This is a genomic window from Enorma phocaeensis, from assembly GCF_016901575.1.
GTDB lineage: Bacteria > Actinomycetota > Coriobacteriia > Coriobacteriales > Coriobacteriaceae > Limicola > Limicola phocaeensis_A.
In genome coordinates this window covers 1-48,440 of sequence record NZ_JACJKQ010000017.1, presented here as the reverse complement: position 1 = coordinate 48,440, position 48,440 = coordinate 1, and the positions used below count along the sequence as shown (strand labels likewise).

Below are 48,440 nucleotides of genomic sequence, written 5' to 3'. Positions count from 1 at the left end.
AGATGTGTATAAGAGACAGGTGGGGACGTGGGCGCTCAGGAAGGAGGGGCGAGGCGTCTCCATCGACGAGATCTCGTGCACGAGCGGGACGACGGTCGCGCGCACCTGCGCGAAGAAGGCGTCGTAGCGCGCGGCGTCCATGCCGCGCTCGTACTGGTCGAGCCAGACGTCGTAGGGGTCGCGCGAATCGTCGAGATATGACGCGTGGCGCTTCAGGACCTCGACGATGCGGTCGATGTAGGGCTCGAAGGACTCCCAGTCGTTCGCAAGCTTCGCCTTGTGCCACACGGCGTTCGCCTCGCTGGTGAGGCGCGTCCATGCGGCGACCTCGTCGGTGGGGATGGCGAGGGCCTCGCGCTGGTCGCGGGCAAACACCTTGAGCTCGGTCGCGGTGGCGTCATCGAGCGCGCCCGCCTCCGCCTCGCGGGAGAGCTCGGCCACGAGGTCGCGCGCCGTCTGGCTGGTGAGGAGGCGGTGGTGCTCTTCGGAAAGCGCGCCCATTGCCTCGGCGCGCGCCGCCGCGCCGCGCTCGGGGGCAGAGGTCTCGCCGTCGTAGTCGAGCACGCTCGTCAGGTATTCGCGGCACCACAGGTCGCGTTGGAGACGTTTGAACTGCGTGATGGTGTCGGTGCTCATGCCGGCTCCTTTCAGGGTGGTTGGCTTGGTGCGTCCATAGCTACTTGGAAGGGCGCCTGAGGGCGTCCGCACAACACAGTGTTGCACAAGCCCGGGTCCTCGGGCCCAAGCTTGGCCAATCGATGTGCGATCGGCCGGGTTGCGGCCTTGTCAAGCTGCCCCACAGGGACATGTATACCCATCGCCCTGCACAGCTCCTCCGTGTGCCACACACGGCGCGAGCTGTGGAGAGCAAATTGACGAGTTTATAAAAATCGTCAAATATGTGCCCGGTTTTGTTAGCATGGTGCGTCGCTCGCGCGGGGGCAGGGGCAATCGCGCGAAATGCAAGGCAGAATCACAAGGGGGAGGCAATGGCAAAGACGCGGGCAAGCTTGGCGAAGCGGATCGCATTGGGGGTGGCGGCCACCCTGGTGGCGCTGGTGGTTGTGGCCACGGCGGCGTTCTTCATGCTCTTCGGACATGAGTTCAAGACGCTCACATCGATTCAGAAGGTCGACGACTATCCGCTCTACACCATGACCTACGATGGCGACTACGGCATCGACGAGTTCTTGGCGCAGGGAGGTGCCTCGAACGACGCCGAGCTCATCGACTTTGTCGTGGGGCGCATCATGAAGGGGCTTCCGATCACCATCGAGCTCCCCGACCTTGCGTGCTCGACCTTCAATGCTACCACGCCCGAGGGCGATGCGATCTTTGGGCGCAACTTCGACCTGGAGTACTCTCCCGGCATGCTCGTCCGCACCAATCCCACGGACGGCTACGCGAGCGTTTCTATGGTCAACCTGGGCTTTTTGGGCTATGGCGAGCAGAAGCTGCCCGAGGATTTGGTCTCCAGCCTGACGACGCTCGCTGCCCCCTATGCGCCGCTCGACGGCGTGAACGAGGCGGGGCTCGCCGTCGGTGTGCTGCTGATCGACACCGACCCGACCGACCAGCAGACGGACAAGGTCGACATCACGACGACCACGGCGATTCGCATGATGCTCGACGGCTGCGCGACGGTGGACGAGGCGGTGGCGATGCTCGGGGAATACGACATGCACTCGAGCGCGAACAGCTGCTATCACTTCCAGATCGCCGACGCCTCGGGCGATTCGGCCATCGTCGAGTATATCGGCGACGAGCTGTCGGTGCTGCGCCCCGGCGACGAGACGACCATGGGGACGTCGGAGGGCACCGCCTATCAGGCGGCGACGAACTTCCTGCTCACGCCGGGCGACTATGACTTTGGCGGCGGCCAGGACCGCTACGAGGTGCTCATGGGCGCGCTCGAGGCCTCGAACGGCGCGGTGAGCGAGGAGGGCGCCATGGACATGCTGCAGAGCGTGTCGCGCGAGGTGCAGGTGCGCGACGACGGCAGCGTGTTCCAGACCCAGTGGTCGTGCGTCTACAACCTGGACGACCTCACCGCGTCGATCATCATGGGTGGCAAGTACGACGAGCCTGCCTTTGAGGTGAGCCTTGCCGAGTAGCGCGGCGCGCTCTGGGGCGCGGCGCCGGCGTCCGGCTTCGCCGTCGCCGCGTGCCCACGTTTTGCATGTGGGCTTGCCTTGAAGTGCATACCTGCTTGTAGAATGTGCTATCCTTCCGACCAACGCGTTGACGGAGAGGTCGGCGCCTCGCATGTCGCGGCTTGAGAGAGGGAGGGTCACCGGCTGAAAGCCCGCCCGCTGCGACGAGGTTCCGAGTTCACTCCCGAGCAGCGACCTGAACGATCGAGTCGACGGTGCGGCGCTAGGGTGCCCGCGGCGGCCGGTTCAGTAGGGAAGCCGCGCGCCCGGGCGACATCGGGTCAAAGAGGGCCTGGCGGGGCAGACAACCCGCCGGTCAAGCAAGGTGGTACCGCGGATTCAACCGTCCTTGGGCAGACAAGACGCCCGAGGACGGTTTTTGTTTGCCGCCATGGGGCCCCGCCGCCGGGCAGGGTTCCGGACGGGCGGCACAAGGACGCGCCTCGGGAACGGGGCCGGCAGACATGCCGCCCCGCACAACGAAGGGGAGGAACTACATGGGTCTCATCGACGATCTGGATGCTCTGCAAGAGCGCGCAAAGGAGATGATCTCCGCCGCCGGAGACGCAAAGAAGCTGGAGGAGGCTCGCGTGGCGCTCTTGGGGCGCAAAGGCGAGATCACCCAGATCATGCACATGATGGGCAAGGTGAGCCCGGAGGAGCGGCCCGTCGTGGGCAAGCGTGCCAACGAGCTGCGCCGCATGGTCGAGTCTTTGATCGACCACGCATCGGGCGACCTCAAGCGCCAGGCTATGAGCAACCTCATGGCGACCGAGGCCGTGGACGTGACGCTGCCCGGCGCGCGTCCGACCATCGGCCATCAGCACCTCATCAACCAGATCAAGGAAGAGATGGAGGACGTGTTCTGCGGGATCGGCTATACCGTGGAGGCGGGTCCCGAGGTGGAGACGAGCTGGTATAACTTCACCGCGCTGAACGCCCCGATGGACCATCCGAGCCGCTCGGCGCGCGACACCTTCTATGTGGTCGACAACGCGCCCGGGTCTGTCGCGCACCCCGAGGACCACGCCCATGGCGAGTCCGACGTGCTGCTGCGCACCCAGACGTCGGGCACGCAGATTCACATCATGGAGCACCAGCAGCCGCCCATCTACGCTATCGTGCCCGGCACCGTGTATCGTCCCGACACCGCCGACGCCTGCCATCTCCCGCAGTTCAACCAGGTCGAAGGCATCGTGGTGGACGAGGGCATCACCTTCGGCGACCTTAAGGGCACGCTCGACTACTTCGCGAAGTGCATGTTCGGCGCCGATCGCAAGACCCGCTATCGCCCGCACTTCTTCCCCTTCACGGAGCCCAGCTGCGAGCTCGATGTGTCGTGCCACGTGTGCGGCGGCAAGGGCTGCAGCTTCTGCAAGCACAGCGGCTGGATCGAGATCTTGGGCTGCGGCATGATCGACCCCAACGTGCTCATCAACTGCGGCGTCGACCCCGAGCGCTACACCGGCTTCGCCTTCGGCATCGGCGTCGAGCGCGTCGCGGCGCTTCGCTACGACCTGCCCGACCTGCGCGCGCTGATGACGGGCGACATGCGTTTCTTGGAGCAGTTCTAAGGCATGGGGGCGGTCTTGCGGCGGTTGCGCCCGCATGCCGTCGCGCGGGGCATGTCCCTGGGCCGCGTCGACAAGCGGCGCCCGGGATCGCCGCGTGCGGTCCCCGCGGGCGAGACGGACATGCCGGACACGTCCCCAAGCGGCCCCTACGTCGGTTATTGCGCGTTGTATTGAGGAGATTCAGATGAAAGTTTCATATAAGTGGCTGCAGGAGCTCGTCGATCTGCCGGAGTCGCCGGAAGAGCTCAGCCGTGAGTTCATCCGCACGGGCACCGAGGTCGAGTCCATCGACACCCTGGGCGAGGCGTTCGACAACATCGTCACCGCCCAGGTGACCTCGAAGCAGCCGCACCCGGATTCGGACCACATGTGGGTGACCATGGTCGATGTGGGCTCCTACAACCTCGACGAGAGCGGCAATCCCGCCCCGCTGCAGATCGTCTGCGGAGCTCAGAATTTCAACGAGGGCGACCACATCGTCACGGCGCTCATCGGTGCGGAGCTGCCCGGCGGCATCAAGATCAAGAAGAGCAAGCTGCGCGGCGTGGAGTCGCGCGGCATGAACTGCTCGCTGCGCGAGCTCGGGCTGGGAGGGGACCATTCGGGCATCCTCGTTCTGCCCGAGGATGCCCCCGTGGGCGTGCCGTTCTCGCGCTATTGGGGCACCGCCGACACCGTGCTCGACTGCGAGATCACCCCGAACCGCCCGGACTGCCTGTCGATGGTCGGCATCGCGCGCGAGGTGGGCGCCATCTACGACCGCGACTACCACGTGGACTATCCCCAGATCAAGTCTGAGGTCGGACGTCCCGTGGCCGACGAGCTCTCCCTCGAGATCGCCGATTCCGGCCTGTGCAGCCGCTATGTTGCTCGCATCGTGCGCAACGTGAAGGTGGGGCCCTCGCCGGATTGGATGGTTCAGCGCCTGGGCGCGCTCGGCATCCGTCCCCACAACAACATCGTGGACATCACCAACTACGTGATGATGCTCACCGGGCAGCCGCTGCACGCCTTCGACCTCTCCACCTTTGCCGAGCGCGACGGCAAGCGCCGCGTGGTGGTGCGTGCCGCGCGCGAGGGCGAGGTGTTCCAGACCCTGGACGGTCAGGAGCGCACCCTCGCTGCGGGCATGGGCCTTATCACCGACGGCGAGCGCCCGGTCGCGCTCGCGGGCGTCATGGGCGGCATGGATTCCGAGATCGAGGACGACACCGTCGACGTGCTCGTCGAGAGCGCCTGCTTCGATGCGGGGCGCACCTCGCATACGAGCCGCGACCTCGCGCTCATCTCCGACGCCTCGATTCGCTTCGAGCGCCAGGTGGACGAGACCGGCTGCGTCGACATCGCAAACGTTACCTGCGCGCTCATCGAGGAGCTCGCCGGCGGCGAGGTGGCGCCCGGCTATGTCGACCTGTATCCGTCCCCGAAAGAGATTCCTGCGCTGAAGCTGCGTCTCGAGCGCGTGCGCATGCTGTGCGGCGCCCCTATCGAGCCTTCCTTCATCGAGGGCTCCCTGAGCCGTCTCGGCTGCACCGTCACGGCCGACGGCGATGACTTCACGGTCGTGCCGCCCAGCTTCCGCCCCGACCTCGTGCGCGAGGTCGACCTCATCGAGGAGGTTCTGCGCCTTTGGGGCATGGACCGTGTCCAGGCCACGATTCCCGCCGCGAAAAACCATATCGGCGGCCTGACGCACGACCAGCACCTGCATCGTCGCATCGGCTCGATCCTTCGTTCGTGCGGACTCAACGAGACGACGACCTATTCGTTCGCGGCTCCTGGCGACCTCGAGAAGTGCGACATGAGCGAGGAGGGGCGCGGCGTGCCCGTGGTCCTCATGCGTCCGCTTGTCGCCGAGCAGTCCGAGATGCGTCGCTCGCTGCTGCCGGGCCTGCTTGAGTCGGTCGCCTACAACGAGGCTCACGGCACCGCAAACGTGCATCTATACGAGACGGGCACGCTCTTCTGCGGCCGTGAAAACGCGAGCCTGCCCAAGGAGCGCCCGAGCGTCGCAGGCGTCCTTTCGGGCGCATGGGGCGACGTGACCTGGATCCAGAGGCAGCGCCCGCTGCGCTTCTTCGACGGCAAGGGCGTTGTCGAGGAGCTGCTCGAGCAGCTTCGTGTCGAGAAGGTCCGGTTCCGTCCTGCCGATGGCGAGCTCTATCGCTTCCTGCAGCCGGGCCGCGGCGCCGAGGTTCTTTCGGGCGGCACGGTGCTCGGCTGGGTGGGCGAGATCCATCCGCAGGTTCGCGAGCGCTTCGACATCAACCTGCCCGTCGTCGCCTTCGAGCTCAATCTCGAGGCGCTCATGCGCCTGGCTCGCGACCAGGAGGCGTATCGTGAGTTCTCGACCTACCCGTCGGTCGACATGGACCTCGCCATCGTGGTGAATGAGGACGTGAGCTGCGAGGACCTCGATCGTCGCCTGCGCTCTGCCGGCGGCAAGCTGCTCGTGGGCGTTCGCCTGTTCGACGTGTATCGCGACGACGAGCGCGTGGGCAAGGGCAAGAAGTCTATGGCGTTTGCCCTCACCTACCGCGCCGACGACCACACCCTGACCTCCGACGAGGTCGAGAAGGTGCACCAGCGCCTCGTGACCAAGGTGTGCAAGGCCACCGGCGGCGAGGTGCGCGCGTAGCGCTGCCGAGCGCCCCGGCAAGGGCCTTGCCGGGGTAGACCGATAGATGCTCCATATGAGTTGACGGGGCGGGTGTACGGACCCGCCCCGTGGCGAGGGGGAGGAAACGTTGCCAAGCTGGAATATCCACATCGCGCAGACGGAGCGTCTATTCGACGGCGACGGAGCCGTCGCGCGTACCGTCTTCGACCGCAACGCCTTCCTGTTTGGCAACCTCGTTCCCGACATCTACGTCGGCTATATGGTGCCGGGCATCAAGCGGCCGATCCCCTACCGCATCACGCATTTCGCCACGCCCGAACCTATCCCCAAGCCGCGCGAGCATGAGTTTTGGGATAGCTATGTGGCTCCCGCGGCCGCTCGCCTGGGGGTGGCATGCTGCGTGCGTCCGGCGGGGGAGCCCATTCCGGCGTCTTCAATCGATATCGAGCGCGAGACCATGAATCGCATCCATTACCCCTCGCGCTACGAGGGCGCGGGCACCCCGCCATGCCAGACGAGCCCGCTTGATGACGTGCCGGAAGGGAATGACGTGTCCCGCTCTGTCTTCGACCTCACGTTGGGAGTATGGGCGCACCTTGTTGCCGACAACCTGTGGAACACGCGAGTAAACGAGTACCTCGATGCGCATGGCGGCAAGCCGAGCGAGCAGTTTCGCATCAAAAAGCAGGGTGACTTTGACTGCTTTGGCAAGACGCTGCCAATCGTGTCGCTGCCGCGCGCAACCGAGCGATTGCTGCGTGCCGCCGAGGCGTTTCCGCAGTATCCCATCGATCGGTACGCAACGGTCGTGACCATCGGCGTGACGCACGAGATCGTGCGCGAGAACCAGGGATCACTGACCCATCCGCCCTACCGCCTGCTGACCGAGGAGTTTTTCGACACCGTGTTTGCCGAGGTCGTGGCGACGACCGACCGTCTCCTCGAGGAGCGTCTGGGCTAGCGGGGCTCCGTTTGATCGGCTTGCACGCCTCCGGAATGCACGCAGCGGCAGGAAAGAAGGAGGGGCACACACGCGGGCGCGCCCGTTGGTCTCGTTGATGGGAGCGCTGGAGCGCCAAAGCAAAAAGGCCGGCCCGCAAAAGCGAGCCGGCCTTTGAACAGGTGCTACAGGGGCCTGGTCGAAATGGGTCCAAGCGCACCTTGATGACGCGCTAGCGCCCCTTGGCAGCGTCTTAGCGCACCTGGGCGACGTAGACGACGTTCGTGGAGGTGATCTTGTCGGCGAGGGTAACAGAGGTCTTGGGGTCGCCGACGGTCACGACCGCGACGTCGCCCTTCTTGACATAGCCGCGCTCCTTGGCGGCGTCGATGGCGACGGTCACCGTGTCGTCGACGGTGCCCTGCGTGATGGCCGCGAGGTGCGGCTCGACGCCCCAGTACATGAGCATCTTCTGCACGGCCCACTGATGGCGGGAGAACGCCACGATGGGGGTGTGCGGGTGGAAGTGCGAGATGAGGCGGGCGGTGCGACCGGTGGTGGTGGGCACCACGATGGCCTTGGCGCCGATGGTGGTGGCCATGTTCACGGCAGAGAGGCCGACCATGTTGTTGATGACGCGGGTGCCGTGGCTGTTTGCCGGGACCTCGAGCGGGCCGTGGGCGGCAATGTGCTTCTCGGTCTCGTGCGCGATGGAGGCCTGCATCTTCACGGCCTCGACCGGGTACTCGCCGGCAGCGGTCTCGCCGGAGAGCATCACGGCGTCAGTGCCGTCGTAGATGGCGTTCGCGACGTCGGCGACCTCGGCGCGCGTGGGGCGCGGGTTGCGGATCATGGAGTCGAGCATCTGCGTGGCAGTAATCACCGGCTTGTAGGCGGCGTTGCACTTGGAGATGATGGTCTTCTGGACGTGCGGCACCAGCTGCGGCGGAATCTCGATGCCCAGGTCGCCGCGGGCGACCATGACGCCGTTGGAGGCCTTCAGGATGTCGTCGAAGTTCTTGACGCCGAGAGCGCACTCGATCTTCGGGAAGATGCCGACGTGCTCGCCGCCGTTCTCGTCGCAGAGCTTGCGGATCTCGCGCACGGCGGCGCCGTCGCGGATGAAGGAGGCGGCGATGTAGTCGATGCCCTCCTTCAGGCCGAACAGGATGTCCTCGCGGTCGCGCTCGGTGATGGCGGGCAGGCCGATCTCGACGTTCGGGACGTTGACGCCCTTGTGCTCGCCGATCTCGCCGCCGTTCTCGACGGTGCAGTACATGTCCTGGCCGTCGACGGAGTCGACCACAAGGCCGATCAGGCCGTCGTCGATCAGAATCTTGGAGCCGGCCTCGACCTCGCGCGGCAGGTCGACGTAGTCGAGCGAGATGTGGGACGCGTTGCCCAGGTGATCCTCCTGCGTGGGCTCGGCGGTGACCACGATCTTGTCGCCGGCGTTGACGGTGATCTTCTGGTGGCCCTCAAGCAAGCCGGTGCGGATCTCGGGGCCCTTGGTGTCGAGCAGGATGCCGATGGGCATGTCGAGCTCGTCGGCGATGCGGCGGACGCGCTCGATGCGGCCGTGATGCTCCTCGTACGAGCCATGGGAGAAATTGAAGCGAGCGATGTTCATGCCCGCCTTCATCATCTCGCGAAGCGTCTCGTCGTTGTCGCAGGCGGGACCCATCGTGCATACAATCTTCGTGCGTTTGTACATTCAAACCTCCACTGGACGTTGGGGCACGTTGCTTCAAAATCGTCACGGGGCATTATAGGTGAACCGATTACACCGTAAGGCGATTAAAATCAACCGTACACCGAATTCTGATTCATTTACAGAAACCAAACGGTTACTAACACCGCCTGATAATTCGTTAGGCTCAATGACGAAGAAGGTCTCAAGTATGTCGAGGGGCTTCGGCTGGGCGTCCGTGAGCGGGGGAGGCTTGGCCTTACGTCGCCTCCCATGTCGGGGATTTCAAAGGGGACGTGAGCACATATGCCCTGTATGGGCAGGGCGAGATGGGGTATCATGCTTAGCTATTGTCAGCTGCCTCTCGGCAGGCAGCCTTGACGAGCCCTTGCCCCGGCCCTCTGGGGAATTATGATCGGGCGTCAATCTGCCGAGCGGCTTGATGCAACCCAGGAGGGGTCATATCTATGTCAAAGGAATACTTGGCTTCGGCTGAGGAGGTGCTCGAGGAGCAGTCCTCGAATGCCGAAGGGGGCCTAGCGGCCGCGGAGGCGTCTTCGCGTTTCGCGAGCGTTGGTCCCAACAAGCTGGACGAGGAAGAGAAGACGCCGCTGTGGAAGCGTTTCTTCGAGCAGATGGCCGACCCGATGGTCATCATGCTCATCGTCGCGGCGGCGATCTCTGCCATCACCGGCACGATCCAGGGCGAGCCTGAGTGGGCGGACGTCATCATCATCTTGGCGGTCGTCATCATCAACTCGGTGCTCGGCGTCGTCCAGGAGGCGAAGTCCGAGCAGGCGCTCGAGGCGCTGCAGCAGATGAGCGCCGCCCAGTCGAAGGTCATCCGCGACGGCAAGATGGTGCACCTGCCGAGCTCCGAGCTCGTTCCGGGCGACGTGATCTTGCTCGAGGCGGGCGACTCCGTCCCGGCGGACTGCCGCGTGCTCGAGAGCGCTTCCATGAAGATCGAGGAGGCCGCGCTCACCGGCGAGTCCGTGCCGGTCGAGAAGCACACCGATGCCATCACGCTCGCCGAGGGCATGGACGACGTGCCGCTCGGCGACCGCAAGAACATGTGCTACATGGGCTCCACCGTGGTGTACGGCCGCGGCCGCGCCGTGGTGGTCGCCACCGGCATGAAGACCGAGATGGGCAAGATCGCCGACGCCCTCACCACCGCCAAGAAGGAGCTCACGCCGCTCCAGATGAAGCTGAACGAGCTCTCCGTCATCCTGACCAAGCTCGTGCTCGGCATCTGTGTGGTCATCTTCGCCGTCGACATCATCCGCCACTTCGGCGAGCTGGGCTCGAATCCCACCATGCTTCTCGACACCTTCATGGTCGCCGTGTCGCTCGCCGTCGCCGCCATCCCCGAGGGTCTCGTGGCCGTCGTCACGATCGTGCTTTCCATGGGCGTCACCAAGATGGCCAAGCGTCAGGCGATCATCCGCAAGATGACCGCGGTCGAGACGCTCGGCTGCACCACCGTGATCTGCTCGGACAAGACCGGCACGCTCACCCAGAACAAGATGACCGTCGTGAAGCACGAGCTGCAGGGTCCCGAGGAGCTGCACCTGCGCGCCATGGCCCTGTGCTCCGATGCCAAGTTTGACGACGAGAAGGGCGAGGCGGAGGGCGAGCCCACCGAGTGCGCCCTCGTGAACGACGCTGCCAAGGCCGGCTTCTACGCGAACGACAACGACGCCCGCTATCCGCGCGTGGGCGAGGCCCCGTTCGACTCAGGCCGCAAGATGATGTCCGTCGTGGTGGAGATGCCCGAGGGCGGCTTCGAGCAGTACACGAAGGGTGCTCCCGACGTGGTGCTGGACCTGTGCACCAAGGTCATGAACGCCGACGGCACCGTCGAGGACATGACCGACGAGCGCCGCGCATCCATCCTCGCCGAGAACAAGGCCATGGCCAACGAGGCCCTGCGCGTGCTCGCGAGCGCGATGCGTTCCTATGAGACCATGCCGGAGGACTGCGCTCCCGAGGCGCTCGAGCACGACCTCGTGTTCATCGGCCTGTCCGGCATGATCGACCCCGAGCGTCCCGAGGTCGCCCCGGCGATCGCCGAGGCCAAGGAGGCCGGCATCCGCCCCGTCATGATCACGGGCGACCACATCGACACCGCCGTGGCCATCGCCAAGAACCTCGGCATCGCCACCGACGCCTCTCAGGCCATCACCGGCGCCCAGCTCGACAAGATTTCCGACGAGGACTTCCATGAGAAGGTCGCCGAGTACAGCGTGTACGCCCGCGTCCAGCCCGAGCACAAGGCCCGCATCGTCGACGCCTGGAAGAGCCGCGGCAACATCGTGGCCATGACCGGCGACGGCGTGAACGACGCCCCGTCCATCAAGCGCGCCGACATCGGCGTCGGCATGGGCATCACCGGCACCGACGTCACCAAGAACGTGGCCGACATGGTGCTTGCCGACGACAACTTCGCCACGATCATCAACGCCGTGGAGGAAGGCCGTCGTATCTACGACAACATCCGCAAGGTCATCCAGTTCCTGCTTTCCGCCAACATCGCCGAGGTGCTCTCGGTGTTCGTGGCGACGCTCGTGGGCTTCACCATCTTCCAGCCCGTGCAGCTGCTGTGGATCAACCTCGTGACGGACTGCTTCCCGGCGCTGGCGCTTGGCATGGAGGGTGCCGAGGGCGACATCATGAAGCGCAAGCCCCGCAAGGCCTCTGACGGCGTGTTCGCCGGCGGCATGGGCCTCGACATCGTGGTCCAGGGCGTGATCATCACCGCGCTCGTGCTGGCGAGCTTCTTTGCGGGCGTGTACTTCGACATGGGCTACATCGATATCGCCGACATGATCGCCGGCACCGCCGACGAAGAGGGCGTCACCATGGCGTTCATCACGCTGTCCATGGTCGAGATCTTCCACTGCTTCAACATGCGCAGCCGTCGTCAGTCGCTCTTTACCATGAAGAAGCAGAACAAGTGGCTGTGGGGCGCCGCCGCCCTCGCGCTCGTGCTCACGGTGGTCGTCGTCGAGTTCGACCCGCTGGCCGATGCCTTCGGCTTCATGGTCCTGCCTCCTGAGGCGCTGCTCACCGCGCTCGGCCTTGCCTTCCTGATCATCCCGCTCATGGAGGTCTACAAGGCCATCATGAGGTCGATCGAGAAGGAGTAGCTCGGCTCTCATAATCGCCTGACAAGCAGAGGCCCCCGTGGTTCTTCAGGCGCCGTCCTCGCCGCTTCGCGGCCGTGGAGGCTCCCTCCGAACCGCGGGGGCCTTTTCGCCCTTTCTGCGGTGCGGCGGGCAGCCGTCGCCGTCGTGCATCCCGGCGCGTCTGGGTGGCATCCGCCGGATCGCGCCGCGCGCCCGCGTCGCATAGCTCGCATGTTGCGGTACCATGGCGAGGGATGACCGAGCGGAAAGGCGGGCGGATGGGAAAGCGAGCGCGCGTGCAAGGCAAAACGAAGGGTGCGGGGCGCCGCGGGCGTCGTTCGGCCCAACATGCCGCCGACGCAACGCTTGACGTGGGCGCGCTTCCCGCTATCGAGGCGCTCGAAGACATTCCGGCGTTTACGGACTTTCAGGTAAACGATGCGCAGCTCGACGCTTTCGAGCGCGTGACGGCCTCCTCCGAGACGCCCGACGAGCTCAAGCTTGGCTGCGTGGTGCGTCTCGATCGAGGATTCCCGCTCGTGGTAACCGCCGAGGCGCTTTTTCGCGCAGAGCATGCCGTGGGATTCGCCAAGCAGAATAAAGAGAAGGGCGACGGGATGCTGCCCGCAGTGGGCGACCGCGTCGCGGTCCGCCTTGCGCCCGGGCATGACATGGGTGTGATCGAGCGGGTGCTTCCGCGGCGCACGGTGTTTGAGCGCTGGCGGGGCAAGAACCGTGGCGAGCGGCAGGTGCTGTGCGCAAACGTCGACACGGTGCTCATCGTGCAGGCGCTTGGCGCAGGCGAGGTGCTGCTGGGGCGCGTGGCGCGCTCCCTCGTGCTCGCTCGCGACTGCGGGGCGGCTCCCGCGGTGGTGCTGACCAAAGCCGATCGCTGCACCCCTGACGAGCTTGCAAGAGAGCGCGGCCGCGTGCGTCGCCTGGTTGGCGCAGATGTACCCATCATCGTGACTTCCTCCGCACTCGCAACGGGGCTCGACGGGGTGCGCGCGCAGGTCCCCGCCGGGACATGCGCGATGATTCTCGGTGAGTCTGGCGCGGGAAAATCGACGCTGCTCAACGCGCTCTTGGGACATGATGCTCTGGCGACGGGTGCGGTCCGGGAGCGCGACGACGCCGGCCGGCACACCACCGTCGCACGTGTCATGGTCGCCCTCCCCGGCGATGCAGGGGTCATTGCCGACGCGCCGGGCCTGCGCAGCCTGCCGCTGGTGGGGCACGAGCGTGGCTTGGCCCTCTCCTTTCCCGAGGTGGTTCGGGCATCGCATGGCTGCCGCTTTTCGGATTGCACCCATACGCACGAACCAGGCTGCGCGGTGCGTGAGGCGGTCGATGCAGGCGAGATCGATCAGGTGAGGCTCGATGCGTTCCTGGCGCTTGCCGACGAGATGCGCGTGAGCGCTCAAAGCTTGGATCCCGACATCCACCTCTGAGACATTGCCCTAGGCATCGCCGCAACATGCGCTGGCATGTTGCCGGCTCTTGCTGCGGCGACGGACGAATCTACCCTCAAAATGACTTCTGACTAGGTACATTTCTAGGGTCTCAAACACGTAATTGCAACCCGCTTTTGAGCGGCAGCGGCGCTCTTTAGGGCAGCTACCTCGCGAAACGGCAAGTCGACATGCATTCTCTCCCGCTACGGCGGGGCCGTGCCGCCTTTTGGCATGGCGGACGTGAAAGATTTGGGAGAGATTCCTGTCAGGTCGCGAAAAAGGCTGCCGCATTGCCGACGGGAAGCGCCCCACGTCCTCTGAGAATGAAGCCGACGACGTTGCCCTGTGGCGGCGTCGACGAGGCGAGGGAGGGGCAGGGCGATGAAGCGTGGCACAAGGATTCTCATCAGCCTGGCATGCGGCGTGCTCGCTGCCGCATGCGCCTATCTCTACGCTGCCGACGTGCGTGCGGAGGCGGAGGGCGTCCGCGAGGAGCTGCTCGCCCAATATGGGGGAGACACGGTGGCGGTCTGCGTTGCTACTCGTGAGATCGAGCCGGGAGAGACCTTGGTGGAGAGCGATGTGAGCCTCGAGGATTGGGTTCCAAGCTTATTGCCAACAGACGCTGAAACCTCCGTGCGCGACGTCGCGGGCAGACAGGTGACGTCGAGGGTGCCTGAGGGGGCCGTGCTTTGTTCGGCGTATTTTGAGCGGCACGACGATGCGCTTGAGGTGCCCGCCGGAATGGTGGCGGTGTCTGTGCCCGCCGATGAGGAGCACGCTGTGGGCGGCGCGGTCATGCCGGGCGATCGGGTCGATGTCTATGTCTCGCAGGGAGGCGTGGCTGACAGGTTGTGCAACGCGCAGGTGATTGACACGAGCGCCCGCGTTGCGGAGGCGGAAGGTGCCGCCGTCACATGGGTGACGCTTGCCGTTTCACCCGACCGCGTCTCCGAGGTCCTCGCTGCAACTGCTGTCGGATCGGTAAGTCTGACGCTTCCGGGCGCAAGCCTGGAGGCCCGGGACGGGGGTGTCGCGCAATGAGTGCGGTATGGCTTGCTTGCTGCAACCTGGACGACTACGAGCTGGTAAGGCGCGAGGTCGAGCGCAGGGACTCGGCGGCGCGCCTGCTGCGCGTGGGGCGTCTCGAAGAGCTGCTCTCCGTCGCGGAGGCGCTTCCCTGTGCAAGGGGCGGCGCGGTCTTGTGGCTTCGCGGCGTATCGACAGACCTGCTCTCGGCTGCAATCCAGGCGCTGTCGAGCGGATGCGAACGCCGGATCATCGTCGGGGTCGAGGCGCTCGATCCCGTGACAATCCTCCGCTGTCTTGAGGCGGGGGCAACCGAAGTGGTCGCGATGGACGACGCTGAGGTGGGAGCCGGACGCGATGTTTGGGCTTGTTTGGATGGGAGACGGCCTGTGACCCGCTTCGGTTCGTCCGGCCCCGACGATGGGGAGGCCTCCGTGTCGTCACGGGGGCAAGATCGTCAGAAGGAATCTGGGGAAGACCGGCGCGTCGGCGGGAGCGATGGGGGCCGCGCGCAGGCATCCATCGATGAGGGGGCAGACGAGTTCGATGATCTGGACGAGCCTCCATGGGACGAATACGTCGAGGTGCTGGACGCCCGGGAGCGGCGTGACGATGCCTTTCCGGGGGCGGGGCGGCTCGAGTTTTCCGATCGACCAGAGGGGGACGCACGGGAGGACGTGCGGCGGGGCGGAATGGCACAGGACGATGCCATCTGCTCTCCAGAACAGACGGGCAGGCTTGACGGCGCAAAAGCCATCGATTGCCCGGGCGATGCCCGTGCGTCTGACAAGGACGCTCGCCGCGGAACGGCTGACGGTGCCGCTTCGCTTAAGGAGAGCGGGGACCATCATCCTTCTGGCGGCGGGGGACCTGCGGGCGTCGCCCCGGTCATCGTCGGCCTTTCGGGTCGCGGAGGGTGCGGGCTGACCACCCTCATAGCCGCCATGGCATACACGGCATCCCAATTGGGGCTGCGTACCGCGGTGCTCGATCTGGACCTCATGTTTGGCGACGTCTATGTCATGCTCGGCGCCGAGGCGCGCCATGACCTTGCCCTGCTGTCCCAGACGGATCGCGGCCGCCTTACGGAGGATGAGGTCGTGCGCGCATCGATGCGCATCGGGCCCAACTTGACGCTGTGGGGTCCAGTCGCGGTGCCCGAGCAGGCGGAGGCCATGGGGCCCGCCGTAGAAGAGCTCATCGATGTGCTGCGACGGGAGGCCGACGTCATTTTTGTCGACACGTCGACCCATTGGAGCGATCCCGTCGCCGCTGCCGTCTCTGTTGCAGACCGTTGCCTTATGGTGGGCGACGCCTCGGTTGCCACGGCCGACTCCCTGTCGCGCGTCATCGAGCTGGCAGGGCGCGTGGGGGTTCCCCGCACGCGCATGACGAGCGTCTTTTGTCGATTCGGGTCCGCCGGCTGCGGGGAGGATGCAGCGATGCGCTTCGAGGTGTCGGTAGCGTTGAGTTCGCGGGCTCGTGTCGCAGACGGCGGTGTCGAGGTGCGCGAGCTGGCATCATTCGGCCGCATCGACGAGGTGGTGGCTAAGCCCGGGGCGTTCGCGGACAGCATCCAGGCGCTCACCCGCGATGTCCTGCGAGAGCTGGGCTGCGCCGTCAAAGGGGCGCCAGCTGCTCCCCCTGCGCCCGAAAAGCGTCAGCGCCTTCAGCTGCCCTGGCATAAAGTGGCAGGTGATGCACGATGAGCGTTCGGGAACGTGTTGAGCGGGCGCGCCGCGTGGCCACGGCCGGGCAGGGGCGCGTCGCGGAGCGCCGCGAGGTCGTGAGGGCGGCAAAGCGCGGCATGCTCGACCGGATCGGATACACGGAGGCTGCGAGAATCGTATCCTCGACGGACATCGTGCGCTCGCGCGAGGAGTTGAGGCCGGCGGTCGAGGCGGTGCTCAACGCCGGGGCGGCGGGCGAGATGGCAGCCATGCTTGCGTCGTCGGAGCGCGAGGAGGTCATCTCCGAAGTGCTGGATGACGTCGCGGGGCTCGGCCCCCTTCAGCCGCTGCTTGAAGACGACTCGGTCAGCGAGATCATGGTGAACGGCTGCCACGCCACCTTCTTTGAGCGCGGGGGCGTGCTGTATCCGCTGGGAGAGGTGTTTGACGGCGAGGAGCAGATACGCATCCTCATCGATCGCATCATCTCGCCGCTCGGGCGGCGCGTGGACGAGCGCAGCCCCATTGTGAACGCCCGCCTGCCCAGCGGCTACCGGGTAAACGCGGTCATCCCGCCGGTGGCAATCGATGGGCCGGTGCTGACGATCAGGAAGTTCTCCGACCGCATCAGCTCCCTGGACGAACTGGTGGCGCTCGGATCGTTGCCGGGTTGGTATGCGCGCCTGCTCTCCTGGGCGGTCCAGCTGCGGCAGGACCTGGCGGTCGCAGGGGGCACCGGCTCCGGAAAGACCACGCTGCTCAATGCGCTGTCATGCGAGATTCCCACGAGCGAGCGCATCGTGACCATAGAGGACTCCGCCGAGCTCAAATTTGCCCGTCACCCCCACGTCGTGCGCCTGGAGGCGCGCGAGGCATCGATCGAGGGCGAGGGGGCCGTGACCATTCGTGACCTGGTGACCAATGCTTTGCGCATGAGGCCCGACCGCATCGTGGTGGGAGAGGTACGCGGCGCAGAATGCATCGACATGCTGCAGGCCATGAACACGGGCCATGACGGTTCGCTGACCACGCTTCACGCCGGCACCGAAGAGGAGGCGGTCGTGCGCCTGACGCTGTTGGCCCGGTACGGAATCAACCTGCCTTCCGAGCTTATCGAAGAGCAGATTGCCATGGCGCTGGACGGAATCGTCATGTCGGAGCGGCGTGCCGATGGGCGCCGCTTCGTGTCGTCGTACTCCGGCGTGTCTCGCGCCGAGACGGGTGGCGTTCGCCTGGAGCGCTACGTGACCTTTGACAGCGCTCGAGGGCGCTGGGCCATGAGGCGGGAGCCTGCCTTTATTGAAGAGGCGCTGCATTCGGGCAGGCTTGATAGGCAGGAGGTGGAGCGATGGAGGTCATCATGCCCTTGGCGGTCGGCGTCCTGACAAGCTTGGCCGCAGGTCTTCTACTTCCCGCCGAGAGACGGTCTCCGCTTGTGGCCGCGCGCCCGTCGAGCAACGCCTCGGTTCTTCTTGCGTGGGCGCGGTCGGCGGGTTCGGTTGTGCCGGAGGGCGCCCTCGTGCACCCCGGGCTCATTCGCTGCGCCGATGAGGCGCTGCGCATCTTCGGCGCCGACAAGGCGGGGGCGCCCCCGGTGCCCGATCGCGCGCGGACGGGCGCGGGGATGTTGCTGCTCATGTCGGGCGCAGGGCTTGCCGCGGGCATGGCGCTTGCACCTTCTGCCTGGGGAGCGGTGGCTGGGGCGGTGCTGCCGCTCGCCGTTTGCTTCGGCGCCGCCGCGCGTAGAAGAGCTGAAGACGCCAGGCGGGTCGAAGCCGCCATGCCCGAGGCGTTTGGAGCGCTCGCCATCTCTCTGGGCTCTGGCCATTCGCTCGGCCAGGCCATGCGCTTCGTGGGAACCCATGCCGATGAGCCCGTTCGCACTGAATTTCTTCGCGTCTCGAGCTCCATGGTGTGCGGCATCCCTGCCGCCGAGGCCCTCGACGAGATGCTGCGTCGCCTTCCTGCACCCGGGCTTGAGCTGGTCTCGCTTGCCTTGAAGGTGTCGCAGCGCACCGGAGCGCCGCTCAAGGGGCTCCTGGAAGACGCTGCCGCCACCGTGGGAGAGCGTATGGAGCTCTCTCGCCGGCTGGATGTAAAGACGTCGCAGGCGCGCATGTCCGCCCGGCTCGTCGCCCTCATGCCGGTGGCGATGATCGCGCTGCTCACGCTGTTCTCAAGCGATTTTCGGCAGGGGCTCGGCACGGTCGCCGGCATGGTTTCTGTGGCGGTGGCGGCTGCTCTCAACCTGTGTGCCTGGCTCATCATTCGCAAGATTATGGAGGTGAAGATCTGATGGCCGACACATTTGCCATGCGGCTGTTTCAGGACCCCTCTGTGTTCTGGATTGGCATCGGGGCGCTCGTTGCCATGGGGGCGCTCGCCGCCCCGGTCTGGACAGCCGATGAGCTGCGCTGGTTGCTGGGTGTGGCAACGCGGCTCGCGGCCGTTGCGGCTCGGGCGTTCCGCGCGCCCCTCGAGTGCGTCGCAGCGAGGGCCGGCGCCCTCGGAGGTAGGTTGCGCGGAAGCTCCGCTCATGCGTCGCTCGGCGAGGCGTCCGAGATGATCGATATCGTTCGCCTGGGCCTTTCTGCCGGCCTTTCGTTTGACGCCTCGCTTGAGCTGTACTGCTCAGGTCGCGAGACCCCGCTCGCCTCCTGCATGTCGCGCGCCATGCTCTCGTGGAGGATCGGGCTCGCCACCCGTGAAGAGGCCCTGCTCGGCGTCGCCTCGGAGATGGGGCTGCGTGCTCTGGAGTCGTTTGCGACGGTTTCGGCGCAGGCCATCGAGCTGGGGGCGCCGCTGGCCCAGACGCTTGCCGGCCAAAGTGCGGAGATGCGCTCCGCACATCGCGCGGCAGTCGAACGCGAGATCGAGCGCGTGCCGGTCAAGCTGCTCATCCCAACGGGCACGCTCATCCTGCCGGCGCTTCTTCTGTCCATAATCGGCCCGCTGCTCGCTGCAAGCGGGATGGTATAAGGGAGGTTGTCATGACACGTAAGACGTCGCTTCTGCCCGTAGCCGTTCAAGAAGGGAAGGCGATGTCCCGCCGTGCGGCCGCTGCGGCAAGGGACACGGTCCGGTCGGCTCGCGATGCGGTGGGTGAGGAACGCGCACAGGGCACGACGGAGTACGCGATCCTTGTGGGAGTTTTAGTCGTCATTGCCATCCTGGCGATCATCGCGTTTCGCGATCGCGTGAGCGAACTCTGGGATGCCATCGCCTCGGGCATCAACAGCCTCTAGGCGAGGGCGCGAATGGGGCGCCGTGTCGCGTCGCGCCTGCTTTGGGCGCTGCCTCCTGCCGCGTGTGTCGTGGCCGCGCTTTTCGCGTGGCAGGTTGCGGGGTCTTTAGCGGGGCCAGGCGGCGCCGCTCATCGTGAGGCAGAGGTCTCCGATGACATGGATGGCCTTGATGCTGCCCGCCGTCGCGTCGAGGATGCTGCCGAATCCGCTCGGGCTTCGTCTGCAAAGACGTTTCTCGACGACTTGGGCGCCTCCTTTGATTCTGGTGGGGCGGCAGATGCCGAAGCGCTCCCGGCGGATGACTCGGCCGCCGGGAGCGGGTCCTCGGAGGTCGACCGCAGCGAGGAAGATGCCGACGTGAATTCGCCGGATGGTGCGCCTGAGGGCAAGGCGGGTGAAGAGGAGGGATCGACGGGTTCTGGCATCAGCGGCGCCGCGGACGATGCCGCCGGCGGGGAGGCCTCTGCTGACGTCTCGGTCGCGTGGAGCGACGACGAGGGGTTGGTGTCGCAGGCGACGGGCATCCTCGAGGCGTACCGCGACCATACGGACGCGCGTGTGGCCACCAGCGGATACCTGGACCTTAAGGGCAACGTCTGGGGAGCGATAGTGCGTGACATCCGTTGGGTCGACGTGGTCCTTGTGCGGGCCGATGCCGAGGACGCATCGTCGACTGCCCAGGTCGTGCGCCTGCGCCCCGGCGCTATGGATGAGGGGTATTAGCCGTGCCGTGGGTGGCGAGACGGCTCCAGACGGTGAGGAGGGAGAGCATGCCATGTCCAAGGCAAGTTCTGGGAAGACGGTCGAACATGCCGGCGGGGTCTCGTCGTGCGCGGCATTTGAGGAGCTCGCCCAGGGCACCGTCGAGTATGCGCTCACGCTGTTCGCTCTCATGGCCATCATCACGACCTTGGCGCTGCTGTGGCATGCCGGGGAGGACGGAGTGCTCGCACGCCTCGTCGAGGACGCCGCCTCCCATGCGCTTGGGGGCACCGGGCCGCTGGATATCGCGCTCTTCTAGCCTGCTGCGTGAATCGTGCGCGCAGGCGACCGTCGAGGCGGCGATGCTGCTGCCGTGCTTTCTCACGCTGCTCCTGTTGGCGTTGCAGCCGGTATGTCTGCTCTACACCCGGGGCGTCATGGAGTCGGCGGCATCGCAAACGGCTCGGCTCATGATCACCTCGGAAGAGGGGATGGAGGCATGCGAGGCGTTTGCGCTTCGCCGTCTCGAGGCGGTGCCTGACATCTCGATCTTTCATGCGGGCGGTCCGCTCTCGTGGGACATCGAGCTTACGCCGGCGGTGGATACGGGAGGCGAGGTCGCTGTTTCGATTACGGGGCATGTGAGTCCGCTGCCGGTGCTCGGAGCATTTGTGGGCGCATTCGGAACGAGAAATGCGCAGGGTGATGTCGAGCTCAAGGTCGAGGTCACCTATGCGGGGAGGCCGGAATGGCTGGAGGGGAGCTATGAGACGTGGGTTCAAGCATGGGATTGACCTATTTATAGAAGACGGCGCCTATACCACGCTGGCGGCCGCCGTGTCCATCTTGGTGGTGTTGGCGCTGCTGTTCTCGGCGGTGACGGCAACGTGGAGCATGTCGCGTGCGGGCGATACGCAGGTTGCGGCGGATGCCAGCGCCCTTGCCGGGGCAAACGTGGTGTCGTCGTACCATACTGCTGCCACCGTCGTGGATGCGAGCATACTGAGCCTGGGACTCGCCGGCCTGTGCGTGACGGGTGCCGGCTTGGTGGGCTTGCTCATACCTGGGGCGAACGCGCTTGCCCATGAGACCGTCGAGGCGGGGATTCGCCTCATCGAGACGCGCAACTCATTTGCGACGTCGGCGTCTCGGGGCCTCAAAACGCTGGAGGGCTCGCTGCCGTACCTGGTCGCGGCAAACGGAACGAGGACCTGTGCCGCGCAGACAACTGACAACGTCTCGTTTGCGGGCACGGCGCTGGCGGTTCCCCGCGACTCCGCATCGGAGTTCCCGGCACTTGAGGGCGACCAGGTTCCCACCGATCGGTTGGAGCAGGAGGCGTGGGAGCTCGATGAGGCGGCGCAGGAGCTTTCGGAGGCGTCGCAGGAGACGGCGCGCGCCAAGGAGGCGGCATGGCTCGCCGACTGCGGTCGAGACGGCAGGAACATGCAGGAGCGCGCGGCGCAGCTATCGGGGCTCTCGGATGCCGAGAATCCCGACTTCGCCTCAAGCATTACCTGGGAGCCCATGGTGGGCATCGAGCGCGCCCGCGCATATTATCGCTGGAGGCTCGCGCACGAGGCGCCAGAGGGGCAGGGCGCTGAGGCCCAGGCCGACTCGGCCGCCCGCCGTTCCTTCTATGCCTATGCGCTCGAAGAGCTCGAGACGGCCCGTTGCGAGGAGGTCGGCGGCTCCATGGTCTCGACGGTGCCCCTCCTTCCCCGAAACACTGCCGAAGTGCGCGCCACCAGGCTGTACACCGATGCCGCATGGCCTTCGACCATGGAGGGAGGGAGCCTGACGCTCCACTATGGCGCCTCCTGTCCCGGGGCGCGGGGGGCGGCGGGACCGTCTCTTGCGCTTGCCGCCATCGACTCCGGGGGAGCGCGAGAGTGCGAAGTGTGCCGGTTTAGCGTGGGAGACTTGGGAAAGACGCCTGCGGCATCGACTTCTATAGACAACGGCTTTGAATACCACCTGCGCGAATTCACCCTTGCGCTCGATGAATATGCCGCCTGCCGTACCCGCGAGCTCGAGCTGGAGCGTGCTGCGCGCACCCATGCTGAGCAGGCTGGCGACAGCTTCGAGGAGGCGCTCTCGGTGCTTTCGGGAAAGCGCCCGCGGATCGCCCCGCCGGGACGTGAGGGAACCCTGGCGCTTGTGGTCTCCGGCGACGTCTCCTCTCCCGACGAGTTGGAGAACACGTTCGCCGACGGGACGGAGCTCGGGCGTCGCGGGGCGGTTTCTGCGGCGGTGCTGGCTCCGGATCCCGCGACGGCAGAAAACAACGTTCTCTCCCAATTCTTTTCGAGCCTGAGCTCGCGGTCCGGCGGCGGCGCTGCCGGGCTCATCGATGACGTCATGGGGCTATGGGGCGAGCTGCTTCTTGCGTACGGCGATATGGGCGAAGGCCTCGCGTCCCTTATGGACGACCTGATAGGAGGTCTGTCCTCTTTTGGCCTTGGTCCCATTGCGTCGTGGATGGGGGAGCGTGTGGAGGGTGCGGTGCGCGCCCTTGGGTTCGAGCCCGTAGACTTGAGCGTCATGAAGCCCGTGCTTACCGATTCCGGAAACGTGGTCGCTCGCTCGGGGATACCGGGGGCGTCGGACGTGCAGGGCATGCTGCGCTCCCTCACGCCGGGCTCCACCGATCCTGCGGCAATCGCCCAGGCGGTCGGCTATGAGCTGGGAGAATACCTGTCGTCGGCGACGTTTACCCTGGCGGAGATTCCGCTGCCGGGCGGAGGGTCGCTGCCGCTCACGGTGAGCCTGCGCGACGTGATCGCTCCGGTTGCAGGAGGATGATGCCCTATGAAATGGCGCGGTGCGGCGCGGCTGCTCGGAGAGTCGCGGGCACAGGCGACGGTCGAGATGGCGGTGGTGACCCCCGTTCTCATGGTGCTTGCGCTCATCGTCTACAATGTCATGCTCTTTTCTTCGGCGGTGGCGAGGTTCGACCGCGTGGCCCCCGACATCGTGCTCGCGCAGGCGGTGTCGCCTGTCGGTTCGGAGGGCGCTGACGCCGGCTCGGTTGCTGCGGGGGAGGTCGCGAGCCAGCTGGAAGACGCCATGGTCGGATACGACGTCGAGATCGAGGTGTCCTGCGAGAGCGCCTCTGGAGGAGGCGGGACGTCTCTGCTCTCTATGGTCGGGTCGCTTCACACCTATCGCTGCGTCATGCGCATGCGCCCATGGCCGACGGGTGTGTCTATCGCGGGGGTGTCCCTGGGAGCGCCTGCATTTTTGACGCATGAACGCCCCGTGACGATAGACCCCTGGCGACCGGGGGTGATCGTGTGAGGCGGGACGCGACCTTTGGAGGGGCGGCCTCCGTTCTTCGCAATGCGAGGGAGAAGGCGTTCTCCCGGGACGGTCTGTCTTTGGCGGGCGGGCCGCGGGAGCGCCCGGGGCATGGGTGCCCGCCCGATGACCCTTGGGGATTTCGCCGTGCATTGGAGGCTCTGGGCTGGATGCCCGCCCGGCTCGTGGTGGCATCCGGCTTCATCTCGCGGCTGCTGGGCATCGCCTCTCCGGCTCTTTGGCATATGCGGGGAGCCTTTGTGGTGGGGTTTCCGCGCTGCCGCGCCGTGCACACCCTGCATGTGAGAAGGCGCATCGACGTCGCGTTCATCGATGCGTCGGGCACCATCGTCGAGGTCCATGAAGGGGTGATGCCCGGAAGAATGCTTGCGTGCTCGGAAGCGACCTCGGTGATCGAGCGCTGGAGCCCGATGCCAGGGAGAGCAGGCGGCTATCGGGAATCTTCCGAGGCGCCTCGATGCTCCTGCATGCCGAGCACGAGGGCATACACGTCTCGGCGGCGACGTGAATAGCGCTGCGAGAGCCGTTTCGCGATGCCGGATGCCGGCTCGCCAGCCTCAAGCGCCTCTTGGATGTCGCGTCGGAGCGCCGCCTCGGGGTCTTCGGGGACCGACGCGGCGGCGAGGGCGGGCATGTCCTCGCCTTGCTTGGGGGCGGAGACCACGATGACCATCTCGCCCCGCACGTCGGCGCGCTCGCGCACCTGCTGGGCGAGCTCCGGTGCGGGGGCGCGCAGGACCTCCTCGTGGAGCTTGGTGAGCTCGCGGCAGAGCGCGACGATGCGCGTGGGGAAGACCTGCGCGAGGGCATCGAGCGTGTCGCCGATGCGATGGGGGGACTCATAGAAGATGAGCGCTCCCGGTATGGGGGCGAGGGCGGTGAGGCGCCGCAGCCGTTCCCCCTCCTTGCGGGGGAGGAACCCCTCGAAGAAGAAGTGGTCGCATGCGATGCCTGAGGCGACGAGCGCGGTTACGCAGGCGGAGGGGCCGGGTACCACCTCGACGGGCACGCCGGCATCGCGGGCGGCGTCGACGAGGGCCTGTCCGGGGTCGGAGATGGCGGGCATGCCCGCATCCGAGGCATAGGCGAGGCGCTCGCCGGCGAGCATGCGCTCTATGAGCCCGGGGGCGCGGGATGCGATCACGTTCTCATCGCAGCGGATCAGCGGGCGGGATGCTCCGATGTGGGCGAGGAGCTTGCCGGTCACGCGCGTATCCTCGCAGCAGACGGCGTCCGCCTCTTCGAAGGCGCGAATGGCTCTCGGGGAGAGGTCGCCGAGGTTGCCTATGGGCGTGCCGACCACGACGAGGCCGCCGCGGGCGCCTCGCATGTGGCTGGTTTCTGAGGCGGCCCCGCTGGAGGCCGCCAGGGCCTGGCCGCTGCGATCACAGGTCATGGGCGCTCCCGTCAGTCGAGCATGGCGCGTTCGAGCGAGCCCAAGGCGACGCGGGCATCCCACGCGGCGATGCGGCGCTCGGTCTTCCATGTCTGGAAGAACCACCCGCGTGCGTCACCAAAGGAGGCGAGCTGGTTTGAGATGAACACGCGCTCGTAGGCGGCGCGGCCCTCGGGAGTGACCGATGCGTTGGCAAAGACCGCTGCTCCCGACCACTCGCCCACGATTGCCGGGAAGCCGGCTTGGCGCGCCTCATGGATGAGGCGGCGGTTGCGGGCGATCGCCGAGGAGAGGCCGCGCGGGCCGGTGATGTCCTGGGCGGTCTCGTCGCGATAGTGGTAAAGGTGCACATCCATGCACACGTTGGCATATTGCGAGCCACGCATGAAATGCTTCCAGGCGCCGGGGTGTCCCGATGCCGAGAAGACCACCATCTTGTCCTCGTCCATATGCATGCGGACGAGTTCGTACGCGTCACGATAGAAGTTGCGCAGATAGTGGCTGGGAATGCCCTCGGTCATCGTAAAGATGTTCTTTCGAACGCTCATGATGGGCGAGTCCAGAAGCTCGATGCCCAGAAGGTTGGGGCGGGATCCGTAGCGCGTCGCGAGGCGCTCGAGCACGCTGAGCGCGATGTGGCGGCCGTTGGCAGAGGAGTGCCAATCCGCCGTGGAGCGCGGGGTGGAGGCGGTGTCGTTGGAGTCGCCCTGCCCGCCCGGCACGGTTGCCAGGTCGAGCAGCACGCTCATGCCGTATTTCTCCGACCATTCGAAGGCGCGGTCGATGTAGTCCACCACGGGGATGTAGATCTCGGACTCTCCCTGGGAGCCAAAGGCATACCAAGGAATCTGCAGGCGCACCGCATTGAGACCGATCGCCGACATGCGGCGAAAGTCGTCCTCGGAGATAAAGGTCTCATAATGCTGGCGAACATGTTCGTTGTAGGTGGTGGCACCCAAGGCGGCCTGAAGCTCGGTCTCGTTGGAGGCGCCGGTTGCCGCGAACAGCGACGGGGTGACCCACGGTTCGGGGATGAACCATCCAGACAGGTTGACGCCGCGAATCCTTTCCGCCATGTCGTCTCCTTCCTGAGCGAATCATCGCGAAACAAAAAGAGCGCCTGCTATTGACGGCGGGCGCTCTTAACAATCTATGGTGGTCAGAGAGGGAGTCGAACCCCCGACACGAGGATTTTCAGTCCTCTGCTCTACCAACTGAGCTATCTGACCAATAGGCAGCCGTCGAACGGCAGCTAGGTTAGTTTACCAAACCTCTCCAAGGGGTCAAGCGAAATTTGAAAACTTTTTTGCGGGGAGCGATGAGCGCGCCGTGCTCAGAAAAGAACCCGGTGGGTTCCAAGTCGTTTGGAGCGGACGCGCGGACTCGCTCACGCTGCTTGCCTGCGGTATCATATTCCACTGTATGTGTCGGGCAGCCAGGCGATTCGGCTGCCGCGAACAGGGCCCGTCATGAGGGAGAGGATCGCACGACATGGAGCACACCAAGCCTTCCTATTACATCACCACGCCTATCTACTATGTGAATGCCAAGCCCCATCTGGGTACGGCGTACTGCACCGTGATGGCCGACGTCCAGGCTCGCTTCCAGCGTGCCTGCGGCTGCGACGTGAAGTTCCTCACGGGTATGGACGAACATGGCGAGAAGGTCGCCGAGGCGGCGGAGAAGAACGGCTTCGACTCGCCGCAGGCATGGTGCGACTCCATGGAGCCTGCGTTTCGCGATCTGTGGAAGACGCTCAACATCTCCAACGACGACTTCATTCGCACCACCCAGCCGCGCCACGTCGCCGGCGTCCAGAAGTTTCTGAAGACGCTGCTCGATCGCGGCTACATCTATAAGGATGCCTACGACGGCTGGTATTGCCGTCCCGACGAGACCTACTTCACCGAGACCCAGGTGCACCATCATGAGGAGGAGCGCTTGGCCGCCGGCGAGGCGCCGGCGGACCCCGAGCATCCCCTGTGCCCCGACTGCGACCGCCCGCTCGAGCGCATCCAGGAGGAGAGCTGGTTCTTCAAGCTATCCGAGTTCCAGCAGCCGCTGCTTGACTTCTATGAGGCCCACCCCGACTTCATCCAGCCCGAGACGCGCCGCAACGAGGTGCTCTCGTTTGTGAAGGGCGGCCTCAAGGACCTCTCTATCAGCCGTTCCACCTTTGACTGGGGCGTGCCGTTCCCCTTCGATGAGAAGCACGTCGCCTACGTGTGGGTCGACGCGCTCATCAACTATCTCTCCGCCGTGGGCTACGGCGCAGAGGGCGAGGACGCGGCGGACGAGCTCGCCTATCGCTGGCCTGCGCAGGTGCATGTGGTGGGCAAGGACATCATCCGCTTCCACTGCGTGATCTGGCCCGCCCTGCTCATGGCTGCCGGGCTGCCGCTTCCCGAGCGCGTGTTCGTGCACGGATTCTTGACGGTGCGCAACGAGGAGACCGGCAAGATCGAGAAGATGTCCAAGAGCCGCGGCAACGCCATCGCTCCCGAGGAGGTCATCGACCTTCTAGGGGTCGACGCCTACCGCTACTACTTCATGAGCGACGTGGTGCACGGCACAGATGCGCCCATCAGCTGGGGGCGTATGCGCCAGGTCTACAACGCCGATCTAGCCAACAGCTGGGGAAACCTCGTCTCGCGCACGCTCAACATGAGCGCAAAGTACTTTGACGGCTGCGCACCGGCGCGCCCCGCGTCGTTCGATGAGCCCTCCCCGCTGCGCGATGCCTGCCGGGGCATCTTTGAGCGTTATGCCGAGCGCATGAAGGCCATGGACTACGGCGGGGCCGCCTCCGAGGTGCTTTCGATCGTATCGGCTGCAAATCACTACATTGAGGACATGGCGCCCTGGGCGCTTGCGAAAGATCCCGAGAAGGCCGACGAGCTCGCGCTTGTCATCTGGAATCTGCTCGAGGTCATACGAATCGCCTCGGAGCTCTACGACCCCTTCATGCCGAGCATTTCCGCCGAGGTGCGCCGCCGCCTGTCGCTCGCGACCGAGCCTACGGCAGACCTTGCCTCCGCCTGCGCGTGGGGCGGGCTCGCCGGAGGCGCGCCGGTGGAGAAGGGCGATCCCCTCTTCCCGCGTCTTGTCGACTAGCGGCAGACGTTCGAGGAGCGCGGGCCGGTCCGGACTGTTTCGAGCTAGATGAAGAGGAGCGCCTCCGGATGAGGGCAAGGTGCAGGCGGCTGCGCCGGTAAAGCCCGAGTCCGGAGGTGCTTGCGCATGGGGGCGGGCATCACCCTTGCCGGCGTGCTGCCAGCGTCCCATGCGGAGTGCGCGTCGACAATCCATGCGCTTTCGAGGATGGCCGCGACGTCGCCGTGCCTGTCGGATATGATGTTCGCGCTATGCATGAGATAGGAGACCGCCATGACCACCTCGCCCCTTGCGAACCTTTCCGCTACGCGAGAGCTGCTTGATGAGTTCGGCCTTGCCACGAAGCATCGGCTGGGGCAGAACTTCTTGATCGACAACCATGTGATCGAGCACATCTGCCAGCTTGCCGAGCTCGACGGGACGGAGCGGGTGCTCGAGGTCGGCCCCGGCATCGGCACGCTTACGTTGGCGCTGGTGCAGGAGGCCGCGCGCGTGGTCTCGATCGAGATGGACGCGACGCTCGAGCCGGTGCTCGACGCGCACGCCGCCGACCACGACAACTTCCGCTACATCATGGGCGACGCGTTGAAGGTCTCTCCCGCCTTGATAGCGGGTGCTGCGGGCGGCGAGCCCGAGGTCTTCGTGGCGAACCTGCCTTATAACGTGGCGGCAACGATCATCCTTCAGTATTTCGAGACCATGCCGTCGCTCAGGCGCGCCGTGGTCATGGTGCAAAAGGAGGTGGCCGACCGCATCGCCGCCTGTCCGGGCACGAAGGCATTCGGCGCCTATACCGTGAAGCTTTCGCTGTATGGCACGGTGACGGGGCGCTTCGAGGTGCCGCCGCGCTGCTTCATGCCGGCTCCGCATGTGGACTCTGCCGTGGTGCGCATCGACCGATGCCGCCCCGCCGAGGGCGGCGACGGTTCTTCGGGGGCATCGCTCGACCCCCGCGCGGTCGGGCGCGTGGTCGATGCCGCCTTCGCCCAACGTCGCAAGACCATCCGGAACTCTATGGGTGCGAACGGATTTGATAAGCGGGCGCTCGATGCCGCCTTCGAGTCCGCCGGCATCGCTCCGACCGCGCGCGCCGAGACGCTCTCCGTTGAAGACTTTATCCGGCTCGCACGCGCTCTCGAGAGCCTGGCTGGCAGGGAGGTTGATGCTTGATGGCCAAGAAGGGAACATCGGGCCAGGTCGCCTTGGTGGAGCAAGCCGCGGGAGGCGACCCCGCTCTCGAGCGGCATCTTGAGCTCGCCTATCTCAAAAAGGCCCGCGCCGTCCACCTTCCCACCCCGCTCGCCCCCATCTCCGACACCCACGCCCACCTCATGAGCTTCTGGCGCGTCGACCCCGTCTTTGCCCTCGCGCGCGCCGCCAGGGCGGGCGTGAGGAGGCTGGTGAGCATCTGGGATCCTCTGGCGGATGCACGCACGGCCCCTACCGCCGCCGACTTTCACGCGCTGCTGGAGGGCTGGCTGGCAGCGGCGGACGACGCGCTGCGACCCTCTGACGAAGGGGGCCTGCCGGGGCCGTCTCGGGGTGAGCGCGAGCTCTTCGGCCATGTGGGCTATCTCGCGGGCGTCCACCCCTATGGCGCGCCCCGCTATACCGATGAGGTGCATGGGCAGGTGCTCGAGGCGCTCGAAGACCCGCTCTGCCTCGGTGTGGGGGAGATCGGCCTCGACTACCATTTCGATGCCGAGGACGACATCGAGGCGGCTCCACATGATGTGCAGATGGCCTGCATGGCGCGTCAGCTGGCGGTTGCCGTGGAGCGCGAGCTTCCCGTGGAGCTTCATCTAAGAAACGATCCTGCAGACGAGGCGCGCGCCGCCCATGCGGACGCCTACAGGGTGCTTCAAGAGGTCGGCGTGCCCAAGGCGGGCTGCGTGCTCCACTGTTTTGGCGAAGACCGCGCCACCATGGAGCGCTTCGTCGAGCTGGGCTGCTCCATCGCCTTTGGCGGGGCGGCGACGTTTAAGGGCAACGAAGAGGTTCGCGAGGCCTTTGCCGCCGCACCCCTCGACCGCATTGTCTTCGAGACGGACTGCCCCTATATGGCGCCCGAGCCCATCCGTGGGCTGGAGTGCGAGCCCGCCATGATCGCCCTCACGCAGGAGGCGCTTTGCCGGGACCGTGCCGAGCGCACCGGCGAGGATCCCGTCGCGATAGCGCGCTCGGCGTGGGAGAACAGCCTCCGCCTGTTCGGCTAGCTCGTCTGCCCTTTACCAATCAAGTTCGTCAAGCGCCTCGTGGCAGCGCGTGTCCAGGCGCCGTATGGTGCCGCGCATGTCCTGCTCGGTGGCCTCGGGGTGGATGGCGCAGATCGCCCGGGCGCAGCAGGACGCCCCCAAGCTGTCCTTCGAGCAGCTCTCCTATCTCGCAGAGCTCGCCTCGAGGCAGGGAATCGCGCTTGCGAGCCACGATGACGACTCTGTCGAGAAGCTCGACCTCATGCGCGAGCTCGGGTGCACCATTTCAGAGTTCCCCATCTCTCAAGAGGTTGCTGCCGCCGCCTGCGAGCGCGGCATGTATACCGTCATGGGAACGCCGAACATCCTTCTGGGCAAGAGCCATTCGGGAAACCTCTCCGCCCGTGACGCCGTGCGCTCGGGCGTGGCCCGCGCGCTGTGCTCGGACTACTACCCAACGGCCATGCTGCAAAGCGCCTTTGTGCTGCACCACGACTTCAAGCTCCCGCTTGAGCAGGCGTTTGCCATGCTCACCATCAATCCGGCGCGCGCGGTGAAGATCGACGCCGACCTGGGGAGCTTGGAAGAGGGCAAGAAGGCAGACATCCTCGTTGTCCGCGAGGTCGAAGAGGGACAGCGCTCCTATCCGGTGATCACGGCGACGCTCGTGGACGGCCGCGTCGTTTCGCGCATGTGGTATCCGGCGCTGCCGAGGCGTTCAGCGACCCCGAGGCCGTTGAGGCGGAGACCACGCGCATGCTCGAGCATTTCGCGTTCCCCCGTGAGCTGTGGGACCTCTATCCCAACACCTTTTCGGGCGGTGAGAAGCTGCGCCTCAACATCGCCCGCGCCATGGTGTGCCGACCGCGCCTGCTGCTGCTCGACGAACCCACGGCGAGCCTCGACAACGCGAGCAAGGTGCGCGTGCGCGACCTGATCGAGCAGCTCAAGGCCGGGGGAACCACGATGCTCGGCATCTTCCACGACCTCGAGTTCATGGAAGGCGTCTGCGATCGCGAATACAATATGCAGGCAGGGGGTTTCGTGACCGAGTGAAGCGGGTGGTTCATGGTGAGAAGTGATGCGGACGGCGCCTTCGCGGGGCATCGTCCTCCTGTGGAGGAGGGGACGATTCGCGTGGCGACGGCTTCCGATGCTCGTGCGCTCCATCGGCTCATCTGCGATCTCGAGCGCACTGAGTTCGACTACGACTCATTCTGCCGACGCTTCGAGAGCCAGCTCGCCGACGCGAGCCATACATGCCTCGTCTTCGAGCATGAAGACGAGGTCGAAGGCATGCTCAATCTGCAGATCTCCTCAAGGCTGCATCACGAGCGCCCCGTCGCCGAGGTGCTCGAATGCGTGGTCGGTGGCAAGGCACGCGGTCGGCGAATCGGAGCACGGCTGCTTCGACGTGCCCGCGAGATCGCCTGCGAGGCGGGCTGCGAGCTCATCGAGGTCACCTCGAATCTCGCTCGTACGGACGCCCATCGCTTCTACGAGCGAGAGGGGATGGCCAGGACCCACCTCCACTTAACGATGCCGCTCTAGTACCGGTCGGATTCATCGAAAGACAGGAGGGATCTTCGATGTGTGGACACGAGGCTGCCGGTTCGTATGACCTGCACAACCATTCGGTTTTTTCTGACGGCTCCTGCTCGGTGGGGGAGCTGATCGACCGGGCCCGCGCCGTGGGGCTCGCCGGCATGGCGGTGACAGACCACGACAGCCTGACGCAGCTCTCCGCCGTGCGCTCCCAAGCGCGCGCGGCAGGGTTTCCCGTGCTGGCTGGCGTCGAGGTGTCGGCGGCATGTTCTGCCACGGGGCGAAAGGTGCATATCCTGGGCTTCGGGCTTGAGGCGACCCGAGATGGGTCCGGCCCGCTTGAGCGCCTGGTCGCGCCCACCCTCAACGCCCGGGCAGCGAACACGCTTTGGCAGGCGTGGACCATTGTGAGGACGCTGCGCGGCGGCGAGGACCCGCGCGAGGCGCTCGCCTTGGCCTGCGTGGCCGACGCCGAGCTGTGCGACCCGTCCTTCTCGCTCGATGCCCTTGAGCGCGTCTGCTCAGACGGGACCGCTCCCTATAAGCAGCACATCATGGAGGCCCTCACCCATCTTCCCTATACCGACCCCTCGTATCAGCGCATCTATCGCAGCATCTTCAAAGGGTCGGGCATTGCAGTGCGCGACATCGGATATCCCGAGGCGACAGACGCCGTGCGAGCCATTCGTGAGCAGGGCGGCGTTCCCGTGCTGGCGCACCCCGCCCAGATGGATTCATGGTCATTGGTGCCAGAGTTGGTCGATGCGGGCCTTTTGGGCATCGAGGTGTATCACCCAGACCACGGCCCCGACGACGAGGAGCGCTCGCGCGGGCTGGCAAGTGAGTACGGTCTTTTCATGACCGGAGGCAGCGACTATCACGGCCGCAACGGCGCCCCTTCCGGCGTCGGTGTGCGTTGCATCGCCCCGGACGAGGCGGGAGGTGCCGTGGCGGAGCTCTTTGAACGTGAGGCAGAGCTCGGCTGAGGTCCCATGCCGCTCGAGAGGCGCTGCCTTCCACACACGGCGGCATGACTCTCACGCCCTTCAGCCCTTGCTGCATGCAAGCTCGATGGCACATCGGTCCCCGTAGCGCCTCGGACGCATTGTTTCCTGCGGCGTTCCCGCGGCGTTTCAACTTGTGATGCAGAATGGACGCTAAGCCTTGGATTTTTGGCTGTTAGCGTCCATTTTGCTATACAAGTTTGTGAAAGCGTCCGTTTTGCATAGGAAGATGCCGGTGGGTGTCTGCCGATGGGTCTCGTTGATGGGGATTCTGCTGATTGGGCCCCTGCCGATGGGGCCTCGCTGGTTGGGGCAACGCGGGCGTCGCGGAGGAGCCGTCGCGGCTCTTCCGGTGCCGCTACACCTCGGGTGCGGTTGCGAAGACCTCTTCAGGCGCGGCGGTAGGCTCGCCGGTGAGGGTGCGCACCAGCCGATCGAGTTGGACCAGCACCCATTCCACGGGGTTGGGCGCCGCCACGTCCTCGGCGGAGACGAGCTCAACTTCGGCGACGGACTGCCCGTCTTGGGTGATGGTCAGGGTGCCGGCAGGATCTCCGACATGGACATCTCCCGAAAAGGATGCCAGATCGCATGTCATCTGGGCTTCGTCGCCCAAGGTGAACAGCGAAGCGGTGGCGGCGGGGTCGGCGGCAATTACATCGACCGACTTGTCAGACCAGTCGGTGTGGGTGGCGCGTGCGACAAGCTGCTCGCCGGCCAAGGTGGTTCTGCTGGATGTGACGGCCGGCACGTTTTCCGTGTGATCGTAGTACCAGTCCGCCAGGGTCATGGTGTCGACGAATCGCGTGTCGTCGGCCCACGACTCGGCCCCCGAGGTCATGGGGTCTCCAAGAACCACGGTATAGATCTCGTTTCCATCGCGGTCGAAGGCCCCCGCGAAGCAGGCGCCCGCGTCTTCGGTGGTTCCCGTCTTCACGCCTATGTTGCCTTCGACGCCTAGCAGCAGGTTCGCTTCACGAAGCTCGACCGTGCGGGGAGTCCCGTCCGCCGAGGTCACCTGGATGCTCGTGGCTCCGGACCCCACGATTGAGCGGAACGTGTCGTTGCGCATGGCGTAGGCGACCATGAGCGCGACGTCCGAGGCGGTTGAGTGCAGGTCGCCCTCCCAGTCGTCGAAGTCGAGGCCGTGGGGATTGGTGAAGAGCGTGTCTGCCATGCCGAGCTCGGCGGCCTTGGCGTTCATGGCGTCCACGAACGTGGCGAGTGGATCCGCCGTCGACGGATCGAGAAGCGGGCCGAGCGTGGAGGCGATGGCCATGGCGGCGTCGTTGCCCGACGGGACCATCAGGCCGCGCAAGGCATCTTCAAGCGTGAGGGTCTCCCCCTCGCGGAGTCCCGCGGAGGACTCGCCGACCGTCGCCGCGGCCTCATCGACCGTGACGACGGTGTCGAGCGGCGCATTCTCAAGCGCCACGATGGCGGTCATGATCTTGGTGATCGAGGCGATCTCGCGCTGCTCGCTGGCGCTCCGGGCGTAGAGGACCTGGCCGTCATCGGTGGCGACCAGCGCGCTGGGGGCGCTGATGTTGGGGAGGTCGGCATCCTGGATGCCACGGTCTGATGCCGCTTCTCCGCAGACGAGGTCGGCACGTTGGATTTGTGCCCATGCGGAGGCCGGGGAGCCGGCAACGAGCATGGCGACAAAGGCGGCTGCCGCAATGCGGCTGCCTGTGCGTGGGAGTGAGCTGTTGCGACGGTGTGGTGCGTTGCTGAGTTCGGTCATGGATGTCGGTCTTTCTCACGGGTGCGGCCATGTGCGGGCGCCGGGCTTGGACGCCTCGGCTGCGTGGCTGCGAAAAGTATACCGAGGTTATGGATGCTTTGCGAGGTCTCAAGACCGGGCTTAAAGTAAGCTTAAAGTCTTCCGGCCTTGGCATGTCCGATGCGATGCGTCGGGCATAATGGGGCGAGAAGGGGGCACGCTGTGAATACGAGAATCCTTGTTGTTGATGACGAGAAGACCATCACCGACCTTGTTGGCATCTATCTGCGCAACGAGGGCTACGAGGTCACGTTGGCCTACAACGGCGCCGACGCGGCGCGCGCCATCCTCTCGCAAGAGTTCGATCTGGCGATCCTCGACATCATGCTTCCGGATATCGACGGCTACGAGCTCCTGCGCACCATTCGTGCCGAGCACACCTATCCCGTGATCATGCTCACCGCGCGCGATTCGCAGACCGATAAGATCGAGGGGCTCACGCTGGGCGCCGACGACTACGTGGTCAAGCCGTTTCGTCCTCTCGAGCTCGTGGCGCGCGTGAAGGCTCAGCTGAGGCGCTACACCAGCTATGGCAGCCGCGTGCAGGCAGAAGACTCGCAGCTGCTCTCGGTAAACGGGCTCACCATCAATCGTGACGCGCGCTCGGTGACCGTTGACGAGAAGCCCGTGCGGACCACGCCGCTCGAATATTCGATCCTGCTCTACCTTGTGGAGCACCGCGGCAAGGTGGTGCCGGTCGAGGAGCTCTTCCGTGCGGTCTGGGGCGAAGAGTTCATGTCGACCTCGAACAACACCGTGATGGTCCACATTCGCCATCTTCGCGAGAAGATCGGCGACGACGCCCAGAACCCTCGCTACATCAAGAATATCTGGGGCGTAGGCTACACCATCGAGTAGGCGAAATACGCTCCCAGACGCTATCTGCCGCTCGTCGTGAGGCGATAAGGTCGACGATCTTGACCGATATGCCGACGATGCCGATCGCGTCATCTTCGGCCCCGAGGCGCTCGGCGAGGGGGTGCGTCTGGCGTTCGTGGTGAAGGACGACGCCATCATCGAGCTCTACGAAGAAAAGTAAGTCGTTCGGCCATGCGTCATCTGGGGGACGGCGACGTCACGGCCCGTTCCCTCGCGCTGCCGTATGCATGGCTCTGCTGGGTGGCAGAGGCGAGGCTCAACGTTCGGCCGGCCTTCCTTTTGGCGGGAAGGCCGGCCGACTGCTGTCTCGGCATGCCGAATGCGCCGCAAAACGGGCGGTATATAGAACAGCCCTGCTTGCCACCAAGTATTAAGCAAGTCTTTCGTAGGCCGCGTCTCGTCGGCTTTCTATACTTTGGTTCAGAAATACCGTCGGCATATGATTCGGCGCCCGCGCGGCTCACGTGCGAGGAGCGGCCGAAGCGATAAGTAGGGATACGCGTGAAGCTTAAGAACAGCTCCCAATCAAGGCAGGCACATGCACCGGTCAACCCTGTGACCGGACGGCCCAACGGCGCAGCATCGAGCGGCGGGGTCGCGACACCGGGCACGAAGACGGGGCAGCACCCGTCGGCGGGTGTTTGCGAAGCAGAAGGCGGCACGGCGTCGAGCGTTTCCGCCGGCATGGCGGACGGCCAGCCCGGCTCGGCGACCGCGGGTTCTCGCCGGGCGGCAGAGGCCGCCGCATCTGACTCGGTCTCGTCTGCGCATCGCACGGTCTCAGACACGTCCGCGTCTGACCAAGGGGGCACGACGTCGCGTGCAGGGCACGGCGACGTCTCCGCGGTCTCGGGCGGAGACGCCTCGTCGGTCATCGCCGCCGCCGAGGCGAGTGCCGGAACCGGGCAGTTTGCCGAGAGCACCATATCGGCGGATGCCCAGCAGCTGCAGGATATGATCGGACAGGGTGCCGCGGACTCGAACGCGGAGCTTCTCGAGCGCGTGCGTCGCGTGGTGGACAACCGCATCGTGTCGATCGTGATGCTGTTCATCCTGTTGGTGGTCCTTGTCGGCGTCGAGAACATCCTGATGTTCTTGGCGTTCATGCTGGTCGGCTACATCCTCATCGACCGCTTCGTCAACGTGCGTCGATGCATCGTCATGGGCGGCCTTTCCTGGCTGTTTGTGATCTTTGTCGGCCGCATGATCGCGGAAAGCGCCCAGGGGCCCATCGTATTCGGGATCGACTACCTCTTTATGTTCTGCGGGTTCTTGCTGGCGCTCGCGGTCTGCGCCGCGTTCTTCGCTGGCCGATACATGTACTATCGCGGGGTCGATACCGGCAAGGCGCAGGCGGATCGCGACATCGCCCAGCATATGGTGGACCGCCTCATCGAGCGCCCGGGCGATTGGAGCGGGCTCGACGGCGACTATTTGGAGGTCGAGTCTACGCTCAACCGCGTGCGCGAGCGCGAGCGCATGGCGCAGCAGGCATTGCGCGACGAGGCTCGTCGCAAGGACGACCTGGTCACCTACCTTGCCCATGATCTAAAGACCCCGCTTGCCTCGGTGGTGGGCTATCTGTCGCTTCTCGAAGAGGCCCCGGACCTCCCCGTCAAGCAGCGTGCGCACTTCACGGGCATCGCGCTCGAGAAGGCGCACCGTCTGGACATCCTCATCGAGGAGTTTTTCGATATCACGCGATTCGATTTCCACGACATCGTGCTCACGCGCGGGTATGTGGACTTGAACCTCATGCTCTCCCAGGTTGCCGAGGAGTTTTATCCCACCCTTGCCGAGCAGCACAAAGAGGCGCACATCGACGTTCCGGCGGGGCTCACGGTGCTCGTGGACGGTGACAAGATGGCGCGCGTGTTCAACAACGTCATGAAAAACGCCATCGCCTACAGCTACGAGGGGTCGACGATCATGGTATCGGCGCGCCAGGAGGGCGAAACGGTGTGCATCAAGTTCCAGAACCAAGGCGATCCCATTCCGGCTCCAAAGCTCAAGGTGATTTTCGAGAAGTTCTACCGGCTGGATGCGGCGCGTGCCACCAACCGAGGCGGGGCGGGCCTGGGCCTTGCCATCGCAAAGGAGATCGTGACCGCGCACAACGGCACCATCGAATGCACCTCCACGCCCGAGGCGACTGTCTTCACCATCGTGCTGCCCATGTAGGGCGAGGGATGCCCCCGCCACAGAATTTGCTCCGCCTTTGTGGCGCGGCATGCCCGCCTGTGACCTTACACGCTCCTGACAATGCGTTTTCAGCCGCATGAAACGTGCAACGTACCATCAACAAGGCTATATGACGTTTCATGCGAGGAGGCACTCAGATTGTCTACAGCTGATTCTAAGGAATGGATGGACGCGGTGAACGCGGCGCATGCGGCAGAGATGGGCCAGGTCGTACCGGAGTCCTCTCCACGCGACGAGCATCCGGTGTGCCTTTCGGTTGAGCACCTCGACCTGTTCTACGGTGACCACCACGCGCTCAAGGACGTCTCGATCGACATCCGCGAACGTGAGATCACCTCGTTCATCGGCCCGTCCGGATGCGGCAAGTCCACGCTGCTGCGTTGCTTTGACCGCATGAACGACATGGTGAAGGATTGCCGCATCGAGGGAAAGATCACCCTCGACGGCGACGATATCTACCAGGACTACAACGTCACCCGCCTGCGCCAGCAGGTGGGCATGGTCTTCCAGCGCCCCAACCCCTTCCCCATGAGCATCTACGACAACGTCGCCTACGGCCCGCGCGGCCTTGGCATCAAGAGCCGCTCCGAGCTCGACGGCATCGTCGAGGAGTCGCTCAAGCGCGCGGCGCTGTGGGACGAGGTCAAGGACAAGCTCAAGCAGTCCGGCCTGGGCCTTTCGGGCGGCCAGCAGCAGCGCATGTGCATCGCGCGCGCCATCGCGGTGAAGCCGAGGGTGCTTCTTATGGACGAGCCCACCTCGGCGCTCGACCCGGTCTCCACCCTTATGGTCGAGCAGCTCGCGGTCGAGCTCAAGGAGAACTACACCTTGGTTGTGGTGACGCACAACATGCAGCAGGCGTCGCGCATCTCGGATTCCGTGGCGTTCTTCCTGCTGGGCGAGCTCGTCGAGCATGCGCCCACCAAGGAGCTCTTCAGCGCCCCGAAGGATAAGCGCACCTCGGACTACCTCACCGGCCGCTTCGGCTGATCGCGGGGGCGCGCCGGGTTCACCAGGCGCACCCTATCTCGGGTGGCGCGGATCGGCGGGCCTCGTCTTGTCCCGTGCCGCAATGGGTCTGGTGTGGTCGCAGTCCCCGGGCTTGCCCGGCGGGCGACGTAAAACATATGGTATCGACATGCCCGGGTCGCGAAGGCGTCCGGGCATGCGGTGTAAGATGAGCTATAGCATGCCCCCATAGAGACTTCTGTGGTTTGGAGTGACAGGTTCGATGATCTACTACGTCGAGGATGACGACAACATTCGCGGGCTCACCCTGTATGCGCTGCACCAGCAGGGCATCGAGGCCGAGGGCTTCTCGTGCGATAGCGAGTTCAAGGCTGCCGTTGCCCGAAGGGTGCCCGACGCGGTACTGCTGGACATCATGCTGCCCGACACCGACGGCCTCGAGATCCTACGTCGTCTTCGTGCGGACCAGGAGACGGCGACCGTGCCCATCATGATGCTGACGGCAAAAGACACCGAGCTCGACAAGGTCGTTGCGCTCGATGGCGGCGCCGACGACTACCTCGCAAAGCCGTTCTCGCTCATGGAGCTCACCAGCCGGTGCCGCGCGCTGCTGAGGCGCGGCGGCATGACCAAGAAGCCGACCGACGTCCTGGCAAACTCCGGCATCGTGCTGTCGCCGAGCCACCGAGAGGTCTCGGTCGACGGCCATGAGGTCAAGCTCACCCTTCGAGAGTTCGACCTGCTGGAGTTCCTCATGCGCAAGCCCGGCGTTGTCTTCACGCGCGAGGCGCTGCTGCAAAGCGTGTGGGGCTGGGACTTCGACGGCGGCTCGCGCACCGTCGACGTCCATGTGCAGACGCTCCGCCAAAAGCTCGGCGACCGCTCTACCTGCATCGAAACGGTGCGTGGCGTGGGATATCGCTTCGCTGATCGCTCGGCGTGATGCCTGTGAGCGCGCTCGCAGCCAAGCACACGCTTTCGCGCCGTGTTTTCGGCACGGTGTTTTCGGTCGCATTTATCGGCATCGCGGTATTTGCCATCGCCGGCACGGTCTTTTTGCACGCCAACCTGGCGCGTTCTACCAAAAACGAGCTCTATGACGAGGTCGAGATCGTTGCCACGGCGCTCAACAGCGCCGAGGACGATGTCGCCATGCTCAAGAACATGAAGTTCGATTCCAAGCGCGTGACGCTCATCGATGTGGGCGGCGACGTCATCTACGATAGCGAGGAATCCGAGTCGCTCATGGAAAACCATGAGAATCGTCCCGAGATCGAAGAGGCCAGGGCGGAGGGCCATGGCTCGGCCGAGCGATCGTCATCGACGCTTGGCGAGGTCATGCTCTATGAAGCCGTGGCGCTTGATAACGGGCAGGTGGTGCGCCTGGCCGAGGCGCAAGAGGGCCTCATCGCCATATTGGCGTCGTTTGTGGCGCCGCTCATTTTGATTGCGGTCATCGTGCTCGTGGTGTCATTTTTTGCCGCGCGCCGCGAGTCGCGTATCATCATCGCTCCGCTGCTTGACGTCGATCTGGACCATCCCAAACGCAACATGGACAACGCCTATTCAGAGATGGTGCCCATGCTGGAGCGCATCGAAAGCCAGCGCAAGGAGCTGAAGCGACAGATGCGCGTGCTTGCGGACAACGATCGCATGCGCCGCGAGTTTACGGCCAACATCACCCATGAGCTTAAGACCCCGCTTACGACCATCTCGGGCTATGCCGAGCTTATTGCGGGCGGAATGGTCGCCGACGATGCCGATCTGCGCGATTTCGGCAGCCGCATCTACCGTGAGGCGGGCAGGCTGACCGCGTTGGTCAACGACATCCTCACGCTTTCGAATCTCGACGAGGCGGAGCGTTCCGACCATGCGGATTCGACGAGCATCTTGGGCTCCATGGAGCCGGTCGATCTGCCGCGGATGCTTGATTCGGTGATGCAGCGCCTGGAGCAGGTCGCCAAAAAGGGCGAGGTCACCATTGTGTGTGACCCGCATCCCTCGATGGTCGTGGGCGTTCCGAGGCTGCTTGACGAGCTTGCCTACAACCTTGCGAGCAATGCCATCCGATACAACCTGCCAGGAGGCAAGGTGACGCTTGCCTGCGGCATGGATGAGGCGAAGCGCCCCTATATCCAGGTCATCGATACGGGCATCGGTATCGCGCCCGAGGAGCAGGACAAGGTATTCGAGCGCTTCTACCGCGTGGACAAAAGTCGTTCGAAAGCTCGTGGCGGCACCGGCCTTGGTCTCGCCATCGTGAAGCACGCGGCTTCATTCCACGGCGCAAACATCGACCTCGCGAGCGAGCTGGGGCAGGGGACGTGCATCACCGTGACCTTCCCCGTACAGGTCTGGCCCGATATGGGCGAAGGCGCTTCTCCCGTCGTCCTAGACGCCACGACGGCGTAGCCGCTGCTTGCCTGTTCTAGAGCGTCGAGTCCAACCAGTTGGTTTCGCAGCCCAGAATTTCCTGGTGGGTGGTGCCTGCCTTGCCATCCAGAAGGTCGAGCAGCATTTCGCATGCGCGCTGGCCGACCTCGCGCACCGGCTCCACGACGGTAGAGATGGAAGGCGTCGTCAGACATGTCCAATCGGAGTTGTTGATGCCCAGAAGTCCAATCTGCTGCGGCATGAGGTGCGCCATGGGCAGAAGCGCCTGGTATACGCGACCGAGCGCCCATTGATTCTGAACAAAGACGAGCGTCTTGCGCGCTAGGGTGCGCGCGAGTCGCGTCGGGACTCAGAAAACCTCCAAACGCAGATAGCGCCCCCGCTTTTTTCGGGCGCGTCTGCTAAGCTGTACGTGGGAGCCCTATCTCTGCCTAGGTACGGTCTTTTCCCACGTGTTCCCTATCGGTATACAAGTGAAAGGTCGTTCATCATGAAGTTCTTCATCGACACCGCTGACCTCGGCGAGATCGCCGAGGCCAAGAGCTGGGGCTGCCTCGCCGGCGTCACCACCAACCCGTCGCTCTACGCCCGCACGGGCGGCAGGCTCGCCGACTTCGAGCCGCACATGCTCAAGATCGCCGAGCTCTGCAAGGGCCTGCCCGTCTCCGCCGAGTCCACCGCCACCACGGCCGAGGGCATGATCGAGGAGGGCAAGCGCCTCGCCGCCCTCGCCCCCAACATCGTCGTGAAGCTCCCCGTGTGCGAGGCCGGCCTCGCCGCCTGCCGCGCGCTCGCCGACGCGGGCGTGCGCGTCAACATGACGCTCGTGTTCTCCGCCCCGCAGGCACTGCTCGCCGCCAACGCCGGCGCGCGCTACATCTCGCCGTTCGTGGGCCGCTTCGACGACATCGCCGAGGACGGCATCGAGCAGCTCGCCAACGTGGTGACCTGCATCAAGAACTACGACTGGGCGGGCAAGAACGTCGACGGCCAGGTCGAGATCATCACCGCCTCGGTGCGCACCCCGAACCACGTGACCCAGGCGGCGCTGCTCGGCGCCGACATCGCCACGGTGCCGTTCGCCGCGCTCAAGAAGTGCCTCAAGCACCCGCTCACCGACCAGGGCCTCGCCAGCTTCGAGGCCGACTGGAAGAAGGTCGTCGAGGCCCAGTAAGCCCTGTCTGACCTAGGTCGCCCGCCGGCGCCCCCAGAGGGGCCCCGGCGGGCATGTCTTGAAAGGAGGCACCTCATGACCGACGACGAGCTCAAGAAGGTCGCAAACGAGGTCCGCAAAGGCGTCATCATCGGCACGCACGCCGCAAAGTCCGGCCATCCGGGCGGTTCTCTCAGCGCCGCGGATGTCATGACGTATCTATATTTTGAAGAGATGAACATCGATCCGACCGACCCCCATAAGGCCGACCGCGATCGCTTTGTGCTATCTAAGGGCCATTGCGCGCCGGGCCTCTACGCCGTGCTCGCCGAGCGGGGCTTCTTCCCCAAGGAGGACCTCGAGACGCTCCGTCACATCGGAAGCCACCTGCAGGGCCATCCCAACATGAACGACACCCCCGGAATCGACATGTCCACCGGCTCGCTCGGCCAGGGCATCTCCGCCGCGGTGGGCATGGCGCTCGCTGCCAAGCACTGGGGCGACGCCTATCGCACCTATGCCCTGCTGGGTGACGGCGAGGTCGAGGAGGGCCAGGTCTGGGAGGCCGCCATGTTTGCGGGCAACCACGAGCTGGACAATCTCTGCATCATCGTCGACCACAACGGCCTGCAGATCGACGGCACCATCGAGGAGGTCAACTCCGCGATGCCCATCGCCGACAAGTTCCGCGCGTTCAAGTTCCACGTGGTCGAGGTCGCGGACGGCAACGACATGGCTCAGCTGCGCGCCGCTTTTGCCGAGGCCCGCGAGACCAAGGGGTCGCCCACCTGCATCGTGCTCGAGACCGTCAAGGGCAAGGGCGTCTCGTTTATGGAGAACCAAGTCGGCTGGCACGGCAAGGCGCCCAACGACGCCGAGTTCGAGCAGGCCATGGCCGAGCTTTCGAAGGAGGCCTAGAGATGGCAGACGTGAAGAAGATCGCCACTCGCCAGAGCTATGGCGAGGCCCTGGTCGAGCTGGGCGCGGAGCACGACGACTTCGTCGTCTTCGACGCCGACCTTGCGGCAGCCACCCAGACGGGCAAGTTCAAGGCGGCCTACCCCGACCGCTTCTTTGACGCGGGTATCGCAGAGTCCAACATGATGGGCCTCGCCGCGGGCGTCGCCACCACCGGCCGCGTCGCGTTTGCGAGCACCTTCGCGATGTTCGCCGCCGGCCGCGCCTTCGAGCAGGTCCGCAACTCCATCGGCTACCCGCACCTCAACGTGAAGATCGGCGCCACGCACGCCGGCATCTCCGTGGGCGAGGACGGCGCCACGCACCAGTGCAACGAGGACATCGCGCTCATGCGTTCCATCCCGGGCATGACGGTCATCGTGCCTGCTGACGACGTCGAGGCGCGCGCCGCCGTGCGCGCCGCGTACGAGCTCGACGGGCCGGTGTACATGCGCTTCGGCCGTCTGGCGACCCCCGTCATCAACGACCGTCCCGACTACAGCTTCGAGGTCGGGCGCGCCATCTGCATGCGCGAGGGCACCGACGTCACCATCGTCGCCTGCGGCCTCATGGTCGCCGCCGCCCTCGAGGCAGCCGAGAAGCTCGCTGCCGACGGCATCGAGGCAGAGGTCATCGACATGCACACCGTGAAGCCGATCGACGCCGAGGCCATCGTCGCCAGCGCGCGCAAGACCGGCAAGGTGGTCACCGCCGAGGAACATTCGGTCATCGGCGGCCTCGGCAGCGCCGTGTGCGACGTGCTCGCCGAGCAGTGCCCCGTCCCGGTGAAGAAGGTCGGCGTGCAGGACGTGTACGGCGAGTCCGGGCCCGCGGTCGACCTGCTCAAGAAGTATGGCCTCGACGCGGACGGCGTCGAGCGCGCCGTGCGCGAGCTGCTTGCGTAGGCTCGATATCTGATTTGGCCGAGGCGCCGCGCTCCTTGGGGCGCGGCGCCTTTTCGTCTCGAAAAGGAGGGGTCTGTGGACATCACGGTCGGGATTGGAAAACGCGACGATGCCTTTGCCGTGCGGCGGGCCGTGTTCATGGAGGAGCAGGGCTACGAGAACGAGTTCGAGCCGCTTGACGATGTGCCGGCATGCATTCATGTGACGGCATATGTTGGCTCCGAGCTGGTCGGATGCGCCCGCACGTTTCCCGAGCCGCTTGAACACAGCTTTGCCCCTGATGCTCCCCATGCCCCTGCATGCTCGTATGATGGCGGCCTTCTGCCCGATGAGGTCTACCTGTTGGGCCGCGTTGCGGTGTTGGCTCCGTGGCGCAGAAGGGGACTGGCGGCGACATTGGTCGTCGAGGCAGAAAGGGCTGCCGTCCGGGCGGGCGCGCGGGTCATGAAGCTTCATGCCCAGGAGTACGTGCAGGACTTGTATCGGAAACTCGGCTATGAGCCCATTGCGCCCGTTGACTATGAAGACGAGGGCCAGCCGCATCTTTGGATGGCGAAGCGGCTCTAGGGTTTCGGCTGCATGGCTTCGGCGCCCCAGCTACACCAAGCTTCCAAAGCGCGTGATGGCGGGCATGAGCTTCTGCATGAGCAGCGCTCGGCGCACGGAAAACGATGCGCTTCGTATGCGCAGGCGCTTGCCCATGGCATGGAATATGTCGGCTACGAGCTGTTCAAAGAGATGCGGTGTGACCAGGTCTTCGTACCAGACGTTTATGATGGTCATTCCTGAGCCGACCAGCTTGTTTTGTCGGCGGTCGTCCCGCTTGGTTCGCTCGATCGAATGCGCTTGGGCACCCTTGTACTCGAGCCCCAACGCTGCGGCTGTAAACGCCACGTCCACCCAGCGCGGACCGGTCGCGGTTGCCATCTTATGGTTAAGCGAGACAGGTCCCAGGCCGTATCCGCCCAGTTTTCGAGGCAAGGTGAACAGCATGCACAGGATGGTTTCCATGGGCGAGTTCGATCCGTCATGCACCAGGGAAAGCGCGGCGCGGGCGCGAGCGACGCCGGGCATGCCGACCAGTCTGCATAGGCATCTGTTTATTTTGGCTGCCGATGTCATGGGGGCATCGGTGTTGGTCATGCCGTCCCACGACTGGTCGAGTACATAGGTTCCGCAGAGTTCATATCCCACAAGGATGAGGTCTATAAGGTCGAAGTCGGTATAGCTTGCCAGGTCGTACAGCAACAGCTCGGGTGACGACGTGCGTATGTCGTCGTTGATGGCGACGAGGGAACGAGGTGGTTGCGGTGTGCTGCGCTTGTGGCAAACCACGCCTTCGCAATGATGCCACGCGGAGGGGTTGCCCACCATGAGGTGGTAGGGTTTGGTTGTAACGCCCAGTCGGGGAAGTTCGTCTTCAAGCCAGGGCGGCGTTTCAATGATCAAGTCATCGGTTCTAGCGGTGCGCGGCTGCTTTAGGAGGTCTGGGACCAGCCTGCCATGGCTTCGGAATAGTTCCAGGGCCGATGGCCCGCAGATGCAGATGCTCATGAGGCTGCCTCCGACTATGAACTGAATAAAAAGACCTAGTATATGAATAGAAATGGGACTGTACTAGAGTGCCTTACGATGTCTTGTGCTGGATGTGGTCAAAAATGGTGACGGTAGAGCAATTCAGCTTCATTCTACCCGCCTCACTAGGGGGTTAGACTATATGTCAAGCACTGTTTGGAGGACTACGTGGTCCTTAAGTAGCTTGTAAGGCCCTGATTTACTCTATGCAGATCCAAAAAAGAGAGGTCGGACTGCTATATCGTCATACTTTTTGACCACATGAGGCGATTGCTATGTTGTGGCGCACTTGCTGTTGGATATGGCGGCGAATCGTGGAGCGCTCTGATGAGTAGTATTGAAATAATCTAAGTGTTACACACTGAGGTTTTATAAGCGCAATGTTGGGTACTATGCTGTAGGAACAACATGACGGCTCCGAAAGGGGTGCTGCGCGAGGCAATGCCTCGCGCAGCAGGTAGAAGGGACAGCAGGTATGCGCCAATTCAAAACCGAGAGCAAAAAGCTTCTCGACCTCATGATCAATTCGATTTACACCAACAAGGAGATTTTCCTCCGCGAGCTGATCTCGAATGCATCCGACGCTGTTGACAAGCTTAACTTTAGAAGTCTTTACGATGAGAGCATCAAGCTTGACGAGGGCGATCTTGCCATCCGCGTTGCGTTTGATCGCGATGCGCGCACCATCACCATTTCGGACAACGGCATCGGCATGACCGAGGAAGAGCTCGAGCGCAATCTCGGTACGATCGCCCATTCGGGGAGCGAGGAGTTCAAGGAGGCGAACGCTCAGAGCCAGGGCGACGCCGTCGACATCATCGGCCAGTTCGGCGTCGGCTTTTACTCCGCGTTTATGGTCGCAAGCAAGGTGCGTGTGGTATCGCGCGCCTACGGAGAGGATGCGGCCCATGTATGGGAGTCCGACGGTCTCGAGGGCTATACCATCGAACCGGGCGAGCGGGCCTCGCATGGCACCGATGTCATTCTGACCGTGCGCGACAACGAGCCCGGCCGCGATGGCGAAGAGGGCGAAAGCTACGATCGCTATCTTTCAGAGTGGGGTTTGAAGGACCTGATCAAGCGGTATAGCAACTACGTGCGCTACCCCATCCAGATGATGGTCACCAAGAGCCGCCAGAAGCCCAAGCCTGAAGACGCTGGCGACGACTACAAGCCGGAGTATGAGGACTATGAGGAGCTTGAGACCATCAACTCCATGACGCCCATCTGGAAGAAGCACAGCTCTGACGTCAGCGAAGAGGACTACAACGAGTTCTATAAGAGCACCTTCCACGACTATGAGGACCCGGCGCGCACGATTTCTTTCCACGCGGAAGGCGCCCTTGAATACGATGCGCTGCTCTTTGTGCCTGGGCGTGCCCCGTTCGACCTGTACAGCAAGGATTACGAGAAGGGCCTGGCGCTGTATAGCTCTAACGTTATGATTATGGAGAAGTGCGCCGAGCTTGTGCCCGATTACTACAACTTTGTGCGCGGCGTGGTCGATTCGGCGGACGTCTCGTTGAACATATCCCGCGAAACCCTGCAGCATGACCGCCAGCTGCGCGCCATTGCGCGCCGCGTCGAGAAGAAGATCACCTCGGAGCTCGAAGACATGCGCGACAACAATCGCGAGGTCTACGAGAAGTTCTTCGAGAACTTTGGCCGCGGCATCAAGTTTGGCATCTATAACAGCTACGGTTCAAAGGCGTCGGAACTCGGCGACCTACTTCTGTTCTGGAGCGCTAAGGAACAGAAGATGGTCACGCTTGCCGAGTATGCCAAGGCGATGCCCGAGGGACAGAAGGCCATCTACTACGCGGTGGGCGATGACCGCGAGCGCCTGGCGAAGATGCCCGTGGTGACGGGCGTGCTCGCGCGCGGCTATGACGTGCTGCTCTGCACGCAGGATGTTGACGAGTTCACGTTCCAGGCCATGCGCGAGTACGTGGCCCGCGACATGCCGAAGGTCTACGAGGGCGATGCGGCGCGCGAGGCTGCGCAGAAGGCCCAGGCCGACGGCGCGGAGCCCGAGGTTGAGGACCGCCGCCTTGAGCTTAAAAACGTTGCGACCGGCGACCTCGATCTTGCCACCGACGACGAGAAGAAGGATGCCGAGGAGGCGACGAAGGAGCACGAGGACCTGTTCGGCGCGCTCAAGGAGGCTCTCGGCGACAAGGTTGAAAAGGTCGCGGTCTCCTCGCGTTTGGTGAACGAAGGCGAGGCGCCTGCATGCATCACGACTGAAGGGCCGGTTTCGCTCGAGATGGAGAAGGTCTTTAAGCAGGGGCCCGAGGGCGGCATGCCCGGGGTTCCGCAGGCCCAGCGCGTGCTCGAGCTCAATGCGAAGCATCCGGTCTTCCAGAAGCTCGTCGCAGCCCAAGATGCCGGCGATTCCGACAAGCTCAAGCTGTATGCAGGCTTGCTGTATGACCAGGCGCTGCTTGTGGAAGGCATGCTGCCCGAAGATCCGGTCGCGTTTGCGCAGAACGTCTGCGAGCTCATGTAGCCCAAGGGCCGCGGGGGCGGCTGAACAGGCTGCCGGCCGCACCATATGCCACCGTAACGTTGGCGCCGTGTCGCAACTAACGGGCACGGCGCCCTTTTGTGACGATCGGGCAATCGGGCCGCGCCGTACGAGATCGCCTCGCGCGGCTCCTTTATGGATGGTCCCCCGATATGCTGCCGCTCAGAGAAGGCTGCGCTTCGTGGCAAGTTCATCACGTGTGTCTAGCACGCGTTTTTAGTACCGGCGTTCCTCGGGGGCGGTACCGACCCTCCGGGGAGACGGTACCGCCCTTCCGCCTATCGGGTACCGGGCGTCAGTCCCAGTAGCCCTT

The 48,440-nt window shown here is 64.7% G+C and carries 38 protein-coding genes, 1 tRNA gene and 4 pseudogenes; 35 read left to right on the top strand and 8 right to left on the bottom strand.

The genetic code is table 11. From position 1 onward, the window contains the following. Window positions 1–636: pseudogene (locus H6A15_RS08435) on the bottom strand (carboxypeptidase M32); the annotation flags it as partial. Between the two features lie 353 nt (window positions 637–989). Between H6A15_RS08435 and H6A15_RS08430 the strand changes: the two are divergent. The 4 genes from H6A15_RS08430 to H6A15_RS08415 all read left to right on the top strand — a co-directional run bounded on the left by H6A15_RS08430 (window position 990) and on the right by H6A15_RS08415 (window position 7,308). After that, entirely contained in the window at window positions 990–2,114 is a 1,125-nt protein-coding gene (locus H6A15_RS08430; RefSeq protein WP_204673305.1) for a linear amide C-N hydrolase, read from the top strand. 536 nt (window positions 2,115–2,650) lie between these two features. Further along, the gene (gene pheS, locus H6A15_RS08425) at window positions 2,651–3,727 is read left to right on the top strand and encodes a phenylalanine--tRNA ligase subunit alpha (protein ID WP_204673304.1); all 1,077 of its coding nucleotides are present in this window, start codon (window positions 2,651–2,653) and stop codon (window positions 3,725–3,727) included. A gap of 184 nt (window positions 3,728–3,911) precedes the next feature. Further along, on the top strand, window positions 3,912–6,365 hold the full coding sequence (pheT, locus tag H6A15_RS08420) for a phenylalanine--tRNA ligase subunit beta (protein ID WP_204673303.1): 2,454 nt from the start codon (window positions 3,912–3,914) through the stop codon (window positions 6,363–6,365). 109 nt (window positions 6,366–6,474) lie between these two features. Next, window positions 6,475–7,308, top strand: a complete 834-nt coding sequence (locus H6A15_RS08415; protein WP_204673302.1) for a hypothetical protein — start codon at window positions 6,475–6,477, stop codon at window positions 7,306–7,308. 232 nt (window positions 7,309–7,540) lie between these two features. On the opposite strand, the gene pyk is transcribed toward H6A15_RS08415, so the two are convergent. Next, window positions 7,541–9,001 (bottom strand): pyruvate kinase, encoded by a 1,461-nt coding sequence (gene pyk, locus H6A15_RS08410; RefSeq protein WP_204673301.1) that lies wholly within the window; start codon window positions 8,999–9,001, stop codon window positions 7,541–7,543. Between the two features lie 443 nt (window positions 9,002–9,444). Here pyk and H6A15_RS08405 point away from each other — a divergent pair, with 443 nt between their 5' ends. The 13 genes from H6A15_RS08405 to H6A15_RS08345 all read left to right on the top strand — a co-directional run bounded on the left by H6A15_RS08405 (window position 9,445) and on the right by H6A15_RS08345 (window position 23,508). Beyond that, a complete protein-coding gene (locus H6A15_RS08405; protein WP_204673300.1) occupies window positions 9,445–12,129 on the top strand; it encodes a cation-translocating P-type ATPase in 2,685 nt (894 codons plus the stop codon). A gap of 257 nt (window positions 12,130–12,386) precedes the next feature. Beyond that, window positions 12,387–13,559 (top strand): ribosome small subunit-dependent GTPase A, encoded by a 1,173-nt coding sequence (rsgA, locus tag H6A15_RS08400; RefSeq protein ID WP_239462471.1) that lies wholly within the window; start codon window positions 12,387–12,389, stop codon window positions 13,557–13,559. Window positions 13,560–13,943: 384 nt separating this feature from the next. Continuing rightward, entirely contained in the window at window positions 13,944–14,606 is a 663-nt protein-coding gene (gene cpaB, locus H6A15_RS08395) for a Flp pilus assembly protein CpaB (protein WP_204673298.1), read from the top strand. Beyond that, window positions 14,603–16,300, top strand: coding sequence for an AAA family ATPase (locus H6A15_RS08390; protein ID WP_204673297.1), 1,698 nt, complete (start codon window positions 14,603–14,605; stop codon window positions 16,298–16,300). The genes cpaB and H6A15_RS08390 overlap by 4 nt, the downstream gene beginning before the upstream one ends. Then, a complete protein-coding gene (locus H6A15_RS08385; protein ID WP_204673296.1) occupies window positions 16,297–17,646 on the top strand; it encodes a CpaF family protein in 1,350 nt (449 codons plus the stop codon). Before H6A15_RS08390 ends, H6A15_RS08385 begins: the two co-directional genes overlap by 4 nt. After that, entirely contained in the window at window positions 17,610–18,557 is a 948-nt protein-coding gene (locus H6A15_RS08380; RefSeq protein ID WP_204673295.1) for a type II secretion system F family protein, read from the top strand. Before H6A15_RS08385 ends, H6A15_RS08380 begins: the two co-directional genes overlap by 37 nt. Further along, window positions 18,557–19,240: a type II secretion system F family protein gene (locus H6A15_RS08375; protein ID WP_239462470.1), complete on the top strand. Its 684-nt coding sequence runs from the start codon at window positions 18,557–18,559 to the stop codon at window positions 19,238–19,240. The genes H6A15_RS08380 and H6A15_RS08375 overlap by 1 nt, the downstream gene beginning before the upstream one ends. A gap of 11 nt (window positions 19,241–19,251) precedes the next feature. Next, entirely contained in the window at window positions 19,252–19,506 is a 255-nt protein-coding gene (locus H6A15_RS10475) for a hypothetical protein (protein ID WP_239462469.1), read from the top strand. Window positions 19,507–19,662: 156 nt separating this feature from the next. Further along, window positions 19,663–20,229 carry a hypothetical protein gene (locus tag H6A15_RS08365; RefSeq protein WP_204673294.1) on the top strand — a complete coding sequence of 189 codons (567 nt, stop codon included), beginning with the start codon at window positions 19,663–19,665 and terminating at the stop codon, window positions 20,227–20,229. 52 nt (window positions 20,230–20,281) lie between these two features. After that, complete coding sequence (locus H6A15_RS08360; RefSeq protein WP_239462468.1) at window positions 20,282–20,527, top strand: hypothetical protein; 246 nt, start codon at window positions 20,282–20,284, stop codon at window positions 20,525–20,527. After that, window positions 20,484–21,002, top strand: coding sequence for a TadE/TadG family type IV pilus assembly protein (locus H6A15_RS08355; protein ID WP_204673293.1), 519 nt, complete (start codon window positions 20,484–20,486; stop codon window positions 21,000–21,002). The genes H6A15_RS08360 and H6A15_RS08355 overlap by 44 nt, the downstream gene beginning before the upstream one ends. After that, window positions 20,974–23,013 (top strand): hypothetical protein, encoded by a 2,040-nt coding sequence (locus H6A15_RS08350; RefSeq protein WP_204673292.1) that lies wholly within the window; start codon window positions 20,974–20,976, stop codon window positions 23,011–23,013. The genes H6A15_RS08355 and H6A15_RS08350 overlap by 29 nt, the downstream gene beginning before the upstream one ends. A 6-nt stretch (window positions 23,014–23,019) precedes the next feature. Continuing rightward, window positions 23,020–23,508 carry a hypothetical protein gene (locus H6A15_RS08345; RefSeq protein ID WP_204673291.1) on the top strand — a complete coding sequence of 163 codons (489 nt, stop codon included), beginning with the start codon at window positions 23,020–23,022 and terminating at the stop codon, window positions 23,506–23,508. 451 nt (window positions 23,509–23,959) lie between these two features. On the opposite strand, the gene rsmI is transcribed toward H6A15_RS08345, so the two are convergent. From rsmI to H6A15_RS08325, 3 genes are all read right to left on the bottom strand, one after another. Continuing rightward, window positions 23,960–24,859 carry a 16S rRNA (cytidine(1402)-2'-O)-methyltransferase gene (gene rsmI / locus H6A15_RS08335; protein WP_204673309.1) on the bottom strand — a complete coding sequence of 300 codons (900 nt, stop codon included), beginning with the start codon at window positions 24,857–24,859 and terminating at the stop codon, window positions 23,960–23,962. A gap of 77 nt (window positions 24,860–24,936) precedes the next feature. Then, window positions 24,937–26,001, bottom strand: a complete 1,065-nt coding sequence (locus tag H6A15_RS08330; RefSeq protein WP_204673290.1) for a glycoside hydrolase family 5 protein — start codon at window positions 25,999–26,001, stop codon at window positions 24,937–24,939. A 77-nt stretch (window positions 26,002–26,078) separates the two neighbouring features. Next, window positions 26,079–26,154, bottom strand: a tRNA-Phe gene (locus H6A15_RS08325). 262 nt (window positions 26,155–26,416) lie between these two features. On the opposite strand from H6A15_RS08325, the gene metG reads away from it, so the two are divergent. The 8 genes and pseudogenes from metG to H6A15_RS08295 all read left to right on the top strand — a co-directional run bounded on the left by metG (window position 26,417) and on the right by H6A15_RS08295 (window position 32,765). Continuing rightward, entirely contained in the window at window positions 26,417–28,039 is a 1,623-nt protein-coding gene (metG, locus tag H6A15_RS08320; RefSeq protein ID WP_204673289.1) for a methionine--tRNA ligase, read from the top strand. 273 nt (window positions 28,040–28,312) lie between these two features. Continuing rightward, the gene (gene rsmA, locus H6A15_RS08315; protein ID WP_204673288.1) at window positions 28,313–29,209 is read left to right on the top strand and encodes a 16S rRNA (adenine(1518)-N(6)/adenine(1519)-N(6))-dimethyltransferase RsmA; all 897 of its coding nucleotides are present in this window, start codon (window positions 28,313–28,315) and stop codon (window positions 29,207–29,209) included. After that, the gene (locus tag H6A15_RS08310) at window positions 29,209–30,255 is read left to right on the top strand and encodes a TatD family hydrolase (RefSeq protein WP_204673287.1); all 1,047 of its coding nucleotides are present in this window, start codon (window positions 29,209–29,211) and stop codon (window positions 30,253–30,255) included. The genes rsmA and H6A15_RS08310 overlap by 1 nt, the downstream gene beginning before the upstream one ends. Before the next feature lie 64 nt (window positions 30,256–30,319). After that, window positions 30,320–30,907: pseudogene (locus H6A15_RS10470) on the top strand (amidohydrolase family protein); the annotation flags it as partial. Window positions 30,908–30,990: 83 nt separating this feature from the next. Next, window positions 30,991–31,071: pseudogene (locus H6A15_RS10465) on the top strand (phosphonate C-P lyase system protein PhnL); the annotation flags it as partial. Between the two features lie 87 nt (window positions 31,072–31,158). Then, on the top strand, window positions 31,159–31,290 hold the full coding sequence (locus H6A15_RS10575; RefSeq protein ID WP_275060846.1) for a hypothetical protein: 132 nt from the start codon (window positions 31,159–31,161) through the stop codon (window positions 31,288–31,290). A gap of 12 nt (window positions 31,291–31,302) precedes the next feature. Further along, window positions 31,303–31,785: a GNAT family N-acetyltransferase gene (locus tag H6A15_RS08300; protein ID WP_204673286.1), complete on the top strand. Its 483-nt coding sequence runs from the start codon at window positions 31,303–31,305 to the stop codon at window positions 31,783–31,785. A 38-nt stretch (window positions 31,786–31,823) separates the two neighbouring features. Beyond that, the gene (locus H6A15_RS08295; protein WP_204673285.1) at window positions 31,824–32,765 is read left to right on the top strand and encodes a PHP domain-containing protein; all 942 of its coding nucleotides are present in this window, start codon (window positions 31,824–31,826) and stop codon (window positions 32,763–32,765) included. A gap of 376 nt (window positions 32,766–33,141) precedes the next feature. Here H6A15_RS08295 and H6A15_RS08290 read toward each other — a convergent pair whose 3' ends face one another. After that, window positions 33,142–34,527 (bottom strand): D-alanyl-D-alanine carboxypeptidase family protein, encoded by a 1,386-nt coding sequence (locus tag H6A15_RS08290; RefSeq protein ID WP_204673284.1) that lies wholly within the window; start codon window positions 34,525–34,527, stop codon window positions 33,142–33,144. A 201-nt stretch (window positions 34,528–34,728) separates the two neighbouring features. Between H6A15_RS08290 and H6A15_RS08285 the strand changes: the two genes are divergently transcribed. The 5 genes from H6A15_RS08285 to H6A15_RS08265 all read left to right on the top strand — a co-directional run bounded on the left by H6A15_RS08285 (window position 34,729) and on the right by H6A15_RS08265 (window position 41,028). After that, a complete protein-coding gene (locus H6A15_RS08285; protein ID WP_204673283.1) occupies window positions 34,729–35,424 on the top strand; it encodes a response regulator transcription factor in 696 nt (231 codons plus the stop codon). 705 nt (window positions 35,425–36,129) lie between these two features. After that, window positions 36,130–37,626: a sensor histidine kinase gene (locus H6A15_RS08280; protein WP_239462466.1), complete on the top strand. Its 1,497-nt coding sequence runs from the start codon at window positions 36,130–36,132 to the stop codon at window positions 37,624–37,626. A gap of 219 nt (window positions 37,627–37,845) precedes the next feature. Next, the gene (pstB, locus tag H6A15_RS08275) at window positions 37,846–38,637 is read left to right on the top strand and encodes a phosphate ABC transporter ATP-binding protein PstB (protein WP_239462473.1); all 792 of its coding nucleotides are present in this window, start codon (window positions 37,846–37,848) and stop codon (window positions 38,635–38,637) included. 241 nt (window positions 38,638–38,878) lie between these two features. Continuing rightward, window positions 38,879–39,559 (top strand): response regulator transcription factor, encoded by a 681-nt coding sequence (locus H6A15_RS08270; protein ID WP_204673282.1) that lies wholly within the window; start codon window positions 38,879–38,881, stop codon window positions 39,557–39,559. Next, window positions 39,559–41,028, top strand: coding sequence for a sensor histidine kinase (locus H6A15_RS08265; RefSeq protein WP_204673281.1), 1,470 nt, complete (start codon window positions 39,559–39,561; stop codon window positions 41,026–41,028). The genes H6A15_RS08270 and H6A15_RS08265 overlap by 1 nt, the downstream gene beginning before the upstream one ends. A gap of 16 nt (window positions 41,029–41,044) precedes the next feature. Here H6A15_RS08265 and H6A15_RS08260 read toward each other — a convergent pair. Then, window positions 41,045–41,311, bottom strand: a pseudogene (locus H6A15_RS08260) (substrate-binding domain-containing protein); the annotation flags it as partial. 189 nt (window positions 41,312–41,500) lie between these two features. Between H6A15_RS08260 and H6A15_RS08255 the strand changes: the two are divergent. The 4 genes from H6A15_RS08255 to H6A15_RS08240 all read left to right on the top strand — a co-directional run bounded on the left by H6A15_RS08255 (window position 41,501) and on the right by H6A15_RS08240 (window position 44,592). Then, the gene (locus tag H6A15_RS08255) at window positions 41,501–42,184 is read left to right on the top strand and encodes a transaldolase family protein (RefSeq protein WP_204673280.1); all 684 of its coding nucleotides are present in this window, start codon (window positions 41,501–41,503) and stop codon (window positions 42,182–42,184) included. A gap of 75 nt (window positions 42,185–42,259) precedes the next feature. Further along, window positions 42,260–43,081 carry a transketolase gene (locus tag H6A15_RS08250; RefSeq protein WP_204673279.1) on the top strand — a complete coding sequence of 274 codons (822 nt, stop codon included), beginning with the start codon at window positions 42,260–42,262 and terminating at the stop codon, window positions 43,079–43,081. Between the two features lie 2 nt (window positions 43,082–43,083). Next, on the top strand, window positions 43,084–44,025 hold the full coding sequence (locus H6A15_RS08245) for a transketolase family protein (RefSeq protein WP_204673278.1): 942 nt from the start codon (window positions 43,084–43,086) through the stop codon (window positions 44,023–44,025). A 75-nt stretch (window positions 44,026–44,100) separates the two neighbouring features. Further along, a complete protein-coding gene (locus tag H6A15_RS08240) occupies window positions 44,101–44,592 on the top strand; it encodes a GNAT family N-acetyltransferase (RefSeq protein WP_204673277.1) in 492 nt (163 codons plus the stop codon). A gap of 30 nt (window positions 44,593–44,622) precedes the next feature. Here H6A15_RS08240 and H6A15_RS08235 read toward each other — a convergent pair whose 3' ends face one another. Further along, window positions 44,623–45,474: a hypothetical protein gene (locus H6A15_RS08235; RefSeq protein WP_204673276.1), complete on the bottom strand. Its 852-nt coding sequence runs from the start codon at window positions 45,472–45,474 to the stop codon at window positions 44,623–44,625. A gap of 601 nt (window positions 45,475–46,075) precedes the next feature. On the opposite strand from H6A15_RS08235, the gene htpG reads away from it, so the two are divergent. Then, a complete protein-coding gene (gene htpG / locus H6A15_RS08230; RefSeq protein WP_204673275.1) occupies window positions 46,076–48,109 on the top strand; it encodes a molecular chaperone HtpG in 2,034 nt (677 codons plus the stop codon). Window positions 48,110–48,440 lie beyond the last annotated feature (331 nt).

What these genes read in the sequence shown, in the direction of transcription:
- htpG (WP_204673275.1), top strand. Translation starts at nt 46,076, where the DNA reads ATGCGCCAATTCAAAACCGAGAGCAAAAAGCTTCTCGACCTCATGATC.
- H6A15_RS08385 (WP_204673296.1), top strand. Translation starts at nt 16,297, where the DNA reads ATGAGCGTTCGGGAACGTGTTGAGCGGGCGCGCCGCGTGGCCACGGCC.
- H6A15_RS08430 (WP_204673305.1), top strand. Translation starts at nt 990, where the DNA reads ATGGCAAAGACGCGGGCAAGCTTGGCGAAGCGGATCGCATTGGGGGTG.
- H6A15_RS08365 (WP_204673294.1), top strand. Translation starts at nt 19,663, where the DNA reads ATGGATGGCCTTGATGCTGCCCGCCGTCGCGTCGAGGATGCTGCCGAA.
- H6A15_RS08405 (WP_204673300.1), top strand. Translation starts at nt 9,445, where the DNA reads ATGTCAAAGGAATACTTGGCTTCGGCTGAGGAGGTGCTCGAGGAGCAG.
- H6A15_RS08350 (WP_204673292.1), top strand. Translation starts at nt 20,974, where the DNA reads ATGAGACGTGGGTTCAAGCATGGGATTGACCTATTTATAGAAGACGGC.
- H6A15_RS08250 (WP_204673279.1), top strand. Translation starts at nt 42,260, where the DNA reads ATGACCGACGACGAGCTCAAGAAGGTCGCAAACGAGGTCCGCAAAGGC.
- cpaB (WP_204673298.1), top strand. Translation starts at nt 13,944, where the DNA reads ATGAAGCGTGGCACAAGGATTCTCATCAGCCTGGCATGCGGCGTGCTC.
- H6A15_RS08290 (WP_204673284.1), bottom strand. Translation starts at nt 34,527, where the DNA reads ATGACCGAACTCAGCAACGCACCACACCGTCGCAACAGCTCACTCCCA.
- H6A15_RS08360 (WP_239462468.1), top strand. Translation starts at nt 20,282, where the DNA reads ATGTCCAAGGCAAGTTCTGGGAAGACGGTCGAACATGCCGGCGGGGTC.
- pheS (WP_204673304.1), top strand. Translation starts at nt 2,651, where the DNA reads ATGGGTCTCATCGACGATCTGGATGCTCTGCAAGAGCGCGCAAAGGAG.
- pyk (WP_204673301.1), bottom strand. Translation starts at nt 9,001, where the DNA reads ATGTACAAACGCACGAAGATTGTATGCACGATGGGTCCCGCCTGCGAC.
- H6A15_RS08245 (WP_204673278.1), top strand. Translation starts at nt 43,084, where the DNA reads ATGGCAGACGTGAAGAAGATCGCCACTCGCCAGAGCTATGGCGAGGCC.
- H6A15_RS08300 (WP_204673286.1), top strand. Translation starts at nt 31,303, where the DNA reads ATGGTGAGAAGTGATGCGGACGGCGCCTTCGCGGGGCATCGTCCTCCT.
- H6A15_RS08265 (WP_204673281.1), top strand. Translation starts at nt 39,559, where the DNA reads ATGCCTGTGAGCGCGCTCGCAGCCAAGCACACGCTTTCGCGCCGTGTT.
- H6A15_RS08380 (WP_204673295.1), top strand. Translation starts at nt 17,610, where the DNA reads ATGGAGGTCATCATGCCCTTGGCGGTCGGCGTCCTGACAAGCTTGGCC.
- H6A15_RS08280 (WP_239462466.1), top strand. Translation starts at nt 36,130, where the DNA reads ATGGCGGACGGCCAGCCCGGCTCGGCGACCGCGGGTTCTCGCCGGGCG.
- pstB (WP_239462473.1), top strand. Translation starts at nt 37,846, where the DNA reads ATGGGCCAGGTCGTACCGGAGTCCTCTCCACGCGACGAGCATCCGGTG.
- H6A15_RS10475 (WP_239462469.1), top strand. Translation starts at nt 19,252, where the DNA reads ATGACACGTAAGACGTCGCTTCTGCCCGTAGCCGTTCAAGAAGGGAAG.
- H6A15_RS08330 (WP_204673290.1), bottom strand. Translation starts at nt 26,001, where the DNA reads ATGGCGGAAAGGATTCGCGGCGTCAACCTGTCTGGATGGTTCATCCCC.
- H6A15_RS08255 (WP_204673280.1), top strand. Translation starts at nt 41,501, where the DNA reads ATGAAGTTCTTCATCGACACCGCTGACCTCGGCGAGATCGCCGAGGCC.
- rsmA (WP_204673288.1), top strand. Translation starts at nt 28,313, where the DNA reads ATGACCACCTCGCCCCTTGCGAACCTTTCCGCTACGCGAGAGCTGCTT.
- H6A15_RS08310 (WP_204673287.1), top strand. Translation starts at nt 29,209, where the DNA reads ATGGCCAAGAAGGGAACATCGGGCCAGGTCGCCTTGGTGGAGCAAGCC.
- pheT (WP_204673303.1), top strand. Translation starts at nt 3,912, where the DNA reads ATGAAAGTTTCATATAAGTGGCTGCAGGAGCTCGTCGATCTGCCGGAG.
- H6A15_RS08345 (WP_204673291.1), top strand. Translation starts at nt 23,020, where the DNA reads ATGAAATGGCGCGGTGCGGCGCGGCTGCTCGGAGAGTCGCGGGCACAG.
- H6A15_RS08390 (WP_204673297.1), top strand. Translation starts at nt 14,603, where the DNA reads ATGAGTGCGGTATGGCTTGCTTGCTGCAACCTGGACGACTACGAGCTG.
- rsgA (WP_239462471.1), top strand. Translation starts at nt 12,387, where the DNA reads ATGGGAAAGCGAGCGCGCGTGCAAGGCAAAACGAAGGGTGCGGGGCGC.
- H6A15_RS08375 (WP_239462470.1), top strand. Translation starts at nt 18,557, where the DNA reads ATGGCCGACACATTTGCCATGCGGCTGTTTCAGGACCCCTCTGTGTTC.
- H6A15_RS08355 (WP_204673293.1), top strand. Translation starts at nt 20,484, where the DNA reads ATGCGCTTGGGGGCACCGGGCCGCTGGATATCGCGCTCTTCTAGCCTG.
- rsmI (WP_204673309.1), bottom strand. Translation starts at nt 24,859, where the DNA reads ATGCGAGGCGCCCGCGGCGGCCTCGTCGTGGTCGGCACGCCCATAGGC.
- metG (WP_204673289.1), top strand. Translation starts at nt 26,417, where the DNA reads ATGGAGCACACCAAGCCTTCCTATTACATCACCACGCCTATCTACTAT.
- H6A15_RS08295 (WP_204673285.1), top strand. Translation starts at nt 31,824, where the DNA reads ATGTGTGGACACGAGGCTGCCGGTTCGTATGACCTGCACAACCATTCG.
- H6A15_RS08270 (WP_204673282.1), top strand. Translation starts at nt 38,879, where the DNA reads ATGATCTACTACGTCGAGGATGACGACAACATTCGCGGGCTCACCCTG.